Source organism: Kitasatospora sp. NPDC057936, assembly GCF_042887525.1.
Taxonomy (GTDB): domain Bacteria; phylum Actinomycetota; class Actinomycetes; order Streptomycetales; family Streptomycetaceae; genus Kitasatospora.
The window spans coordinates 13910-62979 of the sequence record NZ_JBHVPD010000048.1 but is presented as its reverse complement, the minus strand read 5'-3'; the positions used below and the strand labels follow the sequence as shown (position 1 = coordinate 62979).

The following is a 49070-nucleotide window of genomic DNA, read 5'->3' as shown; positions in this document are numbered from 1 at the left end:
TCGTCGGTGTGTTTTGGGGGGGGGCACACACCCCCCCGCCGCTTTGTGTTCTCCCACACGGGCTGATCACGCGTCCGGCAGGAGGAGCCAGACCTCGGAGAAGGCGAGGCCGTGTTCACGGGTCGTCTCACCGCACGGGCAGCCCAGCGCGATCAGGCGCCAGTCGCAGGCCACCGCCCACGGCCCGGCCGTACCTCCGCAGGCCGGACAGGCGACGGTCTCCGCGGTCCACACCCCGGGGGCCGATCTGCCGTAACGGCGGAAGCGGCCCGCGTACCGGGCCTGCCAGGGCTCGACCGGGGGCGTGATCGGTGGAGTCCCGGGCCGCCTCGTCGAGGCCAGCAGGGCGAACAGGGAGGCCAGTTCGGGGATCAGGGCCTCACCGGCCTCCGTCGGCGGTGCGGCCGGGCCGGCCGGCGTCCCGTACGCCCGGGCCGCTGCCGGGGCCGACGGGTTCGGGGTGGCATGCCAGGGCAGGAACGCGCGCGCGACGGCGGCCAGGAGGGCGGCTGCGGGCGGGCTGACGGCGCCCGCGTCCAGGTGGTGGAGGGTCGCGCGCAGCAGGCGCTGGAGCCGCCGGTCGCGGTCCGCGGCCACCAGCGTGCGCGCGGCCCCGCGCCGGGCCGGGAGCGGGGCTTGAAGCCGGGCCAGCACGGCCGCCGCCGCTTCGGCGTCCGCAACGGCGGGACGCCACTCGCCGGCGGCCAGAAGCTCCCGGGCCCGACCGGTTTCCGCCACGAGGGCGCGCGTCCGCAGCGATCGCGGCGCGAGATCGGTCTCGTGCATCCCATGCCCGCCCATCACACCCGCCCTTCCCCCGACCCGTGCGCACATCCCATCACACAAGCAACCGCGCCCGGCCACCACCGAAATCCGCTGGAGACCGGGCCCCGATCACGGAATGCTCGTGCGCCGATGAGCGAATTCACGTACGCCGCCCCGTCCACCCTCCTCGGCCAACTCCAGCGGGGGCGGGGCCTCGGCGCCACCGGCGCCCTGAGCACCCCGGGCGCTGCCGACCTCGTGTACGCGTGCGTCCTCACCGACAGCCGGTGGGACCGGCAGACCGAGGAGCGGTCCGCCTACCTCGCCCGGCTGATCCACCGGTTGGCGCTGCCACTCGAACCCATCGAACGGTTCGTCCTCGCCTACGACGGCGGGGACGCCGACCGGATCGAACCGGCTCTCGACGTCCTCGCACAACTGCCCCTCCTCGGGCGCCACGACGTGGTGCCGGTGCTGCGCCGCTACGCCGTACACGGCCGGCACTGGGACACCGCGCTGGCTTCGATCGCTAACAGCACGGCCTGGGACGCGCTCCCGGAGCTTTGGAACGGCCTCGACGCGGACGTCCTCGCCCACCGCGACGACGCCGAGCTCGCCGAAGCTGCGGAGACGATGTCCGAACCGTGGGCGTCCTGGGCGCGCACCCAGCCGCGCGTGCGGAGTCTCCTCGGCGAGTTCGGTGACACGGAGTCACAAGCGCCCCACCGCCCCGCTCCGCCCGACCTCTCGGGCACTGGGACCGCCGACTTGCTGGGGGTCCTACGTGGCAACCGTCTCGCTCTCCAGGAGCTCGGCCGACGCGGCGACTTGGTCCTCCTCGACCTCGCCGAGGACGCCACCCTGCGAAACGCGGCCGGCTACGCACCCGGCATCGCCCGCGGCCTGCGCCACCTCGGCGGCGCTGCCGTCACCCGAGCCCGTGCGTGGGCGGGCAGCGGCGACGACACGCTCCGGCAACTCGCCGTCACGGTCCTCTCCGAGTTCGGCGAACCCGAGGACGGCCCGTACCTCCTGGACGTCCTCATCAAGGCCATTGACGAGGGCGAGTGGTGCGCAGCCGAGTCCCCCGCCCGTGGGCTCGGGAGGCTCGGCGCGGCCGGGGCAACCGGGGTCCTCGTCCATGCCTGGGAGTCGACGATCCACTCGTACGCGCGTGAGGCGTTCCTCGAAGGCCTGCGCGGCTGCGCACCCGTGGCAACGGCGGACGACTTCACCGAGGAGGGGCTCGACGACTGCGAACCCGGTGTCCAGAACGCCGCCTGCCACCACTCCCCCGACACGCCGTCCGCCCGGGGCCGGCTCGCCGTGCTCTCCGCCGATCCGCTCGCGGGCGTAGTCCGGGAAACGGCCCGTCGGCATCTGGGCTGCACGACCGGCCCCGTGCATCCCGTGGTCCGGGACGCCGGGGCAGACCCCTGACTCAGTTGCCCCCCGCCCTGCGATCGAGCGTGGCCTCAAGCCGATTCCGAAGGTCCGGCGGGCAGGCCGGGTTGGTGGCCACTGCGTAGCGGACGTCGCGTGACGGGTCTTCGGCGAGGGCCGTGAGCACGTCGGGCGGGAGGTTTCGGTTGCCGGCCAGCCAGCGACGGTTCTCCGTGTCGGCGGACGTCGCCGCGGCCCGCATCAGCCGCCGGCTGGTCGTCGCCCACAGGGCCCACCGGCGGACGACGGGGTCGAACCGCTTACGGGCGGCGGCGGTGACCAGCTCGGGCGGCGCCGACGGGTTGCAGATGGCGGAGACGCGCACCTGCTGGTCCCGGTCGCGGGCGAGCTCGTCCAGGAGCTCGGCGGGGGCATGGGGGTTGGCGGCCACGGCGACGCGCACGGTCCACTCGTCGCGGGCCGCCGCCCGTAGGGCTATGGCGTCCCGGGTCCGGCCGACGGCGCCGCGCCGCACGTCCCAGTCCGGATCGCCGAGCATCCGGTCCACCAGGTCGGACGGCACGTCGGGGTGGGCCAGCACCGCGACGCGGACGTCGGAGGCCGGGCTCTCCGCGAGCGTGCGCAGGAGGTGTTCCGGCAGGTCGTCCCGGAGGCTCGGCCCGCTTCGCCGGCCGCAGTCCTCGATCCACTCCTCCGGGTGGTACCAGTCAGGGCCTTCGAGCACCCGCTCGCAGCCCGGCGTGAAAACGGTGTTGCAGGGCCGTTGTTCGTCCACGGCGTCCTCCTGGGGCAGGCGGCCTTCAGCATTAACGTCAGATGGACGATAACACTTCTCGTCGCTCGGACGATAATGACGCCGGAGTCCTGCTGCCCCCCGATGGAACCGACCCGATCGTCAGGAGCTGTGGACCGGGCTGTCGGGGTCGAGGAGGTAGGTGCCCCTCGCGAGGCCCTCCAGGACGCGGTCGGCAGTCGCCTCCGCCGTCAGGCGGCCGGAGTCCAGGACGTTCGGCTCGTAGGCACCCAGGTCGCTGAACTGGGCGTGCATCGACCGGATCGGGTCCGGGTCGGTCAGGGCGTCGTCGCCAGTGCGGCTCGTCGCCCGGCCCAGTGTGGTGTGCTCGTCCGGACGCAGGATGACGTAACTCAGCGGCACGGCCCGCTCCTTGGCCGCGGCGCGGAAGAGGTCGATGAACCAGGGGCCCACGACGCCGTCGTACACCACGTGGTAGCCGCCGGCGGCGTAGCCGAACGCCGCCGCGACCAGGACCTCCAGGACCACCTGATTCTGCCGGTGGGCCTCGGGCAGGTAGGCCGGGAGCCGACCCTGCTTGATGTAGCGCCAGAAGTCGTCACTGCGCAGGTGGACGCTCGGGGTCAGGCGGTCGGCGAGGAGCGCCGAGACGGTGCTCTTGCCGGCTCCGGGCGGGCCCGTCAGGAGGATCACCTGGCCGCCGGCGGGACCGGTCTGCTCGAAGCTCGGTGGGTTCACGCCGCCACCGTGTCACGTTCGGCCGGTGCTCCGCCCCCGATTTTGACCTCCACGCGAGGGGGCGCGCGCTCAGTGCGGCCCGCGGCCGATGTCGCGGCCGAGTTCGAGGGCGAGGACCTGGTCGAGCCGCACGAAGGTCTCGAAGCGCGTGCCGGGCGACAGGTCGGTGCGGGCCTCCAGAGCGTCGAGTGCGCGCAGCGCGACCCGGGCGTCGAGGTCCTCGTCGAGGCCGTCGAAGCTCGCCTGGACCATGTCGGCCGCCGGCGCGCCGGAGGGCATGGAGGCGAGGTCGGCGACGAGCGCGCGCCAGCGGGTCAGCTTCTCGGCGGCGTCCGCCAGGGTGTCGGCGGTGAGCCGGACCGGGGTGGTGACGGCGTGTTCGAGGAGGGCGAGGCGCAGCGCGAGGGGGTCGTCCTCGGGAGTGAGGGCCGGGGTCGGCAGGTCCTCGGCCACGGGACCGGTGAGCAGGAGGAGGGCGGCCGACGGTTCGGGTTCGGCGTCGGGGCGACTGGTGACGGTCAGGTCGGCGACCGGCCGGTCCTGCGCGTCCGCGCGCCCGTGCAGGTGGACGGGCGGGTGGATGCCGAGTCGGTCGGCGGCGATGCGGAGGGCCCGGAGCTGGTCGTCCGGGCCGTCGGAACCGTTCGGGACGGCGAGTTCGGTCAGCACCTGGAGGCCGTGCGTCTCGCAGGTGCGCGCCAGGACGTCACCGACCAGCAGGGCGCGCAGATCACCGAGCCGGAACGGCCGGCCCTGCTCTCCCACGTCGACGGTCACGCGCAGGAGTCCGGTCCGGCGGGGGCGGATCTCGCTGTGCCGGCCCGTGCGGGCGTCGGTGATACGCAACGGCGTCTCCCTCTCGACTCAGTGGTGCGGTCAGGTGCGATCAGGTCCGGTCAGGATGCGGCATCGTCCGGTTCGTCACCGGTACGGCTGTCGGCTCCCCCGGTGAGTTCCCCCTGAAGGTCCTGACGACGCCGACCGTGCCGAGGCGAACGCAGATCGATACTCTCGGCATGACCCGGTCAGAAAATGGAACGGAAGGAGCGCCCGCATGCGCCGTGGGAGGGCCCGGGACGACGACGTACCGGCCGAGCCGGGCGGAGCGGCTCACGGACGGCGGCACACGCGGATCACTCCGGCATCCGTCCGCGACGCGGCGCTGATCGGGCTGCTCGCCGGCCTGATCGTCTTCATCGCCGCCATCCCGACGGCCGGTTCGGCGGCCGGAGGACCGTCCCGCCATCAAGGCCCGGGCCAGCGCGTCCACATCCTGCGGCAGTGCTGCGACAACCCCGTCCGCTGCCGGTCCGCCCGGCGGCGTCGACTGTGGTGTCCGCCGTCCCGGCGTCCGCACGGCGTCAAACGCCGTGGCCCGCGGGCCCGGTGAACGATCGCGGCGGAGCCGACGTCGCTACGCTCGGTCCCACGCTGCGCCGTCCGACCGGCACGGTGGCCTCCCTTGGTTCCTGCGACCGCGAACGGACGACCATGAGCACGCCCCTCCAGGACCCCGGATTCTTCCGGGACCCGTACCCGACGTACGCGGCGCTCCGCAGCCAAGCCGCCGTGCAGAAGCTCCCGGGCAGCGGGCACCGGGCCGGCTACGTCGTGACCGGTTACGCCGAGGCACGGCAGGCGCTGGCCGATCCCGGGCTGTCGAAGGACACCGCGCGCTTCTTCGCCGGCAAGGAGACCGGGCGCGACGTCCACCCCGCCGTCTCGCAGAACATGCTGGCCACGGACCCGCCGGACCACACCCGCTTGCGGCGGCTGGTCACGAAGGCGTTCACCCCCGGTGCCGTCGACCGCCTGCGCCCGTACGTCCACGGCCTCGCCGACACCCTCCTCGACGCGTGGACGCCCGGGGAGGAGGTGGACCTCATCGCGGGTCTCGCCGTCCCGTTGCCCGTCACGGTGATCTGCCAGCTCCTCGGTGTCCCGGCCGCCGACCGGGACGCCGTCCGGGCGTGGTCGACGGACCTGTTCGCCGCCGGCGACCACGCCCGCACCGACGCCGCCTCCCACACGCTCGCCGACTACATGACCGGGCTCGTCGCGGCCAAGCGCCGCACCCCGGACGACGCTTTGCTCTCCGCGCTGGTCGCCGCCCGGGACGGCGACGGCGACCGGCTGACCGAGCGGGAACTGGTCTCGCTGGCGGTGCTGCTCCTGGTCGCCGGGCACGAGACGACCACCGCCGCCATCGGCAACGCCGTCCTGGCCCTGCTCCGGCACCCCGACCAGCTGGAGCTGCTGCACACGGCCCCGGGCCGGATCGACGGCGCCGTCGACGAACTCCTGCGCCACGACTCGGCGGTCACCGTCGCCACCTGGCGCTGGGCCCCCGAACCGGTCCGGATCGGCGGGACGGACGTCCCGGCCGGCAGCCCGGTGTTCGTCAGCCCGGGCGCCGCCAACCGCGACCCGGCCCGCTTCGCGGACGCGGACCGGCTCGACCTGGACCGGGCGGACGCCCACGCGCACCTGGCCTTCGGCCACGGCATCCACCGCTGCCTCGGCGCACCCCTCGCGCACACCGAGGTGGCGACCGCGCTGCGCGTCCTGCTGGCCCGCTTCCCCGGCCTGCGCCTCGCCGTGCCGGCCGACCAACTTCGCTGGCGGCACTCGCGGCTCGTCCACGGGCTGGAGTCGCTGCCCGTCGTGCCGTAGGCGGCGACGCTAGCCCCAGGGATCGAGGGCGTGTTTGCCGAGCGTCCGGCCCGCTTCGAGGCCGTCCGGGCGTCGGCCGTCCAGGACCGCCTCGGCGCCGAGCGAGGGGCGTCGCGGTCTTCCGGCACCCGGGCCGGAAGACCGGAAGGGAAGACCCGTCCTACGCCTGCGGGCGCGGCCCGACGTACCCGGCCCGGGCCCGCATCCGCAGTGGCTCCTCGCCGTACTCCTCCACCGCGTGCGCCAGCCAGCCCGGGGTGCGGGCCACCGCGAAGACCACCTCGCCGGCCTCCGCCGGGAGCCCGGCCGTCAGCGCCATGGCGGCCAGCGCCAGGTCGATGTTGGCCCGCAGCTCCGGCCGCCCGGCCGGGCCCGCGGCCGCCTCCACCGCGGCGACGGCGGCCACCACGGCCGCACCGCCATCGAGTCGACGGACCGCGTCGAGCAGCGCGACCGCTCTCGGATCGCCTTCCGGGTAGAGCCGGTGGCCGAGCCCCGGGATCGGCCGGCCGGTGCGCAGGTAGTCGGACACCACCGGCACGGCGCCGTCGGCCAGCACCTCGGCGAGCATCCGGTGCGCGAGCGGGCTGGCGGCGCCGTGCAGCGGACCGTCGGTGGCACCGAGTCCGGCGGAGACCACGGCGTACGGATGCGCCCGCGCCGACGCCGCCAGCCGGGCCGCCACCGTCGAGACCGCCAGCTCGTGGTCGATCAGCAGGACCAGGGCGCGGTCCAGGCAGGACAGCGCCTCCGGCGTGGGCGCGGCCGTGGCCAGCCGGCTCCACAGCCGCGCGGCCAGCGAAGACCCGGGGCCGGGGTCCGGATCGGGCGCGGTGCGGGGCAGCGCCTCGACCATCCCGGCGATCAGCGCCGCCCCGGCGGCGTGGACGGTCCGCTCGCGCAGGTCGAAGCGCAGCGGGTCGAGCGCGGCGGCGACGGTCGCCGAGATCCGGAGCCGGTCGGGCAGCCGGATCCCTTCGGGCAACGCGGCGGCGGCGCGGGCCAGCGCCTCGGCGGTGGCGGGCGGCACCCGCAGCTCCACCGGGGCGTCGGTGCCCAGGCCCCAGAGCCAGCCGATCGCGGCCTCGAAGCCGTACCGGGCGGCCAGTTCGACGGCGTCCCGGCCGCGGTAGTAGAGCCGACCGTTCTCGATCAGCGTCAGCCCGGTCCGCACCGCGACCGGTTCGCTGCCCCACGATGCGGCGGCGGGAGCCTCGCCCGGAGCCGGGCGCACCGGGGCGCGGCGGCCACGGGCGGCCAGCTCGGCGACCTCGCGGGCGTCGAAGGTGCTGCCCTTGCCGCCCGGGGCCCGCTCGCTGCTGAGCTGTCCGCGGCTGGCGTAGGCGTACACCGTCTCCACCTTGACGCCGAGCTGCTCGGCGACCTGCTGGGTGGTCAAGCGTTCGGCCATGGTCTGCCCTCGCCCTCCGATCGGGTACCTGCGCCCTGTGTCCGCATGCCTTGATGATGATCCACAGGATTCCACATTGATTTCAATCAACGTTGACAACATAGATCAACAGTCGGAGAGTACAGAACGTCGCCGGAAACACCCACCACCTGGCACGAAGCACGCACGAGAAGGGCCACTGCCATGCCGAGCACCACCGAGATCGAGGTCCCGCGCGGCCTCAAGGGCGTCGTCGTCACCGAGACCGAACTCGGCGACGTCCGAGGGCTGGAGGGCTTCTACCGCTACCGCCAGTACTCGGCGATCGACCTCGCCGAGCAGCGCACCCTGGAGGACGTCTGGCACCTGATGCTCCTCGGCGAGCTGCCCGACGCCGCCGGCCGCGCCGCCTTCCTCGCCCGCACCACCCCGCTGCGCCGCCTGCCCGACGCGCTGCGCCCGCTCCTGCCCGCACTGGCGGCGAGCACCGCCCACGGCGGCCCGCTCGGCGCCCTGGGCGCCGCGCTCACGGTCGCCGCGGCCGACCGGGGCGTCCGGCCGCTCTACGACACCGCGCCCGAACAGCGGGTCGAGGACGCGCTGTTCGCCACCGCACTGGTACCCACCATCCTCACCGCGCTCCAGCGGCTGCAGCAGGGCGAGCAGCCGATAGAACCGCGCGAGGACCTCGGCTACGCGGCCAACTACCTCTACATGCTGACCGGCGAGGAGCCCGAGCCCGCCAAGGCCCGGGCGATCGAGCAGTACCTGATCTCCACGGTCGACCACGGCTTCAACGCCTCGACCTTCACCGCCCGCGTGATCGCCTCCACCGGAGCCGACCTCGTGGCCTGCCTGGTCGGCGGCCTCGGCGCGCTCTCCGGGCCGCTGCACGGCGGCGCGCCGAGCCGCGCCCTCGACACCCTGGACGCGATCGGCACCCCGGAACGGATCGACGGCTGGATCCGCGAGCACGTGCTCACCGGCGACCGGATCATGGGCTTCGGCCACGCCGTCTACCGCACCGAGGACCCCCGCTCCCGCATGCTGCGCGGCGTCGCCGAGTCCTTCGGCGGCGAGCTGGTCGAGCTCGCCGTCCAGGTGGAGGCCCGGGTCGAGGCGATCCTGGCCGAGCTGAAGCCGGGCCGCGAACTCCACACCAACGTCGAGTTCTACGCGGGCGTGGTGATGCACCTGTGCGGCCTGCCCAGGGAGATGTTCACCCCCACCTTCGCCGCGGCCCGGGCGATCGGCTGGAGCGCCAACATCCTGGAACAGGCCGCCGACCCCAAGATCATCCGCCCGGCCGCCCGCTACACCGGCCCGGCTGCCCCGCAGCCGCTGCCGACGGCCTGAGCGGCGGGCGGACACGACAGGCAGGGCCTCCTGATCGGGGGAGAGGAGGCCCTGCCGTCGTTCCGCTACGCGCCGACCGCCGTAGAGCGCGGCAGGTACGGCGACGTATCGGGCGACCCGACGGAACTCATCTGCACGTCAACGGCCTTCGGGTGCTTCGCGGCATCGACGGACCCGGGCCCGTGGACGGTGAACTCGAAGTCCCGGTGCGCCTTGGCATCCGGAGCGAACGGCAGCCGGATGCGCCCGTCCCGGACCATGCGTCGCACGGCACCGCGGCTGAGGCCGAGCCCGAGCATGAGCAGCCGCTCGACCCGAACCGGCGCGGGCAGCTCGAAGCCGACCAGCACCTTGAGCGGCGTGGGGTCGTCGAGCGCGTAGAGGGGCGTGCGCGCCTCGACGTCCCAGGTGCCGGTCCAGTCGAGGCGGTACCCGTTCCTCGCGGCGAGCGACGCACTCATCGTCAACTCCCGCACCACGGCGGGGTCGTTGTTCTCGTACGCCACCAGGCGGGCGGGTTCGAGCGACGACACGTGGACGCGTTCGTGAACGGGCACCTTCGAGGTCCGGTCGCACGACGCGCAGCTCAGCAGCAGCCAGACGTCGAGGAGCTTCCCGCTCGCATTGACCCGGATCTTCCCCGAGGCGCGGTGCCGCACACCGGAGCAGTCCGGGCAGGGCCGAACGACGGTGGGCAGGGCGGACTGACGCACGGCCCACAGGGCCTTGCGGTCGGTATTCATGAATGTGGTTGCTTTCAGGACTCACCAGGAGCGCTCGCAGGCCGAGCCGCAGCTCTCCCGGACATGACGGATGCACACGTGAGCGCGGGTGGTCACCCCAGGGCCGAGTGCTCAGGCCCGGGTGCCAACCCGCGCGACGGGTTGGTGACAGCTACGTGGCAACCGCTAAAAGTCCATGGCCCGATCCTCATCGAGGCCGCGCCCCTCGGGCAACTCCTTTTTCTCTGGGAGCAGGTCCTCTGGGAGCAGGTCCTCTGGGCACAGGTCCTCCGGGAGAAGGTCCTCCGGGAAATGGCCCATGTCGTGAAGCAGCGGAGGCCGCCGTCCCCACCTCGGGGAACGGCGGCCTCCCGGCGTTACGGTCCGTCAGCCGGAGCACCGGACCGGCGGTCCGGAGGTGCGATCCTGCCCAGCGGCGGCAGGGGCGGCTTTCGGAAGCGGTTCCAGCCGTACGCCCACAGGACGGGGATGGTCACGGCGGCGGCCGTCACCGCCTCCGCCAGGAGCAGGACGGGGATTCGCCAGAGGCGGCGCATGTGTTCGGTGTCCCTTCTGATGCGACGAGATTCGGTTTCCGGCCGGCGCCGGCAGCCCCTTGGACAAGCGGGTGCAGCCCTTCTTCCTACGCGCAGCTACTCCGTCCCGATGGCCGCCAGGACCGGGGTCCGGGCCGCCCGGCGTGCCGGCCACAGGGAGGCCAGGAGGCCCGCTCCCGCCGCCGCGGCCAGCAGGACGGCGAGGCGCAGCACGGGCACGCTGTGGCGGAAGCCGGGCGTGTGGCGTGCGATCGCCTCGCCGCTCGCCCAGCCGACGAGGAGGCCCAGGGCCAGGCCGAGGGCGCCGCCGAGAACGGCGATGATGAGGGCCTCGGCGCGGACCATGGCGCGCACGCCCGCCCGGGTCAGGCCGATGGCCCGCAGCATGCCGATCTCGCGGCGGCGTTCGGTGACGGACAGGGCCAGGGTGTTGACGACGCCCAGGAGCGCGACGCCGATGGAGAGGCCGAGCAGGGCGTAGAGCAGGTCGAGCATGCGGTCGGTGTCGTCGGCGGCGGCGCGGGCCAGGTCGTCGCTGCTGTCGATGCGCAGGGCGGGGCTGTCGCCGAGGGCGTGGGCGAGGGTGCGGCGCAGCCCGGGGCTCGGGTGGTCACGGGTACGGACGAGCACGCTCCGGACGGCACCGGCCGGAGAGGCAGCGACAGGAACGGCACCGACAGGAAAGGCATCCACAGGAAAGGCGGCGGCATCGACCAGGAAGCCGCTCACCAGCGCGTTGGGCTCGTAGACCCCTGCGACCGTCAACTCGGCAGCCCGCCCGTCAACCAGACGCGCGTGCACCGTACTTCCGACCGCCCGGCCGTAGCCGGCCGGCACCAGCACGTTTCCAGCGCCGATGTCAGCCGCTCCCCCACTCATGCGCAGCCGCAGCATGTCCCGCACGGCGTTCGACGGCAGGGCGAGGCCGAACGCGCGCACCCCGTCGACCGTCAGTTCCACCTCCCGTAGCGCCGCGACGGCGGCGACCTCGGCGCTGGCGGCCAACGTCCGTTCCACCACCGCCGATTGAGCGTCCAGGCTCCGCATCGACACCACGTAGTCCGCCTTGAGCACGTGCGCGCCCGCGGCGTCCGCCGCCGCGAGGCCGCCGGCGGCGACGACCGTGAGGGTGGTCACCAGGCTCACGCCGATGACCAGCGACGCGGCCGGGGCGGACACGCGGCGCGGATTGCTGGCACTGTTGCGTTCGGCGAGCCGCGCGCCGATCCCCGCACGACCGAGGAGCGGTCGGACCACCGCGAGCAGCGGCCCGACCAGCGTCGGCATGAGCGCGAGCAGGCTGCCGGCCGCCAGCACGGCGCCCAAGGCCAGTACGGGCGCGCCCTCCTGGATGCGGTCGCTGCTCGCCCCGCTCAGCAGGCCGGCCGCACCACCGGCGGCCAGCACCACACCTGCGAGCACGCGTCGCCTCCCGACCCCCTCCCGAAGCGGAGCCTCCGCGACGCGCAGCGCGGCCAGCGGCGCGATCCGTCCGGCCCGCCGCGCCGGGAGCCAGGCGGCGACCACCGTGGTCAACACCCCGGTGGCCAGCGGGACGAGCAGCGCGTACGCGGGCAGGCTGAGCGCGTCCCCGGTCGGCAGCGGACCGCCCTTGCCGAGGCCACCGGCGATCGGGCGCAGCACCTCCCCGACGCCGACGCCCGCCGCGACCCCCACCAGCGAGCCCGCCAGCCCGACCAGGAACGCCTCGGCCAGCACCAGGCGCCCTACCTGCCGGCGCGAGGCCCCGATCGCCCGCAACAGGCCGACCTCGCGCGTCCGTTGGGCCACGAGCATGCCGAAGGTGTTGGCGATCAGGAAGCAGGAGACGAACAGCGCGACGGCGGCGAAGGACAGCAACGTGGTGCGCAGTGAGGAGACCTGGTTCTCGGCGCGCAACGCCCGATCGCGGGTGAGGACGTCCGCCGTCAGGACGGTGGCGCCCGGGACGGCCTGCTTCGTCGCCTGCCGCAGCCGCTCGGCGGTGGCGCCGGGCGCGGCCTTCACGTGGAACTCGCTGTAGCGGCCGGGGCCGGTGAAGTGCTGCTGCGCCGTCGCGGTGTCGAACAGCACCACGCTCCCGCCGTCGGTGACGGCGGGCTCCGCGCGGGTGGTGAAGACGCCGCTGATGCGCGCGGTGAGGCCGGGGCCGTCCACCGAGATCCATGCGGCGTCCCCCACGCGGTAGCCGCAGCGCGCGGCGGCGGCCTCGTCGACGGCGATCTCGTCGCCGCCCGTGGGCGGGCGGCCGCCGGTGAACGAGTACCGCGGGTCGGACCCGCCGTACCCCGCCCCGACGGCCGGGCCGCCGCGGTCGGCGGAACGCCCGTCCGGGCAGCCGAGCGCCGTGTACCCGGAGACAGCCGGGATGACCCGGCCCGTCTCGGGAAGGCCCCGCACCCGCTGCAGCTCGGCCTCGCCCAGGTCGGACGGCGCACCGACGCTTCCGGTGTCCGGGCGGACGACCACGTCGGTGTGCGCGTACGTCTGCCGGGAGGCCCCGGTGAGGGCATCCGACACGGTGGCGGTGACCAGCAGGATCCCCGTGACGAAGGCGACGCCGACCGCGACCGCCAGCGCGGTCAGCCCCATGCGGGACTTGTGGGCGCGGACGGTGCGCCAGGCTGCGCGAAGCATGGGTTTGCGGAAGATGGGCTTACAGAGGACGGGCTTGCGAGGCATGGGTGTGCAAGAGATGGGTGTGCGAGACATGGAACTCCGAAGTCCCCGGGGCGGACGGCAGATCGACGTCACCGATCCTGTCCGCGCCGTCCGCCCGCCCGTAACAGCCGTCCGGCCGACCGCCCGGGCATCCGCCTCGGTCAAACGGTGGAGGCGCCGGACCTGTGCAGCCGCGTACGGTTGATCGTCATGATCCCCCTCCCGACACGCGCCGACTTCGCCTCGTGGGCCTCCACCCGCAGCGGCCCCGCCATCGGTGCCACCGTCGGTGTCGTGGTCCTGGCCGTGGCCGCGATCGTCACCGAGGCGCTCGACACCGGCTTCCCGCCCACCACCGTCGCCACGGTCGCCACCGGCCTGCTGTGCCTCGCCGCGCTGCTCTCGCCGCCCCGCCGCCTCCTGCGCGTCGGGTGGGCCGCGGTCGCCGCCTCCGCCGCTCTGTCCCTCGTCACGAGCCAGCTGCGGCACCGCCCCGAGCACACCTTCGGCGTCGTCGAGCTGTGCGTGCTGCTACTCCTCGTCACCCGCACGGTCCGGTACGAGCCGTTCACACGTATGCTCCCGCTCGCCACCGCCGCCTGGCTGGCGACCCCCCTGCTCCTCCTGCGGCTGCCCGGTTCCCAGCTCACCCACGTGGCCGGCTACGCCGGGCCGGTCCTGCTGCTCGCCGCACCCGTGGTGGTCGTCCTCGGCCTGTACCTGCGCCTCCTCGACGCCACTCGGGAGCGGGAGAAGAACACCCGACTGAACGACCAACGCCTCGAATTCGCCCGCGAGTTGCACGACTTCGTCGGACACCACGTCACCGCCATCACCGCACAGGTCAAGGCGGTGCGCTTCATCACGGCCTCCGGGCACCCCCCGACAGCGGAGGTGCTCGACCAGGCGCTGGCGAACATCGAGGACGCCGCCGCGCAGGCCACCGGCTCCATGCGGGCCATGGTCGACCTGCTGCGCCGGCCGGACCGCCGGCCCCCGCTCCACGCCCCCGAGGGGCTGCAAGCGCTCCACGGCCTGGCCGAATCCCTCCGCGTGGCCGGCCCCGCCGTCGGCCTCACCATCGACCCCCGGCTCGAAACGGACCCCCCGGCCGACCACATCGCCTCCACCGTCCACCACATCGTCCGGGAGGCGCTCACCAACATCCGCAAGCACGCCGCCCGGGCCGAGACGGTGACCATCGACGTACGCCTGTCCGCCAACGACCCCGGCGTGCTCACCGTCTGCGTCCAGGACGACGCCGACCAGCCCCCGGCGGGCCCGTCGGCGGACCGGCGCGGCGGCGGGTTCGGCATCCTCGGGCTGCACGAACGCGTCCACGCGCTCGGCGGACACCTGACCGCGGGACCCGGGCCGGTCGGCGGCTGGCAGGTCGCCGCCGACATCCCGCTCCGCCGCGGCACGCCCGATCGCCCCCCGGCACACCTGGCAGGATGACCGGCATGACCATCCGCGTCCTCCTCGCCGACGACCAGTCCACCCTGCGCGCCGCGTACCGGATGATCCTCGACTCCCAGCCCGACATCGAGGTCGTCGCCGAGGCCGCGGACGGCACGACGGCCGTCGCCGAGGCCCGCAGGCTGCGTCCCGACGTCTGCCTGCTCGACATCCGGATGCCGGGCATGGACGGACTCGAAGCCACCCGCCTCCTGGCCGGCCCGGACGCCGCACGACCGCTCAAGGTGGTCATCGCCACCACCTTCGACCTCGACGAGTACGTCCACCGCGCGCTGCACAACGGCGCGTGCGGCTTCGTCCTCAAGGACTGCTCGCCGGCCCTGCTCATCGAGGCCGTCCGCGCGGCCGCCGTCGGCGACTCGCTCATCTCCCCGTCCGTCACCGTCCGGCTGCTGCGGCACATGGCCGGTGAGCGGCCGGGGCCCGTGGCTCCGCCGCCGTTCGAGCCGCTCACCCCTCGCGAGCAGGACGTCGTCGCCATGGTCGCGAAGGGCCTGACCAACGACGAGGTCGCGGCCGCCCTCCACGTGACCCTCTCCACGGTGAAGACGCACCTCGCCAACAGCCAGCGCAAGCTCGGCGCCCGCAACCGCGTCGAGGTCGCCGCCCGCGCCTGGCAGCACGGGCTGGTCTGAGGGTCCTGCGCTCGAAGAAGCCGCCGTGGACGCGATGGCCCGGAGGCGGGCCTTCCCGGTCCGGACCGCGACCGGCCGCAGTCAGCCGAGGCCGGGACGGGGGCCGGCCGGGACGGGCATGGCGCGCCAGGTGTCCGCGAGGACCTCCATGACCACCAGGCGCATGGTGACGTCGGCCTCGGGGAAGTAGCGCTCGGTCTCGCCGATGGGGCTGAAGCCGAAGCGCGTGATCGCGCGGACGGCGTCGGCGTTCTCCAGCGACGTCATGCTCCACACCCGGCCGAGGCCGAGGTCGGCGAAGGCGAGTCTGAGCATGAGCCAGCCGATGTCGGTGGCGCATCCGGTGCCGCGCAGGTGCCGGGCCATCGTGAGGACGCCGGCGTAGCCGGTGGTGGCGTCCTCGACGTCGAGGCGGATGCCGCCGACGGGCCGGTCCTCGCCCTGCAGGCAGGCGGCCAACTGGTACTGACGGCGCGGCACTTCGGCGGCGCTCGCCACGGCCTGGCCGAGCTTGCGCCGGATCCGGGTGTCGTCCATGACGCCGGTCGAGAGGTGGCGCATGCCGTCCGCGTCGCCCCAGACCGAACGCATGGCGTCGACGTCGTCGGCGCGGTGGTCCCGCAGTCGGACGAGAGCGGTCTCCAGCACCGGGAGCACCGTGGGCGGATGGACGGACGTGCTGTTCATGTTCGAACCCCAACGAGCTGTCGTGTGATTGCGGGGAGCAGGCCCCGCGCAGTACTGCTCGCAGTAGATCAGCTGCGCGTTGACATCCGATCAACGCCACCCGAGCGGGACGTTTCGGGTGAGGAGCGACCGTCAGCGTGCGCGATCGGCCGCCTGCCCGGCCACACGTGTGTAGGGTGCGCTGTCATGGTTGAAGACTGGCGGGACGACAGGATCGGCAGCGCCCTGAAAGGCGCGAATCCCACGGTGCTCCGGCGACTTGACGCCGGCTTCGCGGTGATCGGCGACGTACAGTTCCTGCCGGGGTATTCGGTCCTCCTGGTGGACGAACCCGAGGTGCAGCGCCTGTCCGAGCTGCCGCGGACCAAGCGGACGGCCTTCCTGGCGGACATGGACCGGCTGGGCGAGGCCGTGGAGCGGGCCTGCCGGCGTCTGGACCCGGAGTTCCGGCGCGTGAACCTGGAGATCCTCGGCAACACCGACGGCTTCCTGCACGCGCACGTGTGGCCCCGGTTCGAGTGGGAGAGCCCGGCACTCGTCGGCCTCCCGGTGTGGCTGTATCCCCGGGACAACTGGCGCGATCCCGCGAGCGCACTCGGCCCCGAGCACGATGTCCTCCGCGAGGCGATCGGCCACGAGCTCGACGTGCTGTCGGCCGCCGCTCCTGCGAGTCGTCACACGCCCGCGAGTTGACGGGACCGTTCGTACTCGGGAGCATGTGACGCTGCCCGTGCCCGCGGGTGCACGCAGACCGGTTTCCTGAGGTGTGGGGTCATGGAGTTCGTGGTGTCCGAACGGTACGTCAGCAAGGTCGGCCTGGCCGTCGGCGCGGCGCTGGTGCTGGCGACCTGCGCGGCAGGCGGCGGCGACGCGGTGGCGGCCACCGGCCCGGCCGCGCACGGCGCGGTGGTCGGTGCGCCCGGGGCCGCGCAGCCGGCGGCGGCCGGCGTCTCGATCACCGAGGGCGAGGTCGCCGAGGTGGGCCCGAAGGGCACGATCCTCTACCCGTCGGTGACCAGCTGCCTGGTCATCACCGTGTACCTGCGGGACGGCGGCAAGGTCGGCGGCCACGCGAGCCTGTTCCAGGTGCCGGGCAAGTACCGTTCGGACGAGATCCTTCCGGCCATCAGGCGTGCCGTCCGCGGCCGGCCGGTGCGGGCCGTCGACGTCAGCGGAGCCGTCGGGGCCTGGAACCCCTCGTACTTCGAGAAGGCCATCGAGCAGTACACCGACGGGTCGGCCCCCGAACCGACGGGCGACGCCAAGGGGATCGGCGACGTCGTGGCCAAGCTCCTGGGACAGCCGCGCAAGGCCGTCACCGTCCGGGACGTGCCGGACGGTGACATCACCAGGTGAGCGCGGGCGGCTGGCCGGTGCACCGTCCGGAAATCGGAAGATCCGCCGTGCGGCGGTGAACTCCCGTGGGATGCTGTGCCCTTGGTCCGGATACCGCATCGACCGGGGGAGCCACCCATGCCGCTCTTCGGCAACCGCAAGAACCTTCCGAAGCCGCTGTGCGACCAGCACGGCCCGTGCAAGGCGCTGGCCGAGATCTCGGTCTTCGAGGTCCGGGACCGGCTGCGGCTGCTGTTCGCCCCCACCCGCACCCTGGGCCCCGACCCCGTGGCCCGGCCGGTCGACGACGAGCTGTCGGTCGTCCTGTGCGTCGACGGCGGGAAGCGGGGCGGGAGGACCGACGCCCTGTCGATAGCCGAGCACGCCGCCGACCAGTGGAGCATCAGCCGGGCCGAGCTCTGGGAGCGGGCCTTCGCCAACCTGGCCACCGAGCAGCTCAACCGGCAGTCCTTCAACGCGACGAACGGCGACGTCCTCCACGCGGTCAACGGGACGGGGGCGTGGCCCGGCGCAGCCCAGGCACTGCGCCTGGAGAACGCCCTGGGCGGGGCGGAGCTGCCCCACGGCGCGCTGGTCACCCTGCCGACGAACAACGGGTTCTGCGCGGCGCCGATCCGCAGCGGGTCGTCCCTGAACGCGATCCGGTTCATGATCGACCTGTCGAAGCAGCTCCAGATCAACGACCCGGCCCCGCTGACCTCCTCGGTCTTCTGGTACCGGGACGGCTGGCTGGAGAACCTGAACGTCGGCGACAACGGCATGATGCGGCCGTCCACCCGCTTCCGGGAGATGGTGAACGGCCTCCCCGCCACGTGATCCCGTCCAGGGCCCGGCACCGGGCCCCACGGCCCGGTGCCCCCTGCCTCCCCCTACTCGCTCCGGCGTTCCACGCCGTCGAGGAGTAGGCCGAGGCCCAGTTCGAACCCGCGGTCGTCGAGGCCCGTCGCGCCTCCGCCGCGGGCGAAGGAGCCGTCCAGGGCGTCCGCGAGCGCCGGGTACTCCGGCCGGTAGGCGGCCGGTTCCCGGGTGAAGCCGGCGGTGAAGGTCTCCATCGCCGAGCCCAGAACCAGGTAGTCCAGGGCCGCGGCGACCTCCGCCGCGTCCGCGGGGCCGAGGCCGGCCCTGCCCAGGAGGGCGAGCAGCGCGTCGTAGCCGCGCAGGGCGCTGTCCGCCTCGACGCGGCGCCGGGCGAGCAGCGCGACGGCGTTCGGGTGCCGCAGGAAGACGGCGCGGTAGCCGCGCGCGTACGCGGCGAGGCCGGAGCGCCAGTCGGGGTCGCCGAGCGGCTCGTGGTCGATCTCGTCGTTGACCAGCTCGGAGACCGCGTCGACCAGTGATTCCTTGCTCTGGATGTGGTTGTAGAGCGACGCCGCCTTGACCCCGAGCCGGTCCGCGAGTGCGCGCATGGTCAGTCCCTCGGGACCTTCCTCGTCCACCACCTGGAGCGCGGCGACCGCGATCCGCTCGTGGGTCAGCAATGCCCTGCTCGGTCGGCCCACCAAAAATCCCCTCTTCCGCTGTCCCCGTCCAGGGGCTATGGTGCCAGACCAACAGCCGTCGCTAACTAAGTTAGTTTTATCTGGAGGGCGCAGTTCGTGGCCGAGAACACCCCCACCGAGCACACCCCACCCGTGCGCACCACAGCCGTGAGCACCACAGCCGTGAGCACCACAGGCGAGAAGACCGACGCCGACCGGCTCGCCGCGCTCGGCTACCAGCAGGAGCTGCGGCGCAGCCTCAGCGTGCTCGGCAACATCTCCATGGGCTTCGCCGTCGTCTCCCCGGTCGTCGGGCTGTACGCCGCCGTGCAGGTCGGCATGAGCGTCGCGGGCGGGGCCTGGATCTGGGCGCTGCCGCTGTGCCTGCTCGGGCAGTGCCTGGTCGTCGCCGTCTACTCCGAGCTCGCCTCGCAGTGGCCGCTGGCCGGCGGCGCCTACCAATGGAGCAGACGCCTGTCCAGACCGGCCTTCGCCTGGCTGAGCGGCTGGATGTGGCAGTTCGCCGTGATGTTCGGCAACACCACGGTCGCCTACCTCGCCTCCCCGTGGCTCTTCGCCCTCTTCGGGGCCGTCCCGACGCCCACCGAGCAGGTCCTCGTCTCGGTCGGCTTCCTGCTCTTCTGCACCGCGGTCAACACCTACGGCATCAACTTCCTGCGCTGGTTCGTCAGCCTGGGCATCGCCGCCGAGGCCGTCGCGTCCGTCCTGGTCGGCTTCACCCTGCTGCTGGTCTTCCGGCAGCACGGCTTCTCCCTGCTCACCGACTTCCTCGACGCGCCGAAGGGGCTGGGCATCAGCGACACCGGTGCCCTGCTCGCCGCCGTGGCCGTCGCCGGCTGGGCCTTCATCGGCTTCGACGCCTGCGTGTCGACCGCCGAGGAGACCAAGGACGCGGCCCGGCAGGTCCCCAGGGCCATGTGGTGGTCGCTGCTCAGCGTCGGGCTCGTCGTCATCCTCAACGCGGTCTCGGTCGAGCTCGCCCACCCCGACCCGGCCGCCGTCGTCGCGGTCACGGACCTCGACCCGGTCACCACCGCCGTCACCCACGCCTTCGGCGGCTGGGCCGACAAGCCCTTCGTCCTCGTCGTCCTGATCAGCTTCACCGCCTGCCTCATGGCCTCCCAGGGCGGCGCGGCCCGCGGCCTCTACTCCCTCGCCCGCGACGACGTCTTCCCCTTCTCCCGCCACGTCCGCCGGATCAACCGGCACAAGGCGCCGATCGGCGGCCTCGTCGCCGCCACGGTGATCAGCTGCGCCGCGCTGCCCCTCGGCCTGAGCACCTCGGCCATCGGCAGCCTGATCACCTTCGGCAGCGCCGCCACCTTCGTGCCGTTCTTCCTGCTCACCGTCGTCGCCCTGACCGCCCGCCTGCGCGGTACCTGGAAGCCCGCCGGAGCGGTCGGCTACGGGCGCCTCGGCACTCCGATCAACCTCCTCGCCGTGCTGTGGACCGGCTTCGAAGTGGTCAACATCTGCTGGCCGCGCGCCGTCCTCGCCCCGGCCGGAGCGCCCTGGTACCAGGTCTGGGCGGCACCGCTCGGCGTCGGTACCGTCACCCTCGCCGGCCTCGCCTACCTGCTGGCACGCCGCCCCGACCGCCGCATGCCCGACCCCGACCAGGACCGCCCTTCCACCGACGAACTCGCCCCGGCCGTCCTGTAGTTCCGCGACCACCCCGTGACGCGTCCGGGGCCGAGCGCCCCGGACCGTCCGACCGCCTCACATTCCTAGGGACACCCGCATGACCCACCCGTTCGACGTCGTCGAGACCGGCATCGCCGACCTGCGCGCGGCGCTGGAGAAGGGCGAGACCACCTCGGTCGGCCTGCTCGACGCCTACCTCGCCCGGATCGAGGCCTACGACCGGCCCGGCACCCCCACGGCGCTCAACTCCGTCGTCGTGATGAACCCGGACGCCCGCGCCGACGCCGAGGCCTCCGACGCCCGCCGCGCCCAGGGGCGGACGCTCGGTCCGCTCGACGGCATCCCGTACACCGCCAAGGACAGCTACCTCGCCAAGGGCCTGACCGCCGCCGCCGGTTCGCCGGCCTTCGAGCACCTGGTAGCCCGGCGCGACGCCTTCGCCATCGAGCGGCTGCGCGCCGCCGGCGCCGTGCTCATCGGCCTGACCACCATGCCGCCGATGGCCAACGGCGGCATGCAGCGCGGCGTCCACGGCCGCGCCGAGAGCCCGTACAGCGCCGACTGGCTGACCAGCGCCTACGGCTCCGGCTCCTCGAACGGCTCGGGCACCGCCACGGCGGCCTCGTTCGGCGCGTTCGGCCTCGGCGAGGAGACCTGGTCCTCGGGCCGCGCGCCCGCCTCGAACAACGCGCTGTGCGCCTACACCCCCAGCCGCGGCGTGATCTCGGTGCGCGGCAACTGGCCGCTCGTACCGACCATGGACGTCGTGGTCCCGCACACCCGGACCATGGCCGACCTGCTCGAACTGCTCGACGTCATCGTCGCCGACGACCCGGACACCCGCGGCGACCTGTGGCGGGCCCAGCCCTGGGTGCCGATGCCCGCACCGTCCCGCGTCCGCCCGGCCTCGTACCCCGCCCTGGCGCCCGCGGACACGGCGGCGGCGCGCGCGACGCTCGCCGGCAAGCGCGTCGGCGTGCCCAGGATGTACATCAACGCCGACCCCGACGCGGGCACCAACCCGGACGGCGGCATCGGCGGCCAGACCGGGCAGCGGATCGACACGCGCGCCTCGGTCCTCGCCCTCTGGCAGGCCGCCCGCCGCGACCTGGAGTCCGCCGGCGCCGAGGTCGTCGAGGTCGACTTCCCCGTGGTAACCAACTACGAGTCCGACCGGCCCGGCGCGCCCTCCCTGCTCACCCGGGGCCTGGTCGGCCGCGACTTCCTCGCCCGCGAGATCCTCGACCTGTCGGCCTGGGCCTGGGACGACTTCCTGCGCGCCAACGCGGACCCCGCGCTCCCCACCCTCGCCGACGTCGACGGCGCCCTGATCTGGCCCAAGCACCCGGGCGAACTGCCGGACCGCTACGCCGGCTTCGACGACGTGATCGCCGACTACCCCCGACTGGTCCGCGACCAGGCCTACCGGGCGTTCACCGACATCCCACACCTCGAACAGGGACTGCGCGGGCTGGAGGAGACCCGCAGGATCGATCTGGAGGAGTGGATGGACGAACTCGGCCTGGACGCCGTGGTCTTCCCCACGGTCGCCGACGTCGGCCCGGCCGACATGGACGTGAACGAGGCCTCCGCCGACCTGGGCTGGCGCAACGGCGTGTGGGTCGCGAACGGCAACCTCGTACCGCGCCACCTCGGCATCCCGACGGTGACCGTGCCGATGGGCACCATGACCGACACCGGCATGCCGGTGGGTCTGACCTTCGCGGGCCGCGCCTACAACGACAACTCGCTGCTCCGCCTCGCCGCCGCCTTCGAGAGGACCGGGCGCCGCCGCACGGAACCGCCCCGCACCCCACGGCTGCGGGCCTCCTGAGGCCCCGACCCCGAGCGGCCCGTCCCCGCCTGAACCGGGGACGGGCCGCCGTCCAGGGCGGACGGGAACGAACTCAGTCGCCGTCCGGGGCGTCGAAGCGGCGCCGGGACGCCTCGACGTGGCCGGCGTGCCGGCGGGTCCAGTGGCAGATGCCGTGCACCGTCTCCTGGAGCTCACGGCCGGCCGGGGTGAGGGCGTAGTCGACCCGCGGTGGCACGGTGGCGTACGGAGTGCGCTCGACGATGCCGTCGCGTTCGAGGTTGCGCAGCGTCTGGCCGAGCATCTTGTGGCTGATCCCGTCGACCGCGGCCTTCAGCTCGCCGAAGCGCAGCGTCCGCTCCCCGAGGGCCTCGACAATCAGCAGTGCCCACTTGTCGGCGATCCGCGCGAACACCGACATGGCGATCGCACGGACCTCGGCCGTCACCTCCGGAGAGGTCCTCTCCACGGTCACCTGAAGGTTCCCCTGTCACCCGAAAGTGCGTTCTTCCAGGTCGACCCTAACTCTCCTACTGTTCCCGAGTGACCGGAACGATCAGTTGAGGGGGCGGACCATGACCATCCTGAAGACCTACGGCCGGGTGTGGAGCGACGACATGGACGCCGCGCTCGCCGTGCTGGTGGAGCTGGTGGAGGAACCCGCCCACCTGCGTTTCGCGTTCGGGGAGGTGGAGATCGCGGCGATCGGCGACTTCCTGGTGATCGCGGGCAGCCCCGAGGCGACGGCGCGACTCCCCCGGGCCTCCACGACCGTGGTCGTCTCGGACCTGACCGCCGTGGAGGCGCTGCTGACCGCCCGTGGTGCGACGCTCACCCACGGCCCGGAGCGGAGCCTGACCGGCTCCTACCTGTACGCCCGGCACGCCGACGGCGCGGAGGTCGAGTACGTCCAGTGGAAGCCCGAACTGATCACCCGGATCCTGGGCCGGGCGGGCCGACCGGGCTCGGACTGAGCCGGCGGCCCGCCCGGCTCAGGTCGTCCCCGCTCAGGTCGTCCCGCGATCGTTCCGGCCCGCGGCCTGCGCGGTCTCCGCCGCCCTGGCCGCCTGGCGCTGGCGCCGCCTCGCGCCCAGCCAGCCCGCCAGACCGATCAGTCCGCCCGCGATCGCCGCGGCGACCAGCTTGTGCAGCAACTCGGACACAACGACTCCGCTTCCCGAAAGTGGCCGGCGCAGAGGATCGCGCCGCCGTGAACACCGATGGCCCGACGTTAGGAAGCGGCGATGAAATCACCGTGAAAGCAGCCGCGGGCCCTGCCCCGGTCACGTTTCCACAGGTGAGACGCCGTATGCACGACCGGCCAGATATGGCCGCTCCCCCGTCCTGTCCCCCCGGCCGCCGCCCGGACCAGCATCGAGGCCTCAGCAGAAGCCCGGAGCCGTCCGCCCCGGCCGGAGAACCAGAACCACGGAGCAGCCATGCCGCCGAGCCCACCCGCCGTCGCCGCCCTCGACCCCCGCCAGCGCGACGTGCTGTACGCCATCGGCTGCGGCCTGACGGACGCCGAGATCGCCGCCTCGCTCGCCATTCCGGAACGCGCCGTGGCCGGCCACCTCGGCCGGATCCTGGCCACGCTCCGGCTGCGCGACCGGGCCGCCGCCATCGTCCACGCCTTCGACTGCGGACTGGTGACGCCCGGCCACGGCCCGCGCCGGCGGGCAGCGGACACCCCGTCACGGACCGGCGCTCGCCGGCCGGCGGACCGTACGCCCGACGCGGGCCTGCGGATCTCCCTCCTCGGTCCGCCGCGGGCCTGGCGGGACGGGCGACCCGTCGGCCTCGGGCCGGCTCGCCAGCAAGCCGTCCTCGCCGCACTGGCCCTGCGGCCGGACCGGGCGGTGGGCACGCACGAACTGCTGGACCGGATCTGGGGGATGGAGCCGCCGATCGGGAACGTCGTGCCGGTCTACATCTACCGGCTGCGCAAGATCCTGCGCACCGGGCCCGGGGGCGGCACGGACCCGGTGATCGAACGGGAGCAGGCCGGCTACCGGCTCAACCGCCGTGCGGTCGAGGTCGACGTGGCCCGCGCCGAGGAGCTGGCCGCCGCAGCGACGACGGCCGAGCGCGCCGGTGACCTGGCCGAGGCCGTCCGCGCCTGCTCCCAGGCGCTGGACCTCTTCTACGGCGAGCCCCTGGCCGGCCTCCCCGGACGGTTCGCCGAACTCGAACGGCTACGGCTGACCGAACACCGGATCACCCTGGCCCAGCGGAAGGCGGAGTGGCAGCTTCAGCTGGGCCGGACCGCCGAGGCGACCGCCGAACTGTCCGCCCTGGCCACGGCGCACCCGCTCAACGAGCAGGTCGTCGCACTCCTGATGCGCGCCCTGCACCAGGGCGGCCGGCAGGCCGAAGCCCTGGCCGTCTTCGACCGCACCCGCCACCGGCTGGGCGAGGAACTGGGGGTGCTCCCCGGCGAGTTGCTGCGCCGCACCCGGCAGACGCTGCTCCGCCGGGGCCGGAGCTCCTGACCGGGCCCGCGTCCGTCTCCGGGGAGTACGGAACCGGGCCGGGCTCCGGATCTTGATAGGGTCGAACGCCAGGGGGGCTGTCGTGAGCGAGATACCGCAAGCACGTGAGGAACTGAACCGGCTGGGCCGGTCCCTGCGCGAGCAGATGGTCGCGCTGATCAGCGACCTGACGCCCGGCGCGGACCTCCACCTGCTGTTCCTCGACGATCCGTTGCTCGCCGACTGGCACGAGCCGCTCCGCCACCACTTTTCGGCCCTGTTCCGCGGGGAACGTCCCGCGACCGTCACCGCCGCCGAGATCACCTCCCGTGCGGCCGCCCTCCTCGACGCGGCCGGTTGGGACGTCACGACATCGGAGGAGCAGCAGGACGGGAAGCGCGCCACCCTGGTCCTCGCCCACCGTGACGGCAACGTCATCCGGGTCGGGACCGGCGACCACACCTCCGCCGTGATGTTCAGCGGGCGGACGCCGGCACTGGCACTCCGTGCGCCGAAGCCGTTCCAGCGGCCGGAGCCGGTGCGGACAGCGGAGACCGTCACACCCGGTTACGTCCTCTGCTACGAGTGCGAGGGCCTCGGGTGGTGCTACGGCTGCGGCGGTCGCGGGTGGAGGCCCAGCGAACCCCATGGGCGGACCCGCTGCAGGGAGTGCTCCGGGAGGAAGGTCTGCCCGATCTGCCGTGGCGGGGGCGAGCTGGCCGTCTCCCAGCTGTCGGAGTACCAGCGGGGCTACTACCCGGACGTGGACTGACACCGGACCGGTGTCCTGCGTCCTGCGTCCTGCGTCCACGGATGACACTCCCGCCGGACATGGCCGGAACTCGGCGGTGCACGGCGGGGAGTGGGGTTAGCCTGACGACATGGTTGCAAACTACAAGGAAGAAGTAGCCATGGGCGACCCGGCGTTCATCAGCGCACCCGCCCTGATCCTGCGGGCCCTGTCCACCGACCCGGACCGGCGCGCCATCACCACCGCCGACCGCGTCGAGATCACCGCGGGCGACTTCGCCGCCGCCACCTACCGCCTAGCCCACGAGCTCGTCGCCCGGGGCGTCCGCCGCGGCGCGACCGTCACCCTCCTCACCGGCAACACCGCCGAGGCGCTCAGCGCCCGCTACGCCGCGGGCCTGGCCGGCGCGCGCGTGGTGAACCTGTACGACGGGATGAGCGCCCCGGTCCTGGCCGAGATCGTGGCCGGCGCGGACACCACCGTCCTGCTCGTGGACGCCGAACGGTACGCGGACGCGGCCGAGTTGCTGCCCCTGGTCGACGTCACGGCGGTCCTCGCGCTGGGGCCGGGCGGGCCCGCCGAGGACGTGATCGCCGCCTCCGCCAGCCGGCCCGCCGAGGACCCGGCCGTCCCCGTCGGCCCCGGCGACGACATCGGGATCCGCCACACCGGCGGCACCACCGGCATCCCCAAGGGCATCGTCAGCCTCCACGGCGCCTACCGCAGCATCCTCGACACCCCGTTCGACGGCCGTCCGCACGACGAGCCGCCCCGCCTCCTCGTCGCAACCTCGCTCGCCCACCTCGCGGGGGTGCTCGCCGACGTGACGCTCCACGCCGGCGGCTCGGTCGTCCTCCAGCGCTCCTTCGACCCCGGCGCGGTGCTCGCCGCCATCGAGCGCGAACGCGTCACCGACCTGTGGCTCCTGCCGCCGCTGCTCTACCGGCTGCTCGACCACCCGGCCATCGGCCGCACCGGCCTGGCCGGGCTCCACCGCATCACGTACGGCGGCTGCCCCTCCTCCCCGACCAGGATCCGCGAGGCCGTCAAGGTGTTCGGGCCCATCCTGGTCAGCCTCTACGGCATGTCGGAGGCGCAGAAGATCGCCGTGCTCACCCCGGACGAGTACGCGCGGTTCGGCGACGACGGCCCGCTGCCGGTCGGCCGGCCCTTCCCCGACGTGGAGGTGGCGATCCGGTCCGCAGACGGCACCGACCTGCCGGCCGGCGAACCGGGCGAGGTCCACGTGCGCTCCGCCACCCTGATGGCCGGTTACCTGAAGCGGCCCGACCTCACCGAGCAGGTGCTGCACGACGGCTGGCTCGACACCGGCGACGTCGGCTACTTCGACGCCGACGGCTACCTCTACCTCTCCGACCGCCTCAAGGACCTGATCATCGTGGTCGGCGGCCACGTCTACCCCACCGAGGTCGAGGACCTCCTCCTCACCCACCCGGCCATCGCCCAGTGCGCCGTCTACGGCGTGCGCGACGCCCAGGAGGCCGAACACGTCCACGTCGCCGTCGTCCCCGCGCCGGGGCAGCGGCCGCAGCTGGAGGACGTCCGCGCCTTCGTCACCGCGAACAAGGGCCGCATCTACGCGCCCGAGGCCCTGCACCTGGTGGACGCGATCCCGCTGACGGCCGTCGGCAAGCCCGACAAGAAGCGGCTCCGCGAGGCTCTCGCGGACTGAACCCGCGTTCGCCCGGACGGCGGGGCGCTCACCGAAACCCCACCGAACCCCGCATGGATCCACACCCGCTTTCAGCCCATGGTGGGGTTTGGCTCAATGAACCACCGCCCGGGTGCCGAGAAGCCAACGGGGGTGGCGGCGCTGAGGGCTGCCACCCCCACCACGGCCCGTCAGGGCGGATACCCGGTTGGAGAACACCGGGCGCAGCACTACCATCCGGCACATGATCATCTCTCATGACGTGGCCGGGACCGGACCCGCCGTCCTCCTGCTGCACTCCTCGGTGTGCGACCGCCGGATGTGGGACGCCCAGTGGCAGCCGCTGGCCGACGCGGGCTACCGGGTGGTGCGGTGCGACTTCCGGGGGTTCGGCGACTCCCCGCTGGCGGACCGCCCGTACAGCGACGCCGGAGACGTCCTCGCCCTGCTCGAACACCTCGGCATCGAGTCCGCCGCGCTGATCGGCGCCTCCCACGGCGGACGGGTCGCGCTGACGGTGGCCGCGCTGCGCCCGCACGCCGTGTCCGCACTCGCCCTGCTGGGGGCGGGCATGCCCGGCCACGAGCCCAGTGCGACGCTGCGCGCCTTCGGTGCGCGCGAGGACGAGCTGATCGAGGCCGGTGACGTGGCGGCGGCCGTCGAACTGAACGTCTCGACGTGGCTGGGGCCGGACGCGGACGAGGAAGCCCGCGAGAGCGTCCGGCGGATGCAGCGGCACGCCTTCGAGGTGCAGGCCGAGGCCACCGGCGGACCGGATCGCGAGGAGGTCGACCTCACCCGGATCACCGCCCCCACGCTGGCCGTCTCCGGCGCGCACGACCTGCCGGACTTCCGCGAGATCGCGGCCGCCCTGCCCGTCCGGCTCCCGGGCGCCCGCCACCTCGAACTGCCCTGGGCCGGCCACCTGCCGAACCTGGAACGGCCGCACGAGGTGACGCGGATGCTCGTCGATTTCCTCGCGGACACCGCCGGATCGCGGTAGCGGTGACGGCGCCGATCCCCCTGTGGAGGCCTCGGCACGACGGAATCCTGCTAGCGCTCGAACGCTCCGGGGAGGCGGGTGAGCCCCCGACGCTCCTGCTCCGCCGTCCGCCAGGCCGCCGTGACCGCGCGGTGGGCGGCGGCCGTCGCCTCCGCGATGCAGCCCTCCAGATGGAGCGGCGCGCCCACGTGGACGTGCACGGCCGGACGCCGCAGCGGGGCGGTGGCGAAGCCGGCGATCTGCTTGGTGGCGCTGCCCGAACTCAGGCGGCGCGCACCGCACTGGCCGAGCGGCACCACCGGGGCGCCGCTCGCCGCGGCCAGCCGGGCCAGGCCGGTGCGGAAGGCGCCCGGCTCGGCGTCACCGGAGTCCCGGCGCTCGGGAAGGCAGCCCTCGCCGTAGATCAGCACGACGCGGCCGGCCGCCAGCGCGGCCGCGGCCGAGTCGAGGGCCGAGGCCGCCCGGGCCGTCCCCCGGTGGACCGGGATGTGCCCGCCGGCCCGCAGCACCCCGCCGAGCACCGGGATCCGCCACAGCCCGGCGGTCGCCATCACCACCGGCTCGGTGCCGAGGCGGCGCAGCGCGGCCAGCACCACGCCCGGGTCCGCGAGGGAGCTGTGGTTGGCCACGACGATGCTGCCCGGGGCGACCGGGCCCGCCAGTTCGGAGGTGACGGACAGACGGCCGAGGACGGGGAGCAGCGTGCTGGCGATCCGGCTGAGCATGGACGTTCCTCTTCTGGCCTTCGACGCGCGGGCTGGTGCCGCCATCCTCGCGGAGCACCGCCGCCGGCCGCCTGAGTAGCCGTACTCAACCCGGCGTGGGGTCGCCCGTCCGCGACACCCCAACTCGGCTTCACCCAGGGCAGAACGCCGCGCCCTTCCCCCGGAGCCCGGGATCCATAGGCTGGAGGGGTGAGCACTCATGCGCCGAACGAAGCCCGCGTCATCCCCCTGCGCCCGAAGACCGCGCCGGCCGGTTCCGGCCGGGCGGCCGGTGCCCCGCAGCGGCCGGCCGCCGCCCCGCAGCCGTCCGAGCCGAAGGAACCGCTGTGGCGCGACCTCGTCGGCGACGTGCTGCGGCGCGAACGGCTGGCGCAGGACCGCACGCTGAAGGACGTCGCCGACGAGGCCCGGATCTCGATGCCGTACCTGTCGGAGCTGGAGCGCGGACGCAAGGAGGCCTCCTCCGAGGTCCTCGCGGCCGCCGCCCGGGCCCTCGGCCTCGGCCTCGGCGACCTGCTCTCGCTCGCCCAGGAGGACCTCGCCCGGCACGCCCGGACCAGCCGGCTCGGCCGGAAGTCGCCTACGGCGCAGTCGCGGTACGACGGCCTCTGCCTCGTCGCCTGACCGGGCCGGCGGCCGGTACACCCCTGTGGTACCGGCCGCCGTGCCCGTGCCCGTGCCGTCAGCGGTCAAGCGGCTCAGGCGAACGCGAGCCGCCGGCTCAGCACCTCGTCGGCGATCCCGTACGCGACGGCCTCCTCGGCGGTGAGCACCTTCTCCCGGTCCATGTCCGCGCGCAGCGTCGCCACGTCGTGGTGCGTGTGCCGGGACAGGACCTCCTCCACCTGCGAGCGGATGCGGACCATCTCCTTGGCCGCGAGGCTGAGGTCCGAGACCGTCCCCTGCCGCCCGCCGCTGGCCGGCTGGCCCAGCAGCACCCGCGCGTGCTGGAGCACGAACCGCCGCCCGGGATCCCCGCCGGCCAGCAGCACCGCCGCCGTCGACGCCGCCTGGCCCACGCAGAACGTGGAGATCGGCGCCTGGACGAACGTCATCGTGTCGTAGATCGCCATCAGCGAAGTGAACGATCCGCCGGGCGAGTTGAGGTAGATCGAGATCTCGCGCTCCGGGTTCTCCGACTCCAGGTGCAGGAGCTGGGCGATGACCACGTTGGCGACGCCGTCGTCGATCTCGGTGCCGAGGAAGATGATCCGCTCGTTCAGCAGCCGGCTGAAGACGTCGTAGGACCGCTCGCCCTGCGCGGTGCGCTCGATCACGTACGGAACCGTGTACGACCCCATGTCACAGCCCCATCCGTCGGCGCGACGAGGCCGGGCGGATGTCGGCGAGCGACTCCACCACCCGGTCCACGATCCCGTACTCCCTGGCCTGTTCGGCCGTGAACCAGCGGTCGCGGTCGCCGTCGCGCGCGATCGTCTCCTCGCTCTGCCCGGTGTGCTCGGCGGTGATCCGCTCGATGGCCTTCTTGGTGAACAGGAGGTTCTCCGCCTGGATCTCGATGTCCGCGGTGGAGCCCCCGATGCCCGCCGACGGCTGGTGCATCATGATCCGCGCGTTCGGCAGCGCGAACCGCTTGCCGGCCGCGCCGACGCTGAGCAGGAACTGCCCCATGCTGGCGGCGAAGCCCATCGCCAGCGTCGAGACGTCGTTCGGGATGAGCCGCATGGTGTCGAAGATGGCGAGCCCCGCGGTGACCGACCCGCCCGGGCTGTTGATGTACAGGCAGATGTCGGTGCGCGGGTCCTCCGCCGAGAGCAGCAGCAGCTGCGCACAGACCCGGTTGGCCGACACGTCGTCGACCTGCGTGCCCAGCAGGACGATCCGCTGGGCGAGCAGTTGAGCCGCGAGGTGGTCGTCGAACCGGCTGGGCGGGGTGTCTCCCTCCTCCGCGCGGGGCAGGAGGGTGCCGAGTGGAGTCATCAGGTCTCCTCGAAGAGCCGGGGATGCTGTCCCCATCACTCTCGACCGCCGAAGACCCTCGGATGCGATTTCTCTGCCCGCCGCAGATTCGCCACGGGCAGAGCCCAGCCGGCGGTGCGCGGCAGGCGCCCGCCGATGGCCGCTGCGTGGGCTACCCGGCGTCGCGCGGGGGCAGACGGCGGGTGATCCGGTCGAACAGGTCGGCCAGCGGCTCGCCGACCTCCCGGCCGAACTCGGTCAGCCCGTAGGTGACCTGAGGCGGTGACGTCGGTTCCACCTCGCGCCAGACCAGTCCGTCCTGGACCAGGACGCGCAGGGTCTGGGCGAGCATCTTCTCGCTGATCCCGTGGATGCTCTCGCGCAGCTCGTAGAAGCGCAGCGCGTTGCTCCCCAGCGAGATCAGCACCCAGACGCCCCACCTGCTGGTCACGTGGTCGACCACGTCGCGCGCGGGGCAGTCGGTGTGAAACACCTCATACCGCTTGCCGGCCTCGGCCTGCCTGAACTGCACTCCTCCCACCATGTTATGAGCTTACCTCAAGGTATGTCCTTACGAAAGATTAGCTCCGGCTCCTACCGTGAAGGCCACCTCAGGAAATCGAGCCATCGAGCTGTCGAGCAAGGAGCTGATCATGATCGTGGTGACCGGGGCCACCGGAAACGTGGGCCGACCGCTGGTGCAGGCGCTCGCGACCGCGGGCCACCAGGTGACGGCGGTGTCGCGACGCGCTGCGCCGGTACCGGACGGAGTCCGCCATGTCGCGGCCGACCTCACCGGGCCCGCCGGCCTTGAGCCCGTCCTGACGGGGGCGAAGGCACTGTTCCTCCTGCTGTCCGGCGACATGCACGCCGCCGGCGCCGACCCCGCCGACATCATCGGCCGGGCCGCGGCTCGCGGGGTCCGGCGCATCGTCCTGCTGTCCTCGCAGGGTGTGGCGACCAGGCCGTTCGGCCCGACGCGGATCGCGATACACGGCGTCGAGGACGCCCTGCGCGAGTCCGGAACGGAGTGGACGATCCTCCGACCGGGCGGCTTCGCCTCGAACGCCCTCTGGTGGGCCGAGTCCGTCCGCGCGCAGCGGGTCGTCGCCGCCCCCTTCGGCGATGTCGGCGTGCCGATCGTCGACCCGGCCGACATCGCCGAGGTCGCGGCGGCCTGCCTGGTGGAGAACGGGCACACCGGCGGCGTCTACGAGTTGACCGGCCCGGAGCTCATCACGCCCCGCCGGCAGACGGAGGCCATCGCCGCCGCGCTGGGCTCGCCCGTCCGGTTCGCCGAGCTCACGCGCGAGGAGGCCAGGTCCGCGATGTCCCGGGCCATGCCGGTGGAACTCGCCGACGACACCCTGGACATCCTCGGCTCCCCGAACCCGGCCGAACTGCGGATCAGCCCCGACGTCCAGCGCGTCCTCGGCCGCGCGCCGCGCCCGTTCGCCGACTGGGCCGCCCGCAACGCCGCCGCGTTCCGCTGATCACAGGCCGACGGCCGGCCCCCACCTCGACGAGCGTGGGGGCCGGCCGCCCTCACTCCGCCGCCGCCTGGTCAGGCGTCAGCTGCCACCCCGGCAGTTGACGACGACCGCGACCGTGGCCGCACGTCAGCGCACGGTCACGGTGAACACGGGCGACGCGGTGTTCCCGCTGACGATGCGCAGCTCGTTCAGGCCCTTGATGCCGAGCTTCACGCCGAGCGAGTAGGCGCCGTTGCGGTTGGTGTTCACGGACGCCGGCAGGGTGACCCACTTGCCGTGCTGCTTCTGCTGCAGGGTCACCTTGGTGCCCGGCTTGAGGCCGGTGGTCGTGCCGTTGACCCGGAACAGCTCCCAGGCACGGACGGACGTCACCGACGGCTTGGCGGTGATCCCGGCCTGGGCGGCGGCCGCGGCGGCGACGGGCTGCGCCGCCGGGGCGGACGGGGTGGCGGCGATGGCGGTGCCCGCCAGGCCGATGGAGAGCACGCTGACGGCGGTCACGGCGGCCAGGCGCATGGAGTTCCGCTTGGAGACGATCACGGGTACACCTCTTTCGAGGGGAGGTGGGTGCCGGCCCGACCGCGGTGTCCGGTGCGGTTCGGGCCCTGTCATGTATAAGGACGCCGCACCGCGCCGGTCGGTTGTGGTCGAAACGTCACCGCCTTGTAACAGCCTGCGACTGTCCCGGCCCGCCCTCGTCCGACCGACCCCCTGTCGTCACCCCGTCAACCCTGTGGTGTGATCGTCCTGTTGACGTACGACCGACAGGAGCTCGTCTCATGACCACCACGCCCACTCCCACCCGGCTGACCGTCGGCCCGCACACCTTCGACGCGCTCGCCGCCGGGCCCGCCGACGGTGAACTCGTCCTGCTGCTGCACGGTTTCCCCGAGTTCGCCGACTGCTGGACCGCCGAACTGACGGCACTGGCCGCCGCCGGCTACCGCGCGGTCGCCGTCGACCAGCGCGGCTACTCCCCCGACGCCCGCCCCGAGGACATCGCCGACTACGCCGTCGAGCACCTCGTCGCGGACGCCCTCGGCTTCGCCGACGCACTGGGCTCGCCGCGCTTCCACCTGGTCGCCCACGACTGGGGCGGCCTCGTCGCCTGGGCGCTGGCCTCCGCCCACCCGGAGCGGCTCCACAGCCTGACCGTCCTCGCGACGCCGCACCCCGAGGCGCTCTTCGAGGCCATGAACAACGGCAGCGACCAGCGCGAACGCTCGCAGTACGTCAAGCTCTTCCGCCAGCCGGGCAACGTCGCCGAGCACGGGATGCTCGCCGACGACGCGGCCCGCCTGCACACCCTCTACCGGGGCGCACTGACGGAGGAGCTCATCGAGTCCAACGTCCGTCGCCTCACCGAGCCGGGCGCACTGACCGCCGGCCTCAACTGGTACCGCGCGATCAACGACGAACTCCGGGTGCCCGCCGGGGAGATCACCGTCCGCACGCTCTTCGTCTGGGGCACCGAGGACATGGCCCTGGGCCGCGACGCCGCCGAACTGACGGCCAAGCACGTGAGCGCCCCCTACCGCTTCGTCCCCCTGGAGGGCGCCACCCACTGGCTCCCGGAAGCCGACGCCGACCGCATCATGCCCCTCCTCCTGGAGCACCTCGCGGGCTGACCGGAGCCGCGGTCCCGACCGGCCACGCCAGCCGGGCTCAGAGGAACACGATGGCCTTGCCGTCGGCGATGCTGGCCCGGCAGGCGCGGTACAGCTGGTGCCAGGCGATCTTCTCCGTTTCGAAGGGGGACCCCGGCTCAAGGTCCGCGAGGGTGGAGTCCTCCGCCGCGGGGAGCGTGCCGTCGGCGTCGAGGTGGATGCCGAGTGACGGTGCGAGGCTCGCCAGTTCGGCCAGCAGGCGCTGGCTGGAGCCGACCATGCCGTACCCGGCGACGTCCGATTCTTCCGGGAGGAAGAGCGGATCGTCGAAGTCCACGGGTATGTAGTAGCCCGAATTGTCGGCGTGGCAGAGCAGATGGGAGGCGAACATGGACGTCTCGTCCTGGATCTTCCGGCCGTCGCGCTCGTACTGCTCGGCGTCGGTCTCCAGCGCGGGAGTGAGCCGCTCGCCGCGCCCGGCGAGCACGAAGACGCGACGCAGGTGGTACAGGTAGCTGTACGGGAAGTGGGCGGAGACGGCGGGCGCGGCGGGCGGATCGGCGATCTCCGGCTCGTGCCAGTCGACGCCGCCGTCCGCGAGCGCCGCGCTCAGGCGCGCGAAGGCGCCTCGGAAGTGCGCCAGTCCCTCGGCGTCGTTCCTCGCCTGGTCGTCCAGGAGTCCCACGGTGATCGAAAGTCCCATGACCGCAGACAGTAGCGGTCACGACTGACAGCGGCCGACGCCGGTGCGCCGGGCAGTTCGCGGTGAACCGGATCGCCTGACGGGTGTCGCACGTCGGCTTGCCTTCTCGGCCGGCCCGGGCCGGCCCCTCCCCCGTCGTGCACGGCGCCGCGGCCGCGCGTCAGCCGCACAGCGCCGCCGTTTGCGCCCGCATCATCCCCTTGCTCAGCGGGACGGGCGGCTCGCCCTTCAGGTCGGCGCCGAGGTCGTAGAGGTTGCCGACGAGGACCAGCTGCCGCTCGCCGTCGGTGGTGGTGAGCGAGACGCTGGTGAAACCGGGCCCGCCGCCGTCGGTCTCCCAGGCGCCGATCGTCCGGGTGCCCGGAGCCGCGCCGCACGACACGTCCATGTGCTGCACGCCGAGTCCGTACGCCGGTGCGTGGGGGAACTGCACCGTCGTGAGGAGTTCGCGCTGCTGGGCGGGGCGCAGCAGCTCGCCGGTGAACAGGGCCCGGTGGAAGTGGGCCAGGTCGTTGACGGTGGAGATCATGGCGCCGGCGGTCCAGTCGTAGGACGGGCTAAAGCGCGTCACGTCCTGGTGCTTGAAGTCGTAACCGTGCAGGTGGGGGCCGTGGATGGCCGGATCGGTCAGCGGGAAGGTGGTGTCAGTGAGGCCGAGCGGGGCGAGGATCCGCCGGTGGATCTCGGCGGAGGCGCTGTGGTGCGTGACCGCTTCGATGACCAGACCGGCGACCAGGTAGTTGGTGTTGGAGTACGACCAGCCGGATCCGGGCGCGAACAGCGGCTCGTGCCGGACGGCGCGGGCGATCACCTCGCGCGGGGTGTAGACGTAGTCCCGGTCGTGGCCTTCCAGGTAGGGGGCGAAGAACTCGGGCTCGGTGGTGGGGTCGTAGATGCCCGCGGTGTGGTTGAGCAGGTGGCGGACGGTGATGGCCGAGCCGTCGTTGCCGTTCCCGTCGACCACTCCGGGCAGCCACTTCTCCACGCTGTCGTCCAGGGACAGCCTTCCCTCCCCTTCCAGTTGCAGCAGCACCGTCGACACGAACGACTTGGTGTTGCTGGCGATCCTGAACCGCTGGTCCGGCCGGGCCCGCTCGCCGGTCGCGAGGTCCGCGACGCCGGCCGCCACCCGCGACTCCCGCTCCCCGTCCCTGGCGTAGGCCAGGACCCCCGGGAACCCGTCCGCGACCGCCTGCTCGACGCCCTCGGCGAGGCCGGCGGGCGGCGCCGTCTCCCCCGACACCGACACCAACAGCGGCCCTCTCCCCGGCACCCGCACCGGCTCCGCGACGGCCGTAGCCGGGAGAAGCCCCGTGACCGCCACCGCGCACACGCCCGCCCACAGCGCCGCCGTCCCCGTACGTGCCCTCATCGACATCCCCTGTTCGTGCTGCCCGTTCCCCGTTCACGCCCAGCGTGCCGCGCCGGCCAACCCCTTGCCCAACCGGCTACCACCCGAATAGTTGCGGGGGTTAGCCCCCCAGGTCAGGTGACGGAGCTGGAGGCGCGCACTATGAAGAGGTACGGCGACCCGCTCGGTCCGACGAACGTGAGTGGAGAGCAGGGGCGTCGGCGGCCGCAGCCTGCCGTTCGCCGTCCACGCGGTGCCGGCGGGGACCTTCAGGCGAGCGCCGCCTTCGTCAGTACCCCGGCCGCCTTCCCGTCCACCAGCACCACCACCGCCGCGTGCCCGCCCGCCAGCGCGGCCCGCGCCTCGGCGGCCGGCTGCCCGACCCCGACCGTCGGCAAGGCCGGCCCGAGCAACGGGCGCACCGGGCCGTCGGGCTTGGCGCCGCCGTCCGCGAGCGCCGCCCGGAGCACCTCCCGGGACACCGAGCCGAGCACCTCCGCCTCGGCCACCCCGTACGGCCGCGCCGCCCGCGGCAGCACCGCCGGGGCGACCCCGCCCGGCACGGCCCGCAGGGCCTCCAGCGCCTCGCCGACGGTCGCGTCCGCGCCGACCGTCACCAGCGGGCCGGCCCCCTCCAGGGCCGCCCGCAGCTCGCCCTCCCCCGGCTCCTCCAGGAAGCCCAGGCGCCGCATCCACCCGTCGTTGTGGACCTTGGACAGGTAGGACCGGCCGGAGTCCGGCAGCAGCACCACGACCAGGTCGTCCGGTCCCAGCCCGCGCGCCACCCGCAGCGCCGCCGCCACCGCCGTCCCGGACGAGGGGCCGGCCAGGATGCCCTCCTCGCGCGCGAGCCGGCGGGCCGTCAGCAGCGACTCGCGGTCCGGGACGCGCTCGAACCGGTCGATCACCTCCGAGCGGTAGGCCTGCGGCCAGCGGTCCTCGACCGTCTCGGGGTGGAGGAAGTGGCCGATGCTCTCGACGAACCACGGGCTGCCGTCGCCGCCCCCGTACGACGAGGACTCGGGATCCGCGCCGACGACCGTCACCGCACCGCCGGAGGCCTGCTTGAGGTACCCGCCGGTGCCGGTGACGGTGCCTCCGGTGCCCACGCCCGCGACGAAGTGGGTGACCCTACCGCCGGTCTGCTCCCAGATCTCGGGGCCGGTGGTCCGCACATGGGCATCCGGATTGGCCAGGTTGTCGTACTGGTTGGCGAGCCAGGCGCCCGGAATCTCCTCGGTGAGCCGCCGGACCACGTTGAACAGGTGCCGCGGGTCCTCCTGCGGCACGGAGGTCGTCGCGAGCACCACCTCGGCCCCGTACGCCCGCAGGATGTCCGCCTTCTCGGGCGCCGACTTGTCCGACACCCCGGCGATCACCCGGTACCCGCGCCGGCGGCCCACGATGGCGAGCCCGATGCCGGTGTTGCCGGACGTCGCCTCGATGATCGTCCCGCCGGGCGCCAGGAGCCCGTCCCGCTCGGCGGCCAGGATCATCGACAGCGCGGCACGGTCCTTGACGCTCCCGCCGATGTTGAGGAACTCGGCCTTGGCGTAGATCGGCGCGGCGATCCCGGCCCCCAGCCGCGCGAGGCGGAACAGCGGCGTCCCGCCGATCGCGTCGAGGACGGACTCGTGCACTGCGGTCATCGGGCGCTCCTTCATCCGGGTCAACGTGCAACCGGGTCGACGTGTGCGGACATGTCCGAGCCTGCCCACGCTCGCGCCCCGGTAGACGAGTCCGGGGCGAGGTCGGTCACCGGTTTCCCCAGACGGTGAAGAAGAGCACGACGGGGACCAGGCTCAGCAGGACGCCGATCGTCTTGCCGATCGGGCCGCCGTTCTTCCGGCCCGCGAGAAGCAGCACGAGTCCGGACGGGAAGAAGCCCACGAGGATGGGCAGCGGCATCATCAGCCACGGCAGCGAGACCACGAGCTCCAGGCCGAACTGCAGCCACCCGACGACGAGACAGGCCACGCGAAAGCCCCAGCGCCCGGGCACTGCCAGGGGAATCAGGGTGCTGAAGCCGGCCAGACACCACCGGGTGAGCGTCTCCCCGTCGGCTCCTGCGTGACCCGTCGCGTACGTGACGGCGTAGACCAGCCACGAGGCACCGGCACAGGCGGCGAGCCCCCATGGCCGAGGCTCGGCGTAGTGCTGCGAGAAGGATCGCATCATCATCCACCCCCAGGATGCTTTGAACGCGTTCAAGGTGCTTGAACGCGTTCAAAATAGCACCGCCGTCCACCCCGCGAAGACCCACCCCCTCGCGGGCGGACGGCCCTCGCGCGACCCCGCCCGACCAGGTGTCCGAGCGATCCGTGAGACTGGCCAGCGCAAGGACCGGCCATCGCACCACCTCGGGGGAGACATGCACGACCCGCTCGACGGGCTCGACGACATCGACTGGGCCGCGTTGAACCACGCCTACGGACCCGCCACCGACGTCCCCGGCCTGCTGCGCGACCTCACATCACCGGATCCGGCCGAGCGCGACCACGCGCTGGACGCCCTGTACGGAGGGGTCCACCACCAGGGCGACGTGTACGACTCCACCCTCGCCTGCCTGCCGTTCCTCTGTGCGCTCGCCGCCGCTCCGACCGTCGCCGACCGGGGCTCCCTGCTCACCCTGCTCGACAGCATCGGCGAGAGCGCCGCCCGGCGCGCCGAACTGGCCGATCACCTCCCCGACCCGCAGGCCGTCGTCACCAGGGCGCAGGAGACCGGCTGTTGGGGCGACGACCTGGAGCTCGCGTACGGCCTGCTGGCGCGCGAAGCGCTGGAACAGCGGCTGCCCGGCCTGACCGCACTGCTGGCCGACGCCGAACCGGACGTGCGCGCGGCAGCCGTCGTCCTCCTGGCAGGCCGCCACACCCGACCCGCAACCGTCCTGGACCTCATCACCACGCCGGCCGCCGCCGAGGAGCACGACCCGACGGTCCGCCACGCCCACGTCATCGCCCTGAGCACCCTGGCCGGGCGGCTGAGCGACGACCCGCCGCAGCAACTGCGGGCCACGCGGGCGCTGGCCGGGCTCGCCGAGCCCGGCCAGGACCCGGCGACGGAACTGGCCGCGCTCGCCGCCCTCGCCCGCCACACCCCGCAGCACCTGCCCGAGGGCCTCGCGGACCGGGCGACGGCCGCCCTGGACCGCGCCCGGCAGCACCCCACCGCATCACCCGGCGAGCCCCGCCCCGAAACCGACACCCTCCTCTCGCACCTGCGCACCCTGCAGACCGCGTCCTTCACCGAGGACACCGACGAACTCGTCGCCGAAGCACTCGACGACCTCATCGACGCCCTCGGCGACCGGGTGGCGGAACGTCACCGGCTCGTGCTCCACACACTGCGCCACGGAGACCCGCACAGCCCGCAGGCCGCCGTCGACCGGGCGGGCGACCTGCACAGCGGATGGCGCGTCCCCGACGCGAATGCCGCACGGACCGCCGAAGCGCTGGGCCGGCTCCTCCGCGGCTCCGACCCGCAACTCGCCGCAGCAGCGGCCCAGGAGCTGCGCCTCGGCCGGTTCCCGCTCTCTCCCGACCTGCTCGACACCGCCGCCACGATCGCCGACGACGGCCGGTACCGCACCGGCTGGGGCTGGGAGCGCTACCTGCCCGGCCAGTGCATCCAACTCCTCGCCGCCGCGGGCGACGAACGGGCCGTCGGCCTCCTCGCGCCGCTGCTCGCCGGCCGCTCCGTCCCCGAGGACCTGGCGCTCTACTGCCGCCAACTTCGCCCGTACGCCCACGAGATGCTCTCCGCACTGCTCTCCCGGGCGCACCCCGCGACCGAGCGCTGCGAGGTGGACGGCGTCATCGACGACACCGCCCTGGCCGAAGTCGGCCGGCTCCTCGCCGCCATGGCCGCCACCGGCCACCCGCGGGCGCACGTGGTGATCGGCCCGGTGCTGGCCGCGTGCCTCGACCTCACCCGGGACACCACCGGCTCGCTGCACCACGGCCTCCGCACGGTCCTGTCCGACCCCGAGGGCCTCGGCCCCGACGCCGAGGACGCCCTGCCCGTCCTGCGCGAACTGCTCGGCGACCCGTACCCCGTCACCCGGGTCGAGGCCGCCCGCGCGCTGTGGCACGCCGGACAGGACCCCGCCGAGATCCTGCCCGTACTCGACGCCCTGATCGCGGACACCGACGACTGGTTCCCGCGCTTCCACGCCCTCGAACTGGCCGCCGCGATGGGCGCGGACGCCGCCCCGCTCGGGGAGCGCATCCGCACCGCCCTCGCCGCCGAACTCGCCATCGAGGAGCACGACCGAACCCTCGTCCGCCTCCTCCTCGCCGCCCGGGCCACCGGACCTGCGGAATCCCGTGCCCGGCCCGACGACGGCCTGCTGCGCACCCTGTGGACGCGCAGTCGCCCCGTCCGCCCGCTCATCGCGGCGGCACTGCGGCGCGAGCAGGCCGAGCGCGACCTCCCGGACGGCTTCCCGGAACTGCTGCACGCCGAACTCGCCGACCCCCGCCGCGTCGACAACAACGGCGACCACAGCCGCGGGACGCGGTACGACACCGACGCCGACGACCGCTTCCGCGCCGACTGCCGGGCGCTGCTCGCGGAGCAGCCGGACTGATCGCCGACCGGCGGGGGCTCCGCGGTGACGATGTGACGATGTGACGGCCAAGGCGAGCCCACGGGCCCCCGGATTCCCGGACTCCCGGACGGCGAGGACACGGCCGTCCGTTTCCGGGATGCTGAAGTCCCCCGAGCTGAAGTCCCCCGAGCCTAGGGAGAAGAGACCGTGGAGAAGTTCGTCCCGAAGTTCCAGGGCGCCCCCTGGCCCGACGGCGCGCGCGTCCTGCACGTCTACGCCGTCCCCGACCAGGCGGCCCACCCCCCGCTGGCCCGCCTGGTGGCCGAGTGCCACGAGGCGATGCGCCCGTTCCCGATCACCCCGCTCGTCGACGGCACGCTGCACTGCACCGTCGAGATGGTCGCCGACACCACGGCCGACAAGATCACCGCGGACGAGCGCGACGACCTCCTCTCCGCCCTGCACGAGCACCTGGCCACGGCCGGTCCGCTGGAGGTCGTCGTCGGCTCCCCGATCGCCAACCGGGCCGGCGCCTTCCTCGACATGTCCCCCGACGACGGTCTCGTCGACCTGCGCGAGCGCGTCCGCAACGCCATCCGGGAGGTGCGCGGCCCCGGCGCCCTGCTCCACAACGGCGGCAGGCCCCACATCTCCCTCGGCTACGCCTGGGCCGAGGCCTCCTCGGACGCCCTGCAGACCGCACTCCACCGGATCTCCCCGAGCCACGTCCCCGTCCGCTTCACCGGGCTCCACCTGCTCGACGTCCTCTTCGAGCAGCGTCCCCGCCCGCAGGGCGAGACGGCCTGGGAACTGTCCTGGGAGACGGTCGGGACCGTGACGTTCCCCGACCGTCGCCCGCCCGCCTGACCCGTCCGCCTCGTCGGCCGGCCGTTCGAGTCCGGCCGGGGGCGGGAGGTCATCGTGGCCGGAGAACATGGCGCGGTCCGTGGAGGTGGCCAGGACGAGCCCAGGCGAACTGGCCGGCGAGCAGCCGTGAACTGCTTGTATACCCTCTGGCTCGACGGCAAGGCGAGCCGCCCCTCCTGGGGCGGGCCGCGCCACCAACTCACCAACCGCACCCGCCTCCTGGAGAACCCGGCATGGCCTGGACCGAGCACACCGTGATACGCGACGGCGTCCGCATCTCCTGCCGCGACTGGGGCGGTTCCGGAGCCCCGGTGCTCCTGCTGCACGGACTGGCCGGCCACGCGGGCGAATGGGACACCATCGCCCGGAGCCTGAGCCCCCGCCACCGGGTCGTCGCCGTGGACCAGCGCGGCCACGGCGCCAGCACGCGCCGCCCCGGAGACGTCTCCCGCGCCGCGTACGTCGCCGACGTCGCCGCTGTCGTCGAACAGCTCGACCTGCACCGCCCGGTCCTGGTGGGGCAGTCGCTGGGCGGCCACACCGCCATGCTCACCGCCGCCGCGCACCCCGACCTCCCGGGCGGCCTCGTCCTCGTCGAGGCGGGAGCCGGCGGCCCGAGCCCGGACGTCCCCGCCGAGATCGGCGCGGCGCTGGAGGCGTGGCCGAGGCCCTTCCCGTCACGCGGTGCGGCGGTCGAGTTCTTCGGGGGCGGTGCGGTCGGCGAGGCCTGGGCGGACGGATTGGACGAGCGGGACGGCGGGTGGTGGCCGCGCTTCGACCGGGACGTGATGGTCGAAGCGCTGGCGGAGAACGCCCGGCGCGCCTTCTGGGACGAGTGGACGGGCATCACCTGCCCGACACTGGTCGTCCTGGGCCAATCGGGCATCATCCCCCGGGACGAGACGGAGGCCATGCTCCAACGCCGCCCCGAGACGGTGGCCATGAGCGTCCCCGCAGCGGGCCACGACGTCCACCTGGAACAGCCCGAGACCCTGTGCCAGGCACTGCACGAGTTCCTCGAACAGGTCGCCGCGGGGACGATCAACCGATGACCGGCCCCGTGGACCGTGACCGCACCCTTGAGGAGCTGATGATCGGACAGGACGTCGGCCTGGCTCATCTCCTGCCACTCGCATGGGAGGTGCTGCGGGACGACCCGATGGCGGAGGGCGACATGTATGCGGGCGATCTGCTGAACACAGTGCTGACCAGGAGCCCAGCAGTCTGGAGCGAGACGCCCGGGCTCGCGCAGGAGCTCGGAGCGATCGTCTCGGAGTCGAGCGACCTGCCGCCGGACCTGATGCAGAAGGCGACAGGGTTCCTGAGCCGGTAGGAGCCCGCTGCGGCCCCGCCTACAAGTCCGCCAGGAACTCGGCCAACGACGGCGCGACCAGGCGACCACCGGGGTGGCCGGCCTCTTGGAGCAGGATCTCGCCGGTGGCGTTGTCGAGGGCGAAGGACAGGTCGGAGTAGGTGCCGGCGACGGGGAACGTGATGGCACCGCCGAACTCCGCCGCCTGCCGCCGCGCGTGTTCGGCCAGGCCGCGCACGGCGCGCTGGAACTCCGCTTCGTTCCACAGCGTGCGGAGCGACACCGATTCACCGGAGTGCTCCAACCCGTCCACCGGGCCGCACCAGAGGCTGCCGTAGAACGCTGTCACGTCCGGATGCAGCACCCCGCCGATGGCGGCGACTGCGGCCTCAAGATCGGCGAAGTCGGGGGTCCGGTCCATTGGCACAGGCTTCCACCGGATCATGCCGTCGGGGTCGGGCTCCCCCAGCTGACAGGGCGACTGCCACTCGGGGTCGTACTCCACGACGTTCAGACCGGCTCGATCAAGACCCGGCCAGAGTCCGTCGAGAAGCAGGGCGGCGAGCCCGGTCCGCGTGTCGTGCTCGGTCAAGTGAACTCCCCGTCAACGCTCTGGTCTGCACTCGGCACGTGGCACGCTACCGGGCCGGTACGACAACGGACGCTCGGGGTGAGTGACCGTCAGTAGATCCCGGAGAACCGGTCCCACCAGGTCGGCCGCGTCACGTGGCTGGAGAGCGGGCTCGGTCCTCGGTAGTCGGTCTCGATGAGCTCCTCGGGGATCACCACGTACTGGAGGTCTGCCAACGCCCGGCAGACGGTCGCGAGATCTGCGGCGTCCAATTCTGCCTCGGTCGACGTCATCCGCACATCGGGTCGCAACGGCCGTATCCGGCTCTGCCCGGTTCGCCCCGCGCCGGGAGGCGGTGGGTCGCGGGCCCGTCGATACTGGGCGGGACCCCGAGGAGGAGATCGTGGACTACGGTTTCGGCGTCCGGCTCGGCCGGCCGTTCGCGGAGGCGGTGGAGGCCGTCACGGCCGCGCTCAAGAAGCAGGGCTTCGGTGTCCTGACCACCATCGACATCCGGGCGACCCTCCGGGAGAAGATCGGCGAGGAGGTCGAGGACTACGTGATCCTCGGTGCCTGCAACCCCTCCCTCGCCCACCGCGCGCTCCGGGCCGACCGGCGGATCGGGCTGCTGCTCCCGTGCAACGTGGTCGTCCGGGCGGACGGTGACGGTGCCGTCGTCGAGGCCGTCGATCCCCAGGTGCTGGTCGCGCTCGCGGGGTCGGACGGTGGGCTCGGCGAGGTCGCGGACGAGGCCGGCCGGCGGCTGCGTGCCGCGCTCGGCTCGCTGCGGGACTGAGGGGGCCGGCCGTGAACGCTCCCGTCGTCGTCGGATTCGACGGTTCGCCCGAAAGCCTCGCGGCCACCGAATGGGCCGTCCGCGAGGCGCAGCGCCGCCGGTGTCCGCTGACGCTCCTCCAGGCCTGGCCCGGGCCGCATCGGGATGTGGCGGGACGGGACGAGACCTTCCGCCGCGCACAGGAGCAACTCGCCTCTCGGGAAGCGGAATTGAGCGAGATGGCACCCGGGGTGGCGGTGACCGCGTCGCCGGTGTCGGGTGATCCCGTCGAGGCGTTGGAGGAGGCCGGCCGAACCGCCGCCCTGCTCGCGCTCGGCTCGCACGGCCTCGGCACCATCCGCGGGTACCTGACCGGCTCGGTGAGCCAGGAGGTGCTGCGCCGGGCGGCCTGTCCGGTGGTGCTCGTCCGCGCGCAGGCCTCGGGCGCACAGGGGGGCGAGTCGGACGGTCCTGTGGTCGTCGGGCTCGACCTGGCGCACCCTGCGGAGGACGTGCTGGCGTTCGCCTTCGAGGCCGCCGCCGTCCGCTCGGCGCCGCTGCGGGTCGTCCACGTGTGGTCCCCGCCGGCCGGGACCGAGTACATGTCGTACGGCGCCATCGGCGGGCTGGAGGGCGAGATCTCCAGCGTCGAGTGGAACGGGCTCGCCAAGGCCGTGGAGGTCTGGCGGGCCCGTCACCCCGAGGTGGCCGTGACCGCCGACCTGGTCCGGGGCAAGGCGGCCGTCGAGCTCGTGGACGCGGCGGCGACGGCCAGGCTGCTCGTCGTGGGCCGCCGCGCCCGGCACACGCCCCTGCGCCACCACCACCTGGGGCCCGTCGCGCACGCCGTGGTCCACCACGTCCACTGCCCGGTCGCCGTCGTCCCGTACGGCTGACCCGGCCGGCGCCCGTCACCCGGGTGGCAGGCCGTACTGGCGCCCGCCGAGGACGGCACGCACGGTGGACGAGGGGCTCCAACGGTTCACAGGACGGTGACGGTACAGGTGGCGACACAGATGAACGCGCACGATTCCGCTCCCCGCGTCGTGGTCGGCGTCGACGGCTCGCCGTCGTCGCACGCCGCGCTGCGCTGGGCCCTCCGGCACGCCACCCTGATCGGCGGCGTCGTGGACGCGGTGGGCGCCTGGGAGCCGCCGAGCCACATCGGCTGGTCGGCGCCCGTGGTGGACCACTCCTTCGACCGGGAGGTGGCCGAGAAGCGGTTCGCCGACGAGCTCGACCGCGTGCTCGGCGACCGGGTGCTCGGCGAGGGCCGGACGGTGGAGGTGCGGCGGACGATGGTGATGGGCGACCCGTCCGACGTGCTCCTGAACGCCTCCCGGGGCGCCGAGCTGCTCGTGGTGGGCAGCCACGGCCGCAGCGGCTTCAGCCGCGCCCTGCTCGGCTCGGTCAGCACGCGCGTGACGCAGCACGCCACGTGCCCGGTGGTCGTCGCCCGCGCGCACTGACGGGTCTCGGGGCTCCCCCGTTTGCCGTGCGGTGGGCCCGCCCGACCAGGGCCTCGCCTCGGAGCAGCCGGCCGTGTCGCGTGCGATCAGTCGGTGTGGTTCGGCCAGTGCGGATCGGTCCACCGGGCGGGCCCGGTGAGGCCGATCAGCCGCAGGCGGTGGAGCAGGTCGTCCGGGGCGCCGATGGCTCTCAGCCGGGCAGGGGCGTGGCGGGTGAGCCAGGCGGTGAGGACGGCCACCATGCCGTCCTTGTCGTCGTGCCAGGTCCACCAGGGCAACTCGTCGGCGAGCAGGTCGTCGCCCCACTCGTCGACGGCCTCCGCGAGGCGACGATCGGCCGCCGGGTGGTCCAGCGCCTCCCAGTCGTCGAGCCAGGGGCTCAGTTCGCCGGACGCCTCGACGCACAGGACGAGGGTCCGGGGCGCGTACGCGGCTGGGTCGGGGGTGACGAGGGTGTGGGCCCAGAACGCGTGCAGGAACTCCCGTACAGCCGCGGCCTGTTCCGGGGGCCACACCTGCCAGTCCGCGCGGGCGAGGACAACCCCGATCTCGTCCCGGTACCGGTACGACTCGGACCGGCTGTCGACGACGGCACCCGCGAGCTGGGGCAGGACGCGGCGAAGCACGGCTCCGGGGTCGCCCCACCCGGGGATGTGCCAACTCCGCCGGAGGAGGTCGGGATCGAGCATCACCCCGGGCACCTTGAGGAGGGCGAGCTCCTCGGCGCTGCCCCAGTGACACTCGCAGTTGTGCTCGTCGGGGGGCGCGACCGCGCCGCGGAAGGCGTCGGCGAGGCCCTCCAAGGCGGCGTCGAGGCGCAGCCTCGCCCGGTGGACGTGCATGTCGGTCATGGGCGTTCGCCTTCGGGGACTCCGCCGGCCTGCGCCTGGCGAAGATCGCCACGCTACCAGCCGGCAAGCGGCCCTCTTCCGGCGGGCTCACCATCTCCCGGCCTGGGAGCGGACCTTGGGCAGGGCCCACGGTTCCACCGCGCCCGTGACCAGGTCGGCCAGGAACTGGACGGCTCCGCCGGTGTAGTGCCACCAGACGGAACTCCGGGAGGCTACCGTGACCGTCCATTCCTCCGGACCGGCCGGGTCGGTGGTCCACAGGAAGAGGTCGCCCTGATGGGAACCCGCCCACGGCAGCAAGCCGCCGGGGGCGGGGTACGGGTGGAGCGGGACGTCCAGATCGGCTTCCGCGCACCACTCGTCGACGGTTTCCAGCGTCTCGCGCAGGCCCTCCACCCAGCGGCGCTCACCGCCCGGCTCCGGACCGCCCAGGCCGAGGAAGTCCCCGAGGACGAAGGACGGGTAGCGCTCACAGAGGAGCCTGAAATCCGCCGGCAGACCTACACCCAGGTCGGCCTCCACGAGCCGCCAGTCGATGCTCCTCGGCTCCGGCAGGCGCAGCCGCGCCAGGTCAGGGACCGCCCGCTCCAGAGCGGCGAGAGCCTCGGAGGGGTCGGTCAGCTGTCGGAGCGGGGCCTGCGTGCCGGCGAGATCGTCCATGCGACCAGGATCCCAGGAGCACGACTCGCCGAGGCCGAGGGCCCGTAACACCGCTGCCGCCACCACCGGTTCGGGAACGATCGACAGCCTGCCTCCGTCGATCGCCGGAGCAGTGAAGGCCGTGACCGGCAACGGCTGATGCGCGCGGAACACCGGTCCGCCGACGGGACGGCCTCCGGCGCGTCGTGGCGCGGGCTAGAACGAGGCCCTCACCGACTCGTCGACGCGGCCCACGGCCTCCTGCTGGAACCGCTGGTCGTAGGCCCGGCGGATCTCCTCCACCGCGGCGCCCGCCGTCCGCGCGGCGGGCAGCGGGTACAACAGCGTGACCAGGTAGGACCGTTCGTGCTCGATGACGCCGTGGCGGTCGCGGTACTGGCCCCGGCCGTCCTCGATGGTCAGGCCGTCCGGGAAGCGCGGCGTGATCTCCGAGTCGACGAAGGCCTGGAACTCCTGCTCCGTGACGGCGGGACCGCCGTCGGGGCGCTCGGTGCCGAAGAACAGCTCGGTGCGGGTGTACGGATCGTGCGGTGCGACCGGCGCACCGGCCGCGCCGGCGACGGGGGCGAGGGTCGCACCCGTCACCAGCAGGGCGGCACCGGCGACCACGCCGGCCCAGGTGTTGGTCTTCATGCCGTGGTCAACGCCCGGCCGGGACGCGCGATGCGCCGGTTCAGCCGTACGAGCGGTGACCGGCCGCCGGGACGGGCCCGTTCGCGCGAAGCCGCCCACCTGCATGCTGGACGGCACGGCAACGGGATCAGCTCCGGGCCACCCGCAGCGCCCAGAGCACCAGCGGCACCTGCAGCGGGAGCCGGGCGACGGCGGCGGTGCGCAGCGGCGCCGGGCGGGTGCGCCAGTCGCGGGCCATCTGCACGTTGGCGGGGAGCACCGCGACGAACAGCCCGGCGGCGGCCAGTGCACCGGCGCGGCGGGTGCGCGGGTGCGCGACGGCGGCGCCGACGGCGAGCTCTGCCAGGCCGCTCAGGTGGGTCCAGGTCCGGGGGCTGCCGGGCAGGGCACGCGGGACGATCGCGTCGAACGGGCGCGGGGCGGCGAAGTGCGCCACCCCGGCGCCCAGCAGCAGTCCGCTCAACAGGCGGGCGGATCGGGCGGATCTGTCGGCGGGCATGCTGCTCCTCGGGGTGCTCGTCGGCGGGCCCCGGGCGGGGAAGGCCTCCCGGGGCTACCGGAGAGTAACCCCGACGGGGCTGCGGGCGGAACTCCCTGTCGAGGCCCGCCCGGCCTCACGTGAACGACAGCAGCATGACCGGCGCGCCGCTCGGGTGCGCGGACCCGCCCGCCGGTTCGACCGTCACTCCGACGCCCGTCGCCCCGCCCAGCGGCCCGGACAGCACCAGCGAACCGTCGCCGCCCGGCAGCAGCCCCGCGGGGCGCATCGTCCCGGCGTCGTCGAACCACAGCTCGTACGTCCTGCCCGCGGCCGGGGCGGGCATGCCGGTGGCGAGGAAGGCCGCCTGGCCGCGACCGTGCGACCACACGACGGTGCCCACGCCCGCCCCGCCGGCCACCGTCCCACTGGCTGTACGGGCATCGGGTGCCGCGAGGAGGTCCGCGAACCGGTTCTGCTGCTGCTGGACGGCGGCGGCCCGCGCCCGTGCCTGGTCTGCCTCCCGGTGCTGCTGGACGGCCAGACCGCCGGCCCCGGCCGCGACGGCCAGGCACGCGGCGAGCGCCAGCTTCGGCCAGGCGCGGCGCAGCCGGCCCGGCCCGGGGCCCGCCGGCTGGACGGGGGCGGTCCGCGGGGCCTCCTGCCGGATGGCGGGCAGCGCGGCCATCACCCGCGCCTTCATGGCCCCCGGCGGCACCACGGACTCCGCCGCCCCGAGCCTGGCCAGGGTCGCGGCGAACTCGGCCACCTCCTGGGCACAGGCCGGGCAGTCGGCCAGGTGCCGCTCGAACGCCGAGCTCTCGGCCGGGTCCAGCGCGTGCGCGGCGTACGCGCCCGTCAGCGTGTGCAGGTCGGCGACGCTCATGCGCCCACCTCGCTTCGCCCGGCAGCCGCTTCGCGCAACGCACACCATCCAACGATTCGCTCGCTCCGCTCACTCATGCGCCCACCTCACTCCGCCCGGCAGCCGCTTCGCGCAACGCACACCATCCAACGATTCGCTCGCTCCGCTCACTCATGCGCCCACCTCACTCCGCCCGGCAGCCGCTTCG

53 protein-coding genes are annotated in these 49070 nt (G+C 73.6%); 26 read left to right on the top strand and 27 right to left on the bottom strand.

Going from position 1 to position 49070, the window contains the following annotated elements:
- Nucleotides 1–66 precede the first annotated feature (66 nt).
- Nucleotides 67–786: a hypothetical protein gene (locus ACFVU9_RS24420; protein ID WP_387596604.1), complete on the bottom strand. Its 720-nt coding sequence runs from the start codon at nt 784–786 to the stop codon at nt 67–69.
- Between the two features lie 129 nt (nt 787–915).
- Here ACFVU9_RS24420 and ACFVU9_RS24415 point away from each other — a divergent pair, with 129 nt between their 5' ends.
- Nucleotides 916–2205: a hypothetical protein gene (locus ACFVU9_RS24415; protein ID WP_387596601.1), complete on the top strand. Its 1290-nt coding sequence runs from the start codon at nt 916–918 to the stop codon at nt 2203–2205.
- A gap of 1 nt (nt 2206) precedes the next feature.
- On the opposite strand, the gene ACFVU9_RS24410 is transcribed toward ACFVU9_RS24415, so the two are convergent.
- The 3 genes from ACFVU9_RS24410 to ACFVU9_RS24400 all read right to left on the bottom strand — a co-directional run bounded on the left by ACFVU9_RS24410 (nt 2207) and on the right by ACFVU9_RS24400 (nt 4507).
- Entirely contained in the window at nt 2207–2944 is a 738-nt protein-coding gene (locus tag ACFVU9_RS24410) for a hypothetical protein (RefSeq protein ID WP_387596598.1), read from the bottom strand.
- A gap of 120 nt (nt 2945–3064) precedes the next feature.
- Entirely contained in the window at nt 3065–3661 is a 597-nt protein-coding gene (locus ACFVU9_RS24405) for an AAA family ATPase (protein WP_387596595.1), read from the bottom strand.
- 69 nt (nt 3662–3730) lie between these two features.
- Entirely contained in the window at nt 3731–4507 is a 777-nt protein-coding gene (locus tag ACFVU9_RS24400; protein ID WP_387596592.1) for a hypothetical protein, read from the bottom strand.
- A gap of 208 nt (nt 4508–4715) precedes the next feature.
- Between ACFVU9_RS24400 and ACFVU9_RS24395 the strand changes: the two genes are divergently transcribed.
- Nucleotides 4716–5051: a hypothetical protein gene (locus tag ACFVU9_RS24395; protein ID WP_387596589.1), complete on the top strand. Its 336-nt coding sequence runs from the start codon at nt 4716–4718 to the stop codon at nt 5049–5051.
- Between the two features lie 101 nt (nt 5052–5152).
- Nucleotides 5153–6334, top strand: coding sequence for a cytochrome P450 (locus ACFVU9_RS24390; RefSeq protein ID WP_387596586.1), 1182 nt, complete (start codon nt 5153–5155; stop codon nt 6332–6334).
- 160 nt (nt 6335–6494) lie between these two features.
- Here the strand turns inward: ACFVU9_RS24390 and ACFVU9_RS24385 are convergent, their stop codons facing one another.
- Entirely contained in the window at nt 6495–7745 is a 1251-nt protein-coding gene (locus tag ACFVU9_RS24385; RefSeq protein ID WP_380447045.1) for a citrate synthase, read from the bottom strand.
- Nucleotides 7746–7928: 183 nt separating this feature from the next.
- On the opposite strand from ACFVU9_RS24385, the gene ACFVU9_RS24380 reads away from it, so the two are divergent.
- Nucleotides 7929–9080, top strand: a complete 1152-nt coding sequence (locus tag ACFVU9_RS24380) for a citrate/2-methylcitrate synthase (RefSeq protein WP_387596583.1) — start codon at nt 7929–7931, stop codon at nt 9078–9080.
- 65 nt (nt 9081–9145) lie between these two features.
- Here the strand turns inward: ACFVU9_RS24380 and ACFVU9_RS24375 are convergent, their stop codons facing one another.
- Together ACFVU9_RS24375 and ACFVU9_RS24370 are read right to left on the bottom strand one after the other, a co-directional pair.
- Nucleotides 9146–9823 carry a DUF1062 domain-containing protein gene (locus tag ACFVU9_RS24375; RefSeq protein WP_380447041.1) on the bottom strand — a complete coding sequence of 226 codons (678 nt, stop codon included), beginning with the start codon at nt 9821–9823 and terminating at the stop codon, nt 9146–9148.
- A gap of 632 nt (nt 9824–10455) precedes the next feature.
- A complete protein-coding gene (locus ACFVU9_RS24370; protein WP_387596580.1) occupies nt 10456–12996 on the bottom strand; it encodes an FtsX-like permease family protein in 2541 nt (846 codons plus the stop codon).
- 234 nt (nt 12997–13230) lie between these two features.
- Here ACFVU9_RS24370 and ACFVU9_RS24365 point away from each other — a divergent pair, with 234 nt between their 5' ends.
- Entirely contained in the window at nt 13231–14478 is a 1248-nt protein-coding gene (locus ACFVU9_RS24365) for a sensor histidine kinase (RefSeq protein ID WP_387596577.1), read from the top strand.
- Between the two features lie 5 nt (nt 14479–14483).
- Nucleotides 14484–15134 (top strand): response regulator, encoded by a 651-nt coding sequence (locus ACFVU9_RS24360; protein WP_380448544.1) that lies wholly within the window; start codon nt 14484–14486, stop codon nt 15132–15134.
- A gap of 81 nt (nt 15135–15215) precedes the next feature.
- Here the strand turns inward: ACFVU9_RS24360 and ACFVU9_RS24355 are convergent, their stop codons facing one another.
- Complete coding sequence (locus ACFVU9_RS24355) at nt 15216–15821, bottom strand: GNAT family N-acetyltransferase (protein ID WP_380500370.1); 606 nt, start codon at nt 15819–15821, stop codon at nt 15216–15218.
- A 186-nt stretch (nt 15822–16007) separates the two neighbouring features.
- On the opposite strand from ACFVU9_RS24355, the gene ACFVU9_RS24350 reads away from it, so the two are divergent.
- The 3 genes from ACFVU9_RS24350 to ACFVU9_RS24340 all read left to right on the top strand — a co-directional run bounded on the left by ACFVU9_RS24350 (nt 16008) and on the right by ACFVU9_RS24340 (nt 17993).
- The gene (locus ACFVU9_RS24350; RefSeq protein ID WP_380448540.1) at nt 16008–16514 is read left to right on the top strand and encodes an HIT family protein; all 507 of its coding nucleotides are present in this window, start codon (nt 16008–16010) and stop codon (nt 16512–16514) included.
- Between the two features lie 81 nt (nt 16515–16595).
- The gene (locus ACFVU9_RS24345) at nt 16596–17177 is read left to right on the top strand and encodes a hypothetical protein (RefSeq protein WP_387596573.1); all 582 of its coding nucleotides are present in this window, start codon (nt 16596–16598) and stop codon (nt 17175–17177) included.
- 117 nt (nt 17178–17294) lie between these two features.
- Complete coding sequence (locus ACFVU9_RS24340; protein ID WP_380448536.1) at nt 17295–17993, top strand: hypothetical protein; 699 nt, start codon at nt 17295–17297, stop codon at nt 17991–17993.
- Nucleotides 17994–18046: 53 nt separating this feature from the next.
- Here ACFVU9_RS24340 and ACFVU9_RS24335 read toward each other — a convergent pair whose 3' ends face one another.
- Nucleotides 18047–18676, bottom strand: coding sequence for a TetR/AcrR family transcriptional regulator (locus ACFVU9_RS24335; protein WP_380448534.1), 630 nt, complete (start codon nt 18674–18676; stop codon nt 18047–18049).
- 162 nt (nt 18677–18838) lie between these two features.
- Here ACFVU9_RS24335 and ACFVU9_RS24330 point away from each other — a divergent pair, with 162 nt between their 5' ends.
- Nucleotides 18839–20338, top strand: a complete 1500-nt coding sequence (locus tag ACFVU9_RS24330; RefSeq protein WP_387596569.1) for an APC family permease — start codon at nt 18839–18841, stop codon at nt 20336–20338.
- Between the two features lie 79 nt (nt 20339–20417).
- A complete protein-coding gene (locus tag ACFVU9_RS24325; RefSeq protein WP_387596566.1) occupies nt 20418–22154 on the top strand; it encodes an amidase in 1737 nt (578 codons plus the stop codon).
- Between the two features lie 73 nt (nt 22155–22227).
- On the opposite strand, the gene ACFVU9_RS24320 is transcribed toward ACFVU9_RS24325, so the two are convergent.
- Nucleotides 22228–22554: a winged helix-turn-helix transcriptional regulator gene (locus ACFVU9_RS24320; protein ID WP_387596623.1), complete on the bottom strand. Its 327-nt coding sequence runs from the start codon at nt 22552–22554 to the stop codon at nt 22228–22230.
- A 154-nt stretch (nt 22555–22708) separates the two neighbouring features.
- Here ACFVU9_RS24320 and ACFVU9_RS24315 point away from each other — a divergent pair, with 154 nt between their 5' ends.
- Complete coding sequence (locus ACFVU9_RS24315; protein WP_380500366.1) at nt 22709–23107, top strand: VOC family protein; 399 nt, start codon at nt 22709–22711, stop codon at nt 23105–23107.
- A gap of 33 nt (nt 23108–23140) precedes the next feature.
- Here ACFVU9_RS24315 and ACFVU9_RS24310 read toward each other — a convergent pair whose 3' ends face one another.
- The gene (locus ACFVU9_RS24310; RefSeq protein WP_380446112.1) at nt 23141–23296 is read right to left on the bottom strand and encodes a hypothetical protein; all 156 of its coding nucleotides are present in this window, start codon (nt 23294–23296) and stop codon (nt 23141–23143) included.
- Nucleotides 23297–23572: 276 nt separating this feature from the next.
- Here ACFVU9_RS24310 and ACFVU9_RS24305 point away from each other — a divergent pair, with 276 nt between their 5' ends.
- From ACFVU9_RS24305 to ACFVU9_RS24290, 4 genes are all read left to right on the top strand, one after another.
- Nucleotides 23573–24625, top strand: coding sequence for a BTAD domain-containing putative transcriptional regulator (locus ACFVU9_RS24305; RefSeq protein WP_387596562.1), 1053 nt, complete (start codon nt 23573–23575; stop codon nt 24623–24625).
- Nucleotides 24626–24707: 82 nt separating this feature from the next.
- Entirely contained in the window at nt 24708–25376 is a 669-nt protein-coding gene (locus tag ACFVU9_RS24300) for a hypothetical protein (RefSeq protein ID WP_387596559.1), read from the top strand.
- 109 nt (nt 25377–25485) lie between these two features.
- Complete coding sequence (locus tag ACFVU9_RS24295) at nt 25486–27048, top strand: AMP-binding protein (RefSeq protein ID WP_387596556.1); 1563 nt, start codon at nt 25486–25488, stop codon at nt 27046–27048.
- A 223-nt stretch (nt 27049–27271) separates the two neighbouring features.
- Nucleotides 27272–28030, top strand: coding sequence for an alpha/beta fold hydrolase (locus ACFVU9_RS24290; RefSeq protein ID WP_387596553.1), 759 nt, complete (start codon nt 27272–27274; stop codon nt 28028–28030).
- Nucleotides 28031–28080: 50 nt separating this feature from the next.
- Here the strand turns inward: ACFVU9_RS24290 and ACFVU9_RS24285 are convergent, their stop codons facing one another.
- A complete protein-coding gene (locus ACFVU9_RS24285) occupies nt 28081–28755 on the bottom strand; it encodes a lysophospholipid acyltransferase family protein (protein WP_387596550.1) in 675 nt (224 codons plus the stop codon).
- Nucleotides 28756–28944: 189 nt separating this feature from the next.
- Between ACFVU9_RS24285 and ACFVU9_RS24280 the strand changes: the two genes are divergently transcribed.
- Nucleotides 28945–29379: a helix-turn-helix domain-containing protein gene (locus ACFVU9_RS24280; RefSeq protein WP_387596547.1), complete on the top strand. Its 435-nt coding sequence runs from the start codon at nt 28945–28947 to the stop codon at nt 29377–29379.
- A gap of 74 nt (nt 29380–29453) precedes the next feature.
- Here ACFVU9_RS24280 and ACFVU9_RS24275 read toward each other — a convergent pair whose 3' ends face one another.
- The 3 genes from ACFVU9_RS24275 to ACFVU9_RS24265 form a co-directional block, all read right to left on the bottom strand.
- Nucleotides 29454–30056 (bottom strand): ClpP family protease, encoded by a 603-nt coding sequence (locus tag ACFVU9_RS24275; protein ID WP_380446105.1) that lies wholly within the window; start codon nt 30054–30056, stop codon nt 29454–29456.
- Nucleotide 30057: 1 nt separating this feature from the next.
- Nucleotides 30058–30696 carry an ATP-dependent Clp protease proteolytic subunit gene (locus tag ACFVU9_RS24270; RefSeq protein ID WP_380446104.1) on the bottom strand — a complete coding sequence of 213 codons (639 nt, stop codon included), beginning with the start codon at nt 30694–30696 and terminating at the stop codon, nt 30058–30060.
- A 151-nt stretch (nt 30697–30847) separates the two neighbouring features.
- Nucleotides 30848–31219: a winged helix-turn-helix transcriptional regulator gene (locus ACFVU9_RS24265; protein ID WP_387596542.1), complete on the bottom strand. Its 372-nt coding sequence runs from the start codon at nt 31217–31219 to the stop codon at nt 30848–30850.
- 109 nt (nt 31220–31328) lie between these two features.
- Here ACFVU9_RS24265 and ACFVU9_RS24260 point away from each other — a divergent pair, with 109 nt between their 5' ends.
- A complete protein-coding gene (locus ACFVU9_RS24260) occupies nt 31329–32168 on the top strand; it encodes an SDR family oxidoreductase (RefSeq protein WP_387596539.1) in 840 nt (279 codons plus the stop codon).
- A 126-nt stretch (nt 32169–32294) separates the two neighbouring features.
- On the opposite strand, the gene ACFVU9_RS24255 is transcribed toward ACFVU9_RS24260, so the two are convergent.
- The gene (locus ACFVU9_RS24255; protein ID WP_380446114.1) at nt 32295–32705 is read right to left on the bottom strand and encodes a hypothetical protein; all 411 of its coding nucleotides are present in this window, start codon (nt 32703–32705) and stop codon (nt 32295–32297) included.
- 242 nt (nt 32706–32947) lie between these two features.
- Here ACFVU9_RS24255 and ACFVU9_RS24250 point away from each other — a divergent pair, with 242 nt between their 5' ends.
- Nucleotides 32948–33796, top strand: a complete 849-nt coding sequence (locus ACFVU9_RS24250) for an alpha/beta fold hydrolase (protein ID WP_387596537.1) — start codon at nt 32948–32950, stop codon at nt 33794–33796.
- 37 nt (nt 33797–33833) lie between these two features.
- Here the strand turns inward: ACFVU9_RS24250 and ACFVU9_RS24245 are convergent, their stop codons facing one another.
- The 4 genes from ACFVU9_RS24245 to ACFVU9_RS24230 form a co-directional block, all read right to left on the bottom strand.
- A complete protein-coding gene (locus ACFVU9_RS24245; RefSeq protein WP_387596534.1) occupies nt 33834–34478 on the bottom strand; it encodes a hypothetical protein in 645 nt (214 codons plus the stop codon).
- 160 nt (nt 34479–34638) lie between these two features.
- Entirely contained in the window at nt 34639–35850 is a 1212-nt protein-coding gene (locus ACFVU9_RS24240; protein WP_387596531.1) for a serine hydrolase domain-containing protein, read from the bottom strand.
- Nucleotides 35851–36098: 248 nt separating this feature from the next.
- Complete coding sequence (locus ACFVU9_RS24235) at nt 36099–37478, bottom strand: pyridoxal-phosphate dependent enzyme (protein WP_380446098.1); 1380 nt, start codon at nt 37476–37478, stop codon at nt 36099–36101.
- A 106-nt stretch (nt 37479–37584) separates the two neighbouring features.
- The gene (locus ACFVU9_RS24230; protein ID WP_387596528.1) at nt 37585–38010 is read right to left on the bottom strand and encodes a hypothetical protein; all 426 of its coding nucleotides are present in this window, start codon (nt 38008–38010) and stop codon (nt 37585–37587) included.
- Between the two features lie 190 nt (nt 38011–38200).
- On the opposite strand from ACFVU9_RS24230, the gene ACFVU9_RS24225 reads away from it, so the two are divergent.
- The 4 genes from ACFVU9_RS24225 to ACFVU9_RS24210 all read left to right on the top strand — a co-directional run bounded on the left by ACFVU9_RS24225 (nt 38201) and on the right by ACFVU9_RS24210 (nt 42581).
- Nucleotides 38201–40420, top strand: a complete 2220-nt coding sequence (locus tag ACFVU9_RS24225; RefSeq protein ID WP_387596525.1) for a hypothetical protein — start codon at nt 38201–38203, stop codon at nt 40418–40420.
- 168 nt (nt 40421–40588) lie between these two features.
- Nucleotides 40589–41248: a 2'-5' RNA ligase family protein gene (locus ACFVU9_RS24220; protein ID WP_387596522.1), complete on the top strand. Its 660-nt coding sequence runs from the start codon at nt 40589–40591 to the stop codon at nt 41246–41248.
- 233 nt (nt 41249–41481) lie between these two features.
- On the top strand, nt 41482–42300 hold the full coding sequence (locus tag ACFVU9_RS24215; RefSeq protein WP_387596520.1) for an alpha/beta fold hydrolase: 819 nt from the start codon (nt 41482–41484) through the stop codon (nt 42298–42300).
- Nucleotides 42297–42581 carry a contact-dependent growth inhibition system immunity protein gene (locus ACFVU9_RS24210; RefSeq protein ID WP_387596517.1) on the top strand — a complete coding sequence of 95 codons (285 nt, stop codon included), beginning with the start codon at nt 42297–42299 and terminating at the stop codon, nt 42579–42581. The genes ACFVU9_RS24215 and ACFVU9_RS24210 overlap by 4 nt, the downstream gene beginning before the upstream one ends.
- Nucleotides 42582–42600: 19 nt before the next feature.
- Here the strand turns inward: ACFVU9_RS24210 and ACFVU9_RS24205 are convergent, their stop codons facing one another.
- Together ACFVU9_RS24205 and ACFVU9_RS24200 are read right to left on the bottom strand one after the other, a co-directional pair.
- The gene (locus ACFVU9_RS24205) at nt 42601–43152 is read right to left on the bottom strand and encodes a SecY-interacting protein Syd (RefSeq protein ID WP_387596514.1); all 552 of its coding nucleotides are present in this window, start codon (nt 43150–43152) and stop codon (nt 42601–42603) included.
- An 89-nt stretch (nt 43153–43241) separates the two neighbouring features.
- Complete coding sequence (locus ACFVU9_RS24200; protein WP_380446091.1) at nt 43242–43424, bottom strand: hypothetical protein; 183 nt, start codon at nt 43422–43424, stop codon at nt 43242–43244.
- A gap of 110 nt (nt 43425–43534) precedes the next feature.
- Between ACFVU9_RS24200 and ACFVU9_RS24195 the strand changes: the two genes are divergently transcribed.
- The 3 genes from ACFVU9_RS24195 to ACFVU9_RS24185 all read left to right on the top strand — a co-directional run bounded on the left by ACFVU9_RS24195 (nt 43535) and on the right by ACFVU9_RS24185 (nt 45375).
- Entirely contained in the window at nt 43535–43927 is a 393-nt protein-coding gene (locus ACFVU9_RS24195) for a DUF302 domain-containing protein (RefSeq protein ID WP_387596511.1), read from the top strand.
- Between the two features lie 11 nt (nt 43928–43938).
- Nucleotides 43939–44802: a universal stress protein gene (locus ACFVU9_RS24190; protein ID WP_387596508.1), complete on the top strand. Its 864-nt coding sequence runs from the start codon at nt 43939–43941 to the stop codon at nt 44800–44802.
- A gap of 120 nt (nt 44803–44922) precedes the next feature.
- A complete protein-coding gene (locus ACFVU9_RS24185; RefSeq protein WP_380446088.1) occupies nt 44923–45375 on the top strand; it encodes a universal stress protein in 453 nt (150 codons plus the stop codon).
- Between the two features lie 86 nt (nt 45376–45461).
- On the opposite strand, the gene ACFVU9_RS24180 is transcribed toward ACFVU9_RS24185, so the two are convergent.
- The 5 genes from ACFVU9_RS24180 to ACFVU9_RS24160 form a co-directional block, all read right to left on the bottom strand.
- Nucleotides 45462–46226, bottom strand: a complete 765-nt coding sequence (locus ACFVU9_RS24180; RefSeq protein ID WP_387596505.1) for a hypothetical protein — start codon at nt 46224–46226, stop codon at nt 45462–45464.
- 87 nt (nt 46227–46313) lie between these two features.
- Nucleotides 46314–46886 (bottom strand): SMI1/KNR4 family protein, encoded by a 573-nt coding sequence (locus tag ACFVU9_RS24175; RefSeq protein ID WP_387596502.1) that lies wholly within the window; start codon nt 46884–46886, stop codon nt 46314–46316.
- Between the two features lie 195 nt (nt 46887–47081).
- On the bottom strand, nt 47082–47519 hold the full coding sequence (locus tag ACFVU9_RS24170; RefSeq protein WP_380446085.1) for a DUF3574 domain-containing protein: 438 nt from the start codon (nt 47517–47519) through the stop codon (nt 47082–47084).
- Between the two features lie 127 nt (nt 47520–47646).
- Nucleotides 47647–48018 carry a hypothetical protein gene (locus ACFVU9_RS24165; RefSeq protein WP_380446084.1) on the bottom strand — a complete coding sequence of 124 codons (372 nt, stop codon included), beginning with the start codon at nt 48016–48018 and terminating at the stop codon, nt 47647–47649.
- Between the two features lie 115 nt (nt 48019–48133).
- The gene (locus ACFVU9_RS24160) at nt 48134–48883 is read right to left on the bottom strand and encodes an anti-sigma factor domain-containing protein (RefSeq protein ID WP_380500344.1); all 750 of its coding nucleotides are present in this window, start codon (nt 48881–48883) and stop codon (nt 48134–48136) included.
- Nucleotides 48884–49070: the final 187 nt, after the last annotated feature.

Excerpts from the sequence above, each read along its gene's own strand:
- ACFVU9_RS24420 (WP_387596604.1), bottom strand. The coding sequence starts at position 786 with ATGCACGAGACCGATCTCGCGCCGCGATCGCTGCGGACGCGCGCCCTC.
- ACFVU9_RS24415 (WP_387596601.1), top strand. The coding sequence starts at position 916 with ATGAGCGAATTCACGTACGCCGCCCCGTCCACCCTCCTCGGCCAACTC.
- ACFVU9_RS24395 (WP_387596589.1), top strand. The coding sequence starts at position 4,716 with ATGCGCCGTGGGAGGGCCCGGGACGACGACGTACCGGCCGAGCCGGGC.
- ACFVU9_RS24390 (WP_387596586.1), top strand. The coding sequence starts at position 5,153 with ATGAGCACGCCCCTCCAGGACCCCGGATTCTTCCGGGACCCGTACCCG.
- ACFVU9_RS24385 (WP_380447045.1), bottom strand. The coding sequence starts at position 7,745 with ATGGCCGAACGCTTGACCACCCAGCAGGTCGCCGAGCAGCTCGGCGTC.
- ACFVU9_RS24380 (WP_387596583.1), top strand. The coding sequence starts at position 7,929 with ATGCCGAGCACCACCGAGATCGAGGTCCCGCGCGGCCTCAAGGGCGTC.
- ACFVU9_RS24375 (WP_380447041.1), bottom strand. The coding sequence starts at position 9,823 with ATGAATACCGACCGCAAGGCCCTGTGGGCCGTGCGTCAGTCCGCCCTG.
- ACFVU9_RS24370 (WP_387596580.1), bottom strand. The coding sequence starts at position 12,996 with ATGCTTCGCGCAGCCTGGCGCACCGTCCGCGCCCACAAGTCCCGCATG.
- ACFVU9_RS24365 (WP_387596577.1), top strand. The coding sequence starts at position 13,231 with ATGATCCCCCTCCCGACACGCGCCGACTTCGCCTCGTGGGCCTCCACC.
- ACFVU9_RS24360 (WP_380448544.1), top strand. The coding sequence starts at position 14,484 with ATGACCATCCGCGTCCTCCTCGCCGACGACCAGTCCACCCTGCGCGCC.
- ACFVU9_RS24355 (WP_380500370.1), bottom strand. The coding sequence starts at position 15,821 with ATGAACAGCACGTCCGTCCATCCGCCCACGGTGCTCCCGGTGCTGGAG.
- ACFVU9_RS24350 (WP_380448540.1), top strand. The coding sequence starts at position 16,008 with ATGGTTGAAGACTGGCGGGACGACAGGATCGGCAGCGCCCTGAAAGGC.
- ACFVU9_RS24345 (WP_387596573.1), top strand. The coding sequence starts at position 16,596 with ATGGAGTTCGTGGTGTCCGAACGGTACGTCAGCAAGGTCGGCCTGGCC.
- ACFVU9_RS24340 (WP_380448536.1), top strand. The coding sequence starts at position 17,295 with ATGCCGCTCTTCGGCAACCGCAAGAACCTTCCGAAGCCGCTGTGCGAC.
- ACFVU9_RS24325 (WP_387596566.1), top strand. The coding sequence starts at position 20,418 with ATGACCCACCCGTTCGACGTCGTCGAGACCGGCATCGCCGACCTGCGC.
- ACFVU9_RS24320 (WP_387596623.1), bottom strand. The coding sequence starts at position 22,554 with ATGTCGGTGTTCGCGCGGATCGCCGACAAGTGGGCACTGCTGATTGTC.
- ACFVU9_RS24315 (WP_380500366.1), top strand. The coding sequence starts at position 22,709 with ATGACCATCCTGAAGACCTACGGCCGGGTGTGGAGCGACGACATGGAC.
- ACFVU9_RS24305 (WP_387596562.1), top strand. The coding sequence starts at position 23,573 with ATGCCGCCGAGCCCACCCGCCGTCGCCGCCCTCGACCCCCGCCAGCGC.
- ACFVU9_RS24295 (WP_387596556.1), top strand. The coding sequence starts at position 25,486 with ATGGTTGCAAACTACAAGGAAGAAGTAGCCATGGGCGACCCGGCGTTC.
- ACFVU9_RS24290 (WP_387596553.1), top strand. The coding sequence starts at position 27,272 with ATGATCATCTCTCATGACGTGGCCGGGACCGGACCCGCCGTCCTCCTG.
- ACFVU9_RS24285 (WP_387596550.1), bottom strand. The coding sequence starts at position 28,755 with ATGCTCAGCCGGATCGCCAGCACGCTGCTCCCCGTCCTCGGCCGTCTG.
- ACFVU9_RS24275 (WP_380446105.1), bottom strand. The coding sequence starts at position 30,056 with ATGGGGTCGTACACGGTTCCGTACGTGATCGAGCGCACCGCGCAGGGC.
- ACFVU9_RS24270 (WP_380446104.1), bottom strand. The coding sequence starts at position 30,696 with ATGACTCCACTCGGCACCCTCCTGCCCCGCGCGGAGGAGGGAGACACC.
- ACFVU9_RS24265 (WP_387596542.1), bottom strand. The coding sequence starts at position 31,219 with ATGGTGGGAGGAGTGCAGTTCAGGCAGGCCGAGGCCGGCAAGCGGTAT.
- ACFVU9_RS24260 (WP_387596539.1), top strand. The coding sequence starts at position 31,329 with ATGATCGTGGTGACCGGGGCCACCGGAAACGTGGGCCGACCGCTGGTG.
- ACFVU9_RS24250 (WP_387596537.1), top strand. The coding sequence starts at position 32,948 with ATGACCACCACGCCCACTCCCACCCGGCTGACCGTCGGCCCGCACACC.
- ACFVU9_RS24245 (WP_387596534.1), bottom strand. The coding sequence starts at position 34,478 with ATGGGACTTTCGATCACCGTGGGACTCCTGGACGACCAGGCGAGGAAC.
- ACFVU9_RS24240 (WP_387596531.1), bottom strand. The coding sequence starts at position 35,850 with ATGAGGGCACGTACGGGGACGGCGGCGCTGTGGGCGGGCGTGTGCGCG.
- ACFVU9_RS24235 (WP_380446098.1), bottom strand. The coding sequence starts at position 37,478 with ATGACCGCAGTGCACGAGTCCGTCCTCGACGCGATCGGCGGGACGCCG.
- ACFVU9_RS24230 (WP_387596528.1), bottom strand. The coding sequence starts at position 38,010 with ATGATGATGCGATCCTTCTCGCAGCACTACGCCGAGCCTCGGCCATGG.
- ACFVU9_RS24225 (WP_387596525.1), top strand. The coding sequence starts at position 38,201 with ATGCACGACCCGCTCGACGGGCTCGACGACATCGACTGGGCCGCGTTG.
- ACFVU9_RS24215 (WP_387596520.1), top strand. The coding sequence starts at position 41,482 with ATGGCCTGGACCGAGCACACCGTGATACGCGACGGCGTCCGCATCTCC.
- ACFVU9_RS24210 (WP_387596517.1), top strand. The coding sequence starts at position 42,297 with ATGACCGGCCCCGTGGACCGTGACCGCACCCTTGAGGAGCTGATGATC.
- ACFVU9_RS24200 (WP_380446091.1), bottom strand. The coding sequence starts at position 43,424 with ATGACGTCGACCGAGGCAGAATTGGACGCCGCAGATCTCGCGACCGTC.
- ACFVU9_RS24185 (WP_380446088.1), top strand. The coding sequence starts at position 44,923 with ATGAACGCGCACGATTCCGCTCCCCGCGTCGTGGTCGGCGTCGACGGC.
- ACFVU9_RS24180 (WP_387596505.1), bottom strand. The coding sequence starts at position 46,226 with ATGACCGACATGCACGTCCACCGGGCGAGGCTGCGCCTCGACGCCGCC.
- ACFVU9_RS24175 (WP_387596502.1), bottom strand. The coding sequence starts at position 46,886 with ATGGACGATCTCGCCGGCACGCAGGCCCCGCTCCGACAGCTGACCGAC.
- ACFVU9_RS24170 (WP_380446085.1), bottom strand. The coding sequence starts at position 47,519 with ATGAAGACCAACACCTGGGCCGGCGTGGTCGCCGGTGCCGCCCTGCTG.
- ACFVU9_RS24165 (WP_380446084.1), bottom strand. The coding sequence starts at position 48,018 with ATGCCCGCCGACAGATCCGCCCGATCCGCCCGCCTGTTGAGCGGACTG.
- ACFVU9_RS24160 (WP_380500344.1), bottom strand. The coding sequence starts at position 48,883 with ATGAGCGTCGCCGACCTGCACACGCTGACGGGCGCGTACGCCGCGCAC.